General features: G+C 38.1%; 55 protein-coding genes (2 of these 55 only partly in view). 31 read left to right on the forward strand and 24 right to left on the reverse strand.

All coding sequences use genetic code 11. From position 1 onward, the window contains the following. Together I5M19_RS07120 and I5M19_RS07125 are read left to right on the forward strand one after the other, a co-directional pair. A protein-coding gene (locus I5M19_RS07120) for a bifunctional UDP-N-acetylmuramoyl-tripeptide:D-alanyl-D-alanine ligase/alanine racemase (protein WP_200065511.1) crosses the window boundary here: on the forward strand, nucleotides 1–203 show its end. It extends 2,257 nt beyond the left edge of the window; only the last 203 of its 2,460 coding nucleotides appear in the window; its start codon lies beyond the left edge, outside the window; its stop codon occupies nucleotides 201–203. Between the two features lie 14 nt (nucleotides 204–217). Further along, the gene (locus tag I5M19_RS07125) at nucleotides 218–814 is read left to right on the forward strand and encodes a DUF502 domain-containing protein (RefSeq protein ID WP_200065512.1); all 597 of its coding nucleotides are present in this window, start codon (nucleotides 218–220) and stop codon (nucleotides 812–814) included. A 2-nt stretch (nucleotides 815–816) separates the two neighbouring features. On the opposite strand, the gene I5M19_RS07130 is transcribed toward I5M19_RS07125, so the two are convergent. Further along, nucleotides 817–2,046, reverse strand: a complete 1,230-nt coding sequence (locus I5M19_RS07130; RefSeq protein ID WP_200065513.1) for a TCR/Tet family MFS transporter — start codon at nucleotides 2,044–2,046, stop codon at nucleotides 817–819. Nucleotides 2,047–2,074: 28 nt separating this feature from the next. Next, the gene (locus tag I5M19_RS07135; protein ID WP_200065514.1) at nucleotides 2,075–3,325 is read right to left on the reverse strand and encodes a TCR/Tet family MFS transporter; all 1,251 of its coding nucleotides are present in this window, start codon (nucleotides 3,323–3,325) and stop codon (nucleotides 2,075–2,077) included. Between the two features lie 103 nt (nucleotides 3,326–3,428). Between I5M19_RS07135 and I5M19_RS07140 the strand changes: the two genes are divergently transcribed. Then, a complete protein-coding gene (locus tag I5M19_RS07140; RefSeq protein WP_200065515.1) occupies nucleotides 3,429–5,378 on the forward strand; it encodes a redoxin domain-containing protein in 1,950 nt (649 codons plus the stop codon). A 77-nt stretch (nucleotides 5,379–5,455) separates the two neighbouring features. Here the strand turns inward: I5M19_RS07140 and I5M19_RS07145 are convergent, their stop codons facing one another. Further along, a complete protein-coding gene (locus tag I5M19_RS07145; protein WP_200065516.1) occupies nucleotides 5,456–6,163 on the reverse strand; it encodes an LOG family protein in 708 nt (235 codons plus the stop codon). A 22-nt stretch (nucleotides 6,164–6,185) separates the two neighbouring features. Beyond that, nucleotides 6,186–7,670 (reverse strand): sodium:solute symporter, encoded by a 1,485-nt coding sequence (locus tag I5M19_RS07150; RefSeq protein WP_200065517.1) that lies wholly within the window; start codon nucleotides 7,668–7,670, stop codon nucleotides 6,186–6,188. Nucleotides 7,671–7,873: 203 nt separating this feature from the next. Between I5M19_RS07150 and trpA the strand changes: the two genes are divergently transcribed. The 3 genes from trpA to I5M19_RS07160 all read left to right on the forward strand — a co-directional run bounded on the left by trpA (nucleotide 7,874) and on the right by I5M19_RS07160 (nucleotide 10,279). Beyond that, entirely contained in the window at nucleotides 7,874–8,644 is a 771-nt protein-coding gene (trpA, locus tag I5M19_RS07155) for a tryptophan synthase subunit alpha (RefSeq protein ID WP_200066118.1), read from the forward strand. A gap of 263 nt (nucleotides 8,645–8,907) precedes the next feature. Then, nucleotides 8,908–9,084, forward strand: a complete 177-nt coding sequence (locus tag I5M19_RS18855) for a bacteriocin-like protein (RefSeq protein WP_449560061.1) — start codon at nucleotides 8,908–8,910, stop codon at nucleotides 9,082–9,084. A gap of 67 nt (nucleotides 9,085–9,151) precedes the next feature. After that, nucleotides 9,152–10,279: a TlpA disulfide reductase family protein gene (locus I5M19_RS07160; protein WP_200065518.1), complete on the forward strand. Its 1,128-nt coding sequence runs from the start codon at nucleotides 9,152–9,154 to the stop codon at nucleotides 10,277–10,279. Between the two features lie 102 nt (nucleotides 10,280–10,381). On the opposite strand, the gene I5M19_RS07165 is transcribed toward I5M19_RS07160, so the two are convergent. Both I5M19_RS07165 and I5M19_RS07170 read right to left on the reverse strand, forming a co-directional pair. Next, nucleotides 10,382–11,002, reverse strand: a complete 621-nt coding sequence (locus I5M19_RS07165) for an L-threonylcarbamoyladenylate synthase (RefSeq protein WP_200065519.1) — start codon at nucleotides 11,000–11,002, stop codon at nucleotides 10,382–10,384. A gap of 95 nt (nucleotides 11,003–11,097) precedes the next feature. Beyond that, on the reverse strand, nucleotides 11,098–11,631 hold the full coding sequence (locus I5M19_RS07170; RefSeq protein ID WP_200065520.1) for a YceI family protein: 534 nt from the start codon (nucleotides 11,629–11,631) through the stop codon (nucleotides 11,098–11,100). 152 nt (nucleotides 11,632–11,783) lie between these two features. Here I5M19_RS07170 and I5M19_RS07175 point away from each other — a divergent pair, with 152 nt between their 5' ends. Next, entirely contained in the window at nucleotides 11,784–13,442 is a 1,659-nt protein-coding gene (locus tag I5M19_RS07175) for an FMN-binding glutamate synthase family protein (RefSeq protein WP_200065521.1), read from the forward strand. Nucleotides 13,443–13,493: 51 nt separating this feature from the next. Here the strand turns inward: I5M19_RS07175 and sucC are convergent, their stop codons facing one another. Continuing rightward, on the reverse strand, nucleotides 13,494–14,687 hold the full coding sequence (sucC, locus tag I5M19_RS07180) for an ADP-forming succinate--CoA ligase subunit beta (RefSeq protein ID WP_200065522.1): 1,194 nt from the start codon (nucleotides 14,685–14,687) through the stop codon (nucleotides 13,494–13,496). 162 nt (nucleotides 14,688–14,849) lie between these two features. Between sucC and I5M19_RS07185 the strand changes: the two genes are divergently transcribed. The 4 genes from I5M19_RS07185 to I5M19_RS07200 all read left to right on the forward strand — a co-directional run bounded on the left by I5M19_RS07185 (nucleotide 14,850) and on the right by I5M19_RS07200 (nucleotide 18,078). Continuing rightward, nucleotides 14,850–15,509 (forward strand): ABC transporter ATP-binding protein, encoded by a 660-nt coding sequence (locus I5M19_RS07185; protein ID WP_200065523.1) that lies wholly within the window; start codon nucleotides 14,850–14,852, stop codon nucleotides 15,507–15,509. A gap of 5 nt (nucleotides 15,510–15,514) precedes the next feature. Next, complete coding sequence (locus tag I5M19_RS07190; protein ID WP_200065524.1) at nucleotides 15,515–15,820, forward strand: hypothetical protein; 306 nt, start codon at nucleotides 15,515–15,517, stop codon at nucleotides 15,818–15,820. Then, nucleotides 15,810–16,418, forward strand: coding sequence for an HAD family hydrolase (locus tag I5M19_RS07195; protein WP_200065525.1), 609 nt, complete (start codon nucleotides 15,810–15,812; stop codon nucleotides 16,416–16,418). The genes I5M19_RS07190 and I5M19_RS07195 overlap by 11 nt, the downstream gene beginning before the upstream one ends. Nucleotides 16,419–16,479: 61 nt before the next feature. Next, nucleotides 16,480–18,078 carry a S41 family peptidase gene (locus tag I5M19_RS07200; protein ID WP_200065526.1) on the forward strand — a complete coding sequence of 533 codons (1,599 nt, stop codon included), beginning with the start codon at nucleotides 16,480–16,482 and terminating at the stop codon, nucleotides 18,076–18,078. A 51-nt stretch (nucleotides 18,079–18,129) separates the two neighbouring features. On the opposite strand, the gene smc is transcribed toward I5M19_RS07200, so the two are convergent. Then, the gene (gene smc, locus I5M19_RS07205) at nucleotides 18,130–21,675 is read right to left on the reverse strand and encodes a chromosome segregation protein SMC (RefSeq protein WP_200065527.1); all 3,546 of its coding nucleotides are present in this window, start codon (nucleotides 21,673–21,675) and stop codon (nucleotides 18,130–18,132) included. Nucleotides 21,676–21,809: 134 nt separating this feature from the next. On the opposite strand from smc, the gene I5M19_RS07210 reads away from it, so the two are divergent. Further along, entirely contained in the window at nucleotides 21,810–22,838 is a 1,029-nt protein-coding gene (locus tag I5M19_RS07210) for a hypothetical protein (RefSeq protein WP_200065528.1), read from the forward strand. Nucleotide 22,839: 1 nt separating this feature from the next. On the opposite strand, the gene I5M19_RS07215 is transcribed toward I5M19_RS07210, so the two are convergent. The 6 genes from I5M19_RS07215 to I5M19_RS07240 form a co-directional block, all read right to left on the reverse strand. After that, entirely contained in the window at nucleotides 22,840–23,625 is a 786-nt protein-coding gene (locus tag I5M19_RS07215) for a PhzF family phenazine biosynthesis protein (RefSeq protein ID WP_200065529.1), read from the reverse strand. 6 nt (nucleotides 23,626–23,631) lie between these two features. Continuing rightward, nucleotides 23,632–24,291 carry an ATP-binding cassette domain-containing protein gene (locus I5M19_RS07220; RefSeq protein WP_200065530.1) on the reverse strand — a complete coding sequence of 220 codons (660 nt, stop codon included), beginning with the start codon at nucleotides 24,289–24,291 and terminating at the stop codon, nucleotides 23,632–23,634. Further along, a complete protein-coding gene (locus I5M19_RS07225; protein ID WP_200065531.1) occupies nucleotides 24,292–24,594 on the reverse strand; it encodes a hypothetical protein in 303 nt (100 codons plus the stop codon). A gap of 122 nt (nucleotides 24,595–24,716) precedes the next feature. Beyond that, nucleotides 24,717–25,577, reverse strand: coding sequence for a sigma-70 family RNA polymerase sigma factor (locus I5M19_RS07230; RefSeq protein WP_200065532.1), 861 nt, complete (start codon nucleotides 25,575–25,577; stop codon nucleotides 24,717–24,719). A 172-nt stretch (nucleotides 25,578–25,749) separates the two neighbouring features. Then, a complete protein-coding gene (locus tag I5M19_RS07235; protein WP_200065533.1) occupies nucleotides 25,750–27,030 on the reverse strand; it encodes a tetratricopeptide repeat protein in 1,281 nt (426 codons plus the stop codon). 77 nt (nucleotides 27,031–27,107) lie between these two features. After that, nucleotides 27,108–27,947 (reverse strand): MBL fold metallo-hydrolase, encoded by an 840-nt coding sequence (locus I5M19_RS07240; protein WP_200065534.1) that lies wholly within the window; start codon nucleotides 27,945–27,947, stop codon nucleotides 27,108–27,110. Nucleotides 27,948–28,126: 179 nt separating this feature from the next. Here I5M19_RS07240 and I5M19_RS07245 point away from each other — a divergent pair, with 179 nt between their 5' ends. The 11 genes from I5M19_RS07245 (at nucleotide 28,127) to I5M19_RS07295 (ending at nucleotide 39,484) form a co-directional block, all read left to right on the forward strand. After that, complete coding sequence (locus I5M19_RS07245; protein ID WP_200065535.1) at nucleotides 28,127–28,981, forward strand: SDR family oxidoreductase; 855 nt, start codon at nucleotides 28,127–28,129, stop codon at nucleotides 28,979–28,981. A 65-nt stretch (nucleotides 28,982–29,046) separates the two neighbouring features. Next, entirely contained in the window at nucleotides 29,047–29,556 is a 510-nt protein-coding gene (locus I5M19_RS07250) for a DUF421 domain-containing protein (RefSeq protein WP_200065536.1), read from the forward strand. Between the two features lie 42 nt (nucleotides 29,557–29,598). Beyond that, the gene (locus I5M19_RS07255) at nucleotides 29,599–30,285 is read left to right on the forward strand and encodes a class I SAM-dependent methyltransferase (protein ID WP_200065537.1); all 687 of its coding nucleotides are present in this window, start codon (nucleotides 29,599–29,601) and stop codon (nucleotides 30,283–30,285) included. Between the two features lie 109 nt (nucleotides 30,286–30,394). After that, a complete protein-coding gene (locus I5M19_RS07260; RefSeq protein ID WP_200065538.1) occupies nucleotides 30,395–30,946 on the forward strand; it encodes a hypothetical protein in 552 nt (183 codons plus the stop codon). 141 nt (nucleotides 30,947–31,087) lie between these two features. Continuing rightward, the gene (locus I5M19_RS07265) at nucleotides 31,088–31,906 is read left to right on the forward strand and encodes a hypothetical protein (RefSeq protein WP_200065539.1); all 819 of its coding nucleotides are present in this window, start codon (nucleotides 31,088–31,090) and stop codon (nucleotides 31,904–31,906) included. A gap of 61 nt (nucleotides 31,907–31,967) precedes the next feature. Continuing rightward, entirely contained in the window at nucleotides 31,968–33,071 is a 1,104-nt protein-coding gene (locus I5M19_RS07270; RefSeq protein ID WP_200065540.1) for a hypothetical protein, read from the forward strand. Between the two features lie 93 nt (nucleotides 33,072–33,164). Continuing rightward, on the forward strand, nucleotides 33,165–33,632 hold the full coding sequence (locus I5M19_RS07275; protein WP_200065541.1) for a RidA family protein: 468 nt from the start codon (nucleotides 33,165–33,167) through the stop codon (nucleotides 33,630–33,632). 12 nt (nucleotides 33,633–33,644) lie between these two features. Continuing rightward, entirely contained in the window at nucleotides 33,645–34,760 is a 1,116-nt protein-coding gene (locus tag I5M19_RS07280; protein ID WP_200065542.1) for a D-TA family PLP-dependent enzyme, read from the forward strand. Between the two features lie 4 nt (nucleotides 34,761–34,764). Beyond that, complete coding sequence (locus tag I5M19_RS07285) at nucleotides 34,765–35,835, forward strand: dipeptidase (protein WP_200065543.1); 1,071 nt, start codon at nucleotides 34,765–34,767, stop codon at nucleotides 35,833–35,835. A gap of 9 nt (nucleotides 35,836–35,844) precedes the next feature. Further along, a complete protein-coding gene (locus I5M19_RS07290; RefSeq protein WP_200065544.1) occupies nucleotides 35,845–38,445 on the forward strand; it encodes an MGH1-like glycoside hydrolase domain-containing protein in 2,601 nt (866 codons plus the stop codon). 106 nt (nucleotides 38,446–38,551) lie between these two features. Beyond that, nucleotides 38,552–39,484: a sugar phosphate isomerase/epimerase family protein gene (locus I5M19_RS07295; protein ID WP_200065545.1), complete on the forward strand. Its 933-nt coding sequence runs from the start codon at nucleotides 38,552–38,554 to the stop codon at nucleotides 39,482–39,484. Nucleotides 39,485–39,506: 22 nt separating this feature from the next. Here the strand turns inward: I5M19_RS07295 and I5M19_RS07300 are convergent, their stop codons facing one another. The 3 genes from I5M19_RS07300 to I5M19_RS07310 form a co-directional block, all read right to left on the reverse strand. Continuing rightward, entirely contained in the window at nucleotides 39,507–39,782 is a 276-nt protein-coding gene (locus tag I5M19_RS07300; RefSeq protein ID WP_200065546.1) for a hypothetical protein, read from the reverse strand. A 12-nt stretch (nucleotides 39,783–39,794) separates the two neighbouring features. After that, nucleotides 39,795–40,283, reverse strand: coding sequence for a DUF4251 domain-containing protein (locus tag I5M19_RS07305; RefSeq protein ID WP_200065547.1), 489 nt, complete (start codon nucleotides 40,281–40,283; stop codon nucleotides 39,795–39,797). A gap of 133 nt (nucleotides 40,284–40,416) precedes the next feature. Next, entirely contained in the window at nucleotides 40,417–41,610 is a 1,194-nt protein-coding gene (locus I5M19_RS07310; protein WP_200065548.1) for a pyridoxal phosphate-dependent aminotransferase, read from the reverse strand. Between the two features lie 174 nt (nucleotides 41,611–41,784). On the opposite strand from I5M19_RS07310, the gene I5M19_RS07315 reads away from it, so the two are divergent. The 4 genes from I5M19_RS07315 to I5M19_RS07330 are packed head-to-tail and all read left to right on the forward strand — an operon-like array spanning nucleotide 41,785 to nucleotide 45,071. Then, a complete protein-coding gene (locus I5M19_RS07315) occupies nucleotides 41,785–42,759 on the forward strand; it encodes a cation diffusion facilitator family transporter (RefSeq protein ID WP_200065549.1) in 975 nt (324 codons plus the stop codon). Continuing rightward, entirely contained in the window at nucleotides 42,752–43,201 is a 450-nt protein-coding gene (locus I5M19_RS07320; protein WP_200065550.1) for an NUDIX domain-containing protein, read from the forward strand. The genes I5M19_RS07315 and I5M19_RS07320 overlap by 8 nt, the downstream gene beginning before the upstream one ends. Beyond that, a complete protein-coding gene (gene bioA, locus I5M19_RS07325; RefSeq protein WP_200065551.1) occupies nucleotides 43,198–44,463 on the forward strand; it encodes an adenosylmethionine--8-amino-7-oxononanoate transaminase in 1,266 nt (421 codons plus the stop codon). Before I5M19_RS07320 ends, bioA begins: the two co-directional genes overlap by 4 nt. Nucleotides 44,464–44,465: 2 nt before the next feature. Then, on the forward strand, nucleotides 44,466–45,071 hold the full coding sequence (locus tag I5M19_RS07330; RefSeq protein WP_200065552.1) for a hypothetical protein: 606 nt from the start codon (nucleotides 44,466–44,468) through the stop codon (nucleotides 45,069–45,071). A 58-nt stretch (nucleotides 45,072–45,129) separates the two neighbouring features. On the opposite strand, the gene I5M19_RS07335 is transcribed toward I5M19_RS07330, so the two are convergent. The 3 genes from I5M19_RS07335 to I5M19_RS07345 all read right to left on the reverse strand — a co-directional run bounded on the left by I5M19_RS07335 (nucleotide 45,130) and on the right by I5M19_RS07345 (nucleotide 48,342). After that, nucleotides 45,130–45,777, reverse strand: coding sequence for a hypothetical protein (locus tag I5M19_RS07335; protein ID WP_200065553.1), 648 nt, complete (start codon nucleotides 45,775–45,777; stop codon nucleotides 45,130–45,132). 75 nt (nucleotides 45,778–45,852) lie between these two features. After that, nucleotides 45,853–47,943: a ComEC/Rec2 family competence protein gene (locus tag I5M19_RS07340; RefSeq protein ID WP_200065554.1), complete on the reverse strand. Its 2,091-nt coding sequence runs from the start codon at nucleotides 47,941–47,943 to the stop codon at nucleotides 45,853–45,855. Between the two features lie 63 nt (nucleotides 47,944–48,006). Further along, nucleotides 48,007–48,342, reverse strand: coding sequence for a MerR family transcriptional regulator (locus tag I5M19_RS07345; RefSeq protein ID WP_200065555.1), 336 nt, complete (start codon nucleotides 48,340–48,342; stop codon nucleotides 48,007–48,009). A gap of 147 nt (nucleotides 48,343–48,489) precedes the next feature. Here I5M19_RS07345 and alaS point away from each other — a divergent pair, with 147 nt between their 5' ends. Beyond that, nucleotides 48,490–51,180, forward strand: coding sequence for an alanine--tRNA ligase (gene alaS / locus I5M19_RS07350; protein ID WP_200065556.1), 2,691 nt, complete (start codon nucleotides 48,490–48,492; stop codon nucleotides 51,178–51,180). Nucleotides 51,181–51,254: 74 nt separating this feature from the next. Here the strand turns inward: alaS and I5M19_RS07355 are convergent, their stop codons facing one another. Next, nucleotides 51,255–51,908, reverse strand: coding sequence for a hypothetical protein (locus I5M19_RS07355; RefSeq protein ID WP_200065557.1), 654 nt, complete (start codon nucleotides 51,906–51,908; stop codon nucleotides 51,255–51,257). A gap of 91 nt (nucleotides 51,909–51,999) precedes the next feature. After that, complete coding sequence (locus I5M19_RS07360) at nucleotides 52,000–53,109, reverse strand: fatty acid desaturase family protein (protein WP_200065558.1); 1,110 nt, start codon at nucleotides 53,107–53,109, stop codon at nucleotides 52,000–52,002. A gap of 205 nt (nucleotides 53,110–53,314) precedes the next feature. On the opposite strand from I5M19_RS07360, the gene gatB reads away from it, so the two are divergent. The 3 genes from gatB (at nucleotide 53,315) to I5M19_RS07375 (ending at nucleotide 56,699) form a co-directional block, all read left to right on the forward strand. After that, a complete protein-coding gene (gene gatB, locus I5M19_RS07365) occupies nucleotides 53,315–54,784 on the forward strand; it encodes an Asp-tRNA(Asn)/Glu-tRNA(Gln) amidotransferase subunit GatB (RefSeq protein ID WP_200065559.1) in 1,470 nt (489 codons plus the stop codon). Further along, complete coding sequence (locus tag I5M19_RS07370; RefSeq protein ID WP_200065560.1) at nucleotides 54,785–55,909, forward strand: TlpA disulfide reductase family protein; 1,125 nt, start codon at nucleotides 54,785–54,787, stop codon at nucleotides 55,907–55,909. A gap of 97 nt (nucleotides 55,910–56,006) precedes the next feature. Then, nucleotides 56,007–56,699 carry a response regulator transcription factor gene (locus I5M19_RS07375; RefSeq protein ID WP_200065561.1) on the forward strand — a complete coding sequence of 231 codons (693 nt, stop codon included), beginning with the start codon at nucleotides 56,007–56,009 and terminating at the stop codon, nucleotides 56,697–56,699. A gap of 71 nt (nucleotides 56,700–56,770) precedes the next feature. On the opposite strand, the gene I5M19_RS07380 is transcribed toward I5M19_RS07375, so the two are convergent. Next, complete coding sequence (locus tag I5M19_RS07380) at nucleotides 56,771–57,439, reverse strand: response regulator (RefSeq protein WP_200065562.1); 669 nt, start codon at nucleotides 57,437–57,439, stop codon at nucleotides 56,771–56,773. A gap of 7 nt (nucleotides 57,440–57,446) precedes the next feature. Continuing rightward, nucleotides 57,447–57,671, reverse strand: partial view of a sensor histidine kinase gene (locus tag I5M19_RS07385; RefSeq protein ID WP_200065563.1) — the 3' end only. Its footprint extends 570 nt past the window's final position; only the last 225 of its 795 coding nucleotides appear in the window; the start codon falls outside the window, past its right edge; it ends in the stop codon at nucleotides 57,447–57,449.

A 57,671-nucleotide genomic window follows, 5' to 3' on the forward strand; every position in this document is an offset into this window, starting at 1 on the left:
AATTAGCGCCAACAGTAGGTAATATCTCTATGGATATGTGTATGCTGGATGTGAGTGAGATTGATTTGAGGGAAGGGGATGAGGTAATAGTTTTTGATGAAACACTAAGAATTGAGGAACTGGCTCGGGAAATAGGCACTATTCCGTATGAAATATTAACAAATATTTCGCAACGGGTAAAAAGAGTGTACTTTTATGAGTAGATTATATTTTTAAAATGAAGAGAATTGCAAGAGCCTTATTGAATTATTTTATAAAAGGGCTGTTGATAGTAGTACCCCTCGGGGCGGCTTTCTTCCTGATATTTTGGGCCGTATCCAGTATTGATAATGCGTTAAACCTGAGCGACAGACTTTGGGTAGACAGTAAAACCGGAAGGCATGTTTATATCCCAGGTTTGGGGATCTTAAATGTGGTAGTGATCATATTAATTGCTGGCATACTGGTAACCAACGTAATTACCGATCCCATAAAAGCATGGTTCAACCGTTGGTTAAACAGGTTGCCGCTGTTAAAGTTTCTGTACTCATCCATTAAAGACCTTACCGAGGCATTTGTTGGAGAAGAGAAAAAGTTTAATGAACCGGTATTGGTTGAAGTTAATGAATTCGGTCTTAAAAAAATTGGTTTTCTGGTGCAGAAGGATCTGTCAAAGCTTAATCTGCCTGGTGAGGTTGCGGTGTATTTTCCATATTCTTATTCATTTGCAGGTCAGGTAGTTATTATAAGTGCAGATAAGGTAAAGCCGATGAATAAAAGCGCCGCTGAAGTAATGAAATTTGTAATATCCGGCGGAGTAAGCGGGCTTGATTGAAATTACTGAACCCGACTTTTCCTGAAACTGCGTACTGTAAGTAATATAGCAACAAACATTAAAACCGCGCCCATCAAAAATGGTGCTCCCGGAAAGTATACAGGAACGGTTTTGTCGGTAAAATGATGAAACAGTGAGGTCATTAACAGCGGGCCAATTACGGTAGTAACGCTGGTTAAACTGGTTAGTGCACCTTGTAACTCGCCTTGTTCATTAGGAGCTACATGTTCAGTGATAAATCCCTGCAGAGCGGTACCACCTATTCCACCTAAACAATAGGGTATCATATATACATACATCAGCCACCCGGTATTATTAAAAGCTATTAATATTAATCCTATTCCGTAGAAGGTTATACCCGCTAAAATATTTTTCTGTAATCCGAACTTAGGTATGGTAAAGCGTACCAGGCCACCTTGTATAGAGGCTATAAGTACACCAATAAAAATACCCAGGGCACTGATGCTATGCAGTGTCCACTTAAATTTTTCAATTACATAAAATGGAAGGGTGCTTTCTACCGCTTTTTGGCCTATATAAACCAATGTATAAGCTGTAATTAAGGTACTGATGGCCATAGAATAGTTACGGATGCGTAATAACGATCCAACCGGATTGGCCCGTTTCCATTCAAACCTTCTCCTGTTTTTTAACGGCAAAGATTCAGGAAGCAGAAAAAAACCATACAAAGCATTTAACAGTGCCAACCCTGCGGCGACAATAAAAGGCAGCTTAATACTGATAGCCCCTAAAAAACCGCCCAAACCAATCCCTAATATAAAACCCAGGCCCGATGCAGCACCTACCAGTCCAAAATTAGCTGCCCTTTTATTTCCGGTACTTACATCAGCAATATAGGCAGTTGCCGTAGTGGTACTAGCCCCGGTTATACCAGCAATAAAGCGACCTACAAACAACCATATAATGGAAGGCGCAAACGCCATGAACAAATAATCGATACCAAAACCAAATAGCGAACCTAATAGAATCGGCCTTCGGCCAAACCTGTCGCTTAAATTGCCAAGCACAGGAGCAAATAAAAACTGCATGCTGGCATAAGTAAAAGTTAGATAACCGCTGTACTGACTGGCCATACTCACATCAACATTGGCCAGTTGCTGCAATAATTTAGGTAAAATCGGGATAATAATACCCAGCCCCAATACATCAATAAACAATGTTACAAAAATGAAACCTAAGGCAGCCTTGCCATGACCAAGCGGTTGTTTCATAAAATTAAGGCGTAACTATTTTTCATAATTAAACTACTGGTGAACTATCCGCTATTACAGGTTTCTTTCTGAAACTACGTACCGCAAGTAATGCACTTATCAACATTAGTGCCGATGCTATAAAATAAGGTGCCCCGGGTAAATAAACCGGAGCATCAGTATTGGTAAAATAGTAAAACACATAGGTCATGAACCAGGGGCCGAATATGGAGCTCAAGCTCATTAAGCTGGTTAAGCCACCCTGTAATTCGCCCTGGGCGTTCGGAGGAACTTCACTGGTCATCACTCCCTGTAAGGCCGGGCCTGCAATTCCGCCCAGCGCATACGGGATCATGAAGGCAAACATCATCCAGCCCTTTGTAGCGAAACCAAACAACAGCATGCCTATGGCGTAAAATGTCAGGCCTACCCAAATGCTGCGTTCCTGTCCCAGTTTAGGGATGGCTATACGGATGAGGCCACCCTGAACCAATGCTATCATTAAACCAATAAAACCCAGAGAATACCCTACAGTTGCCTCATTCCATTTAAATTTCTCCATGGTGTAATAGGTCCATACACTTTGTACAGCGTATGCAGCAAAATAAATAATGAACAGGCTTATAGCCAAACCTATAACCGCAGGATATTTTTTTAATTGCATTAAAGACCCCAAAGGATTAGCGCGTTTAATATCAAATTCCCGCCGGTGTTCTTTATCTAATGATTCCGGGAGTATAAAAAAACCATAAGTTGCATTCAGCAAAGCCAGAGCTGCGGCCGCGTAAAACGGATAGTGGGTGTCCATTTTACCTAATATGCCTCCTATAACAGGCCCTATAATAAAACCCAGACCGAATGCCACACCTATCATGCCGAAGTTTTGTGAACGCTTTTCGGGTGTGCTCACATCGGCTATATATGCTGATGCTGTAGTTATACTTGCCCCGGTAATTCCGGCTATAATACGGCCAACGAATAACCAGCCAATAGTGGGAGCAAAAGCCAGGAAAAGATAATCGATACCAAAGCCAAGTAAGGAGCATAAAAGTACCGGTCTGCGGCCGTATTTGTCGCTTAAATTGCCAATAATGGGTGAGCATAAAAACTGCATAACGGCATAGGCAACCAATAATAGTCCGGAATATCTTGACGCTTCGCTGATAGTACCATGTATCAGTTTTTCAATAAGTTTCGGAAAAACCGGAATAATTATGGCCAGGCCTATTACATCAATAAGCAATGTAATAAATATAAAACTTAAGGCGGCCTTTTGTTTAGGTTGGGCTGTAGCGTCCATGCGGTAAATAAACAATTAAAAACTTAAATTTTAATATTAATTATTAGATAATATTTGGTAAATAAAAATATTTATTCCTAAATTGACTAAAAAATTAGTTGCCATGAAAAAACTGAAACTTTTACTGTCAATACCATGTGTATTGTTTCTGCAAACCACGTTTGCACAAGCTCAGGATCATGTAATGCTTTCCAGCGAACATCCTGCAGCAGGCCAGAAGATTAATATTACTTATGATGCTTCTGGAACAGAGTTAGCCGACAAAGGTGCTCCAGAGGCTGTAGTATATTTTCTGGATAATAAACAATATCCTGCAGCGGATGTAGACCTTACTGCTGACGGTAAGAAGTGGAAGGGCAGCTTTACTATTCCGGATGCAGCTAAGGCTTTTTTTGTAAAAATAAGCAGCGACGGCACTATAGATGATAATAATGATAAGGGATACGTTTTTCTTGTTTATAAAGGGGATAAACCTGTAGAAGGTGCTTACGCCAGCAAAGCATATCTTTTATATTCCGGTATGGGGAATTATTTTGCCAAAATAAAATCCGATATGGATGAAGCGGGAAACCTGTATGCAAAAGAGTTTGAAATGTATCCGCAAAGCGAAAAGGAATTCCAGTCGAACTACCTGATCTATTTATCCGCCCAAAAGGACGATAAAAGTAAGGAATTGCTAAGTCAGAAAATTGATGCGCTTGCAGCAAGCGGTGATGAAAAGGATATGATGCTGGCAAGCTCGATATACGCAAGAACCAGAAAGGCCAAGATGGCTGACTCGCTTAATAAGGTCATCAAAACTAAATTCCCCGAGGGAGTGATGGCCAGGAATGAAATGGGCATGGCTTTTAATCAGGAAAAAGATCTGACAAAAAAGGAAACATTATATAAAGAATATGTAGCTAAATATCCCGAAACAGAGGATAACAAAGCATTATTGGAAAATTATAAATTACAATTAGCTTCTGCATACTTACAGGCCGGTGATATTGCCGGTTACCAAAAATGGGCCGATCAGATCAAGGATAAATCCAATCTTGCCGGAGCACTGAATAATGTAGCATGGGCATGGGCCGAAAAAGGAGAAAAGCTGGATGAAGCTGCTAAACTTTCTAAACAATCATTAGAGGTTTTAGATGCCAAGCTAAATGATTTGGGTACACCGATGTATATGTCTCCAAAGCAGGCAAAAGAAAGCAACCGTTCCAGCTATGATATGTATGCTGATACTTATGCTTATATTCTTTACCAGCAGGGGAAATATAAAGAAGCGTTGACCTATCAGCAGCCGGTTTACGAGCATGCAAAAACACCGGATGCCGAAATATCAGAGCATTATGCATTGATACTTGGCGCTAATGGCCAATATGCTAAGGCACAGGATGTTATTGAAAAAACCATAAAAGCCGGAAAAAGCTCTGATGTGTTAAAAAAGGAGTTGGCTAAAGATTATATAAAAGTAAAAGGAAGCGATAAGGGTTATGATACTTATTTAGCCGGACTTGAAAATGCCGCTAAGAACAAACAGATGGAAGAACTGGCAAAACAAATGATCAACAAGCCTGCTCCGTCATTTGCCTTAAAAGATTTTGATGGTAAAACAGTATCATTAGCTAGCCTTAAAGGTAAAGTAGTAATAGTTGATTTTTGGGCTACCTGGTGCGGCCCGTGTAAAGCATCGTTCCCCGGCATGCAGTTAGCTGTTAATAAATACAAAGACGACCCGAACGTGAAATTCCTGTTTGTTGATACCTGGGAAAATGGCGATAATTATATGCCGGGTGTTAAAAAATTCATAGCTGATAATAAATATACCTTCCATGTTTTAATGGATGAGAAAGGCGATGACGGTCGCCAGTCTAAAGTGGTTACTCAATTTGGCGTTACCGGTATCCCAACTAAATTTATTATTGATAAAAACGGAAATATCCGGTTTAAAATGGTTGGATTTTCGGGCACTCCCGAAGGCATAAGAGAAGAAGTGAGCAGTATGATAGAGATGGCAAGCAACCCTGATGCGATTGCTGATTCACCAAAGGTTACGATGAATTAAACTAACCCAATATAAACCTTAAACAAAAAGGTGGGGCGCTTAAGTACGTCCCACCTTTTTTATTGTGACAGTAAATTTTAAAAATTCGGTTTCAAAACATATTTATCATAGAAACGGAAGATATGTTCGCATGCCTCTTCGGCGGTATCAACTACACGGTATAAATTCAGATCATCCGGACTAATGTTGTGTTCGTCTTCCAGCATGTGCTCTTTCACCCACTTAAACAGTCCGCCCCAGTAATCAACCCCGACGAATACGATAGGGAAACGTGCTATCTTCCCGGTTTGTATCAATGTGATAGCCTCGAATGATTCATCCATAGTACCGAAACCTCCGGGTAGTACAATAAAGCCCTGGGAATATTTCATGAACATTACCTTGCGGATAAAGAAGTAATCAAACTCCAGCATTTTATCTCTGTCGATATACTTATTATGAAACTGCTCAAAAGGCAGGTCGATATTAAGCCCTACGGATTTACCGCCGGCTTCAAAAGCACCTTTATTGGCAGCCTCCATTATACCAGGCCCACCGCCGGATATTACGCCATACCCACGCTCCGTTAATAATCGGGCGGTGTTTTCCGCGAGTTTGTAAAATTTATTATCGTGGTGGGTACGTGCTGAACCAAATATGGAAACACATGGGCCTATTTTTGCCAGTTTCTCGAAGCCGTCAACAAACTCGGCCATTATTTTAAATATTTGCCAGGAATCAGTTACTTTAATTTCCTGCCAGTTCTTATTCTCGAATGCTTGTCTTATTTTTTCTTCACCTGTCATTGTATGTATAAATGTAGTATAACTATAATGCTGCCACCTTTGTTTTAGGAGACGAGGAAAGCAGCAGGCCGACAAAGGTAATTAATCCGTTAACAATGATAAGTTCATTATCGAAAACATACCCGCCCAAAATAGCTTTTGATTCTGTACTTAAGAAATAACATACCGCAGGGGATATAAGGCATATAAATGGTACCAGTTTATCATTAACCTGTCGTTTACTTGCTAATAAACCAAAAGCATACAGGCCAAGCAAAGGCCCGTAGGTATAGGAGGCTACTTTAAATATGGCGCTTACCACCGCGTCATCATTTATAGCGTTAAATAAAACGATGGTTAAAAACATAAGCCCCGAAAAGGCAATGTGCACATAATGGCGAACATTGACCATGCCTTTACTATTTACGTCATCGCGCTTATTGAAGCCTAAAAAATCAACACAAAAGGAAGTAGTTAACGCGGTTAAGGCGGAGTCTGTTGTGGCAAATGTTGCGGCTGTAAGCCCCAGCATAAATACCATAGCTGGTATAATGCCTAAGTATTTTAAGGCAATGGTGGGATACAGGTAATCGGTTTTTTGTACGGAGATACCATTACGCTGTGCATACATATACAGCAGGGCCCCAACGCTTAAAAAGAAAATGTTTATTATAACGAATACCGCTGTAAAGCTGAACATGTTTTTTTGGGCTTCGCGGATGTTTTTCATACTCAGATTTTTTTGCATCAGGTCCTGATCTAAACCTACCATACCTATGGTTATGAACAGGCCGCCTAAAAATTGCTTGCCAAAATAAAAATGACTGCTCAATGGGTCGTTAAAGAAAAATATTTTGGAATAGGTACTGTTTTTTATGGCCTCAGCCGCCTCGAACAAGTTAAGATCCAGACTGCGGCAAATGAAAAATATGGATAGAAAAACTGACGACACTAAAAACAGGGTTTGCAGACTATCAGTTATAATAATCGTTTTTAAACCACCTTTAAACGTGTACGACCATATCAACACCAGGCATATTAACACCGTTATTGCAAATGGAATATGATAGCTGTCGAATATAAAGCGTTGTAATACAATCACTACCAGATATAACCTAAAGGCCGAGCCAATGGTACGGCTGAGTAAGAAAATACCCGCGGCGGTTTTGTAGCTCCAGGTACCTAAGGCACCTTCTATATAGCTGTATATGGAGGTGAGTTTTAAACGATAATACAATGGTAATAAAATGGTAGCTACAATTATAAAGCCCGCAGCGTTTCCTAAAACAAACTGAAAATAAGCAAACTGATCGCCGCTTGGTGCACCTACCTTGCCCGGTACCGATATAAAGGTTACCCCGCTTAAAGCAGTACCTATCATCCCGAAAGCTACAAGATACCATTTGGAATTGCGGTTGGCAATGAAAAAGGTGTCGTTATTGGATGACTTTTTTGAGGTGATATAGGATATGACCAGCAATACTAAAAAGTAACCTATGATGAATGTGAGTAATATTCCCGGCGCCATAATTAGTTTTATATGTCAGCTCTGAAAAAAGCCGAAGCCTAAAGTAACAGTTTAAGCAGTATCAAACAAACATAGCTTTAATCATCACAGAAAAAACAAAAAAAATATAAATGTTAAAGCAGGAATACTATATAATAACGATATTTTTGCTGCTTGCGTTATTATAAATAATTACAGGCAATATGGCTAACACAATTTCGCCCATGAACCGATTAAATAAACTTTTTTCAATAAAAAAGAAAGATCTGTTATCAATATACTTTACCGCGGGTTATCCTGAATTAAATATGACGGTTGATATTGCCGAAGCATTGGAAAAGGCCGGAGCCGATTTTCTGGAGATCGGTTTTCCATATTCTGATCCGGTTGCTGACGGGCCAACCATACAGCATAGTTCGGAGACAGCGTTAAAAAACGGTATGTCGTTACAGGTGTTGTTTGAGCAGCTAAAAGAATTGCGCAGCAGAGTTAATATCCCCGTGTTATTAATGGGGTATCTTAACCCGATAGTGCAGTTTGGTATAGAGCGGTTTTGCAAGGAAGCTGCGGCGGCCGGGGTTGATGGTATTATAGTTCCCGACCTGCCGATGTATGAATATGAGCTGCTATATGCTAACCATTTTGCAGATAATAACTTAAGTAATATCTTTTTAGTTACACCGCAAACATCGGAAGAGCGCATCCGTAAGATTGATGAACTGAGCAATAGTTTTATTTACCTGTTATCATCGTCATCTATAACCGGCGGCAACTTGCAATTGTCGGACAGTATTGAGGATTATTATAAGCGTATAAGGGCTATGGAGCTGAACAATCCCACCATTATAGGCTTTGGCATATCGGATAATAAATCGTTTAGTAAGGCTTGCCAATATGCGAACGGCGCCATTGTAGGAAGCGCTTTTGTGAAATTATTAGGGCAGGAGGGATATATGGAAAAAATACCGGGATTTATAAACAACATTAAAGAGTAATATTGTTATTATTTTTTAATTCTGTCTCATTGAGATACTCAAGCGCCAAATGAGTATTGGGTTCTATACTTACAGTCATTTTTTAAATTAGTAATCGCTTTTTCATATCTTATTTAAGATATTCCCTGTTTTTTAGCTATAGGTATCACAATTGTAACTTTAATAATAAGTTTGCTAACTTACAGGAGTATGACTTAATAAATACATACCGCAAAATTGCCGGGGCGTGGTTACGGCATTAATAACTATTAATATTTTTTATAATGGAAAAATTTAAAAAATTAAGCCGTGCTGAAATGAAAGGAATTTTAGGCGGGCTGGTAGGAGGCGGATGCCATAGTAACTGTACTACGGATGAGGATTGCAAAATGGATGGATATACTTGCAACGATGACTCAAGCGAAGTATGCCCAGATCGAAAGACTTGTGGTCCGCGTTAGCTTTTAATTATGAACCATTAAGGCGTAAATGCTTTAATGGTTTATGTTTTTTTAACAAAGCGAATAAATGATGAAAGTAATATTACTCTTTTTATTGTTATTGTCAGCCCATATAGTCAAATCACAAAGTAATTTGATTATAAACGGTAATACTCATTTGATAAAGGATGGAACCAAAATTATAATTGAGCGTGTAATGCCGAGGCGTTTTTCTGACAAGAAACCAGAAAAGGACAGTACCATTGTAAAAAACAATAAATTTGAGTTTAAGCTTAATAACAATAATGGTGAATTTTACTCCTTAACTATTGGCAAACATCATACCCGGCTTTATTTGCAGCCGGGTATAGCTAATGTTACGCTTTCAGATTCTTTGTTGGCCAACGTAACCATAACGGGTAACCTAATGGCCGATGAAAATACTCAATTTATGCATCGGTTAATAAATGATCCTGTATATTTAGAATACCGAATGGTAAGCCAGGATTACAATAATTATTCACGGAAAAAAAACAGAGATACTGATACTTTATCGGCTAAAAGAAAGAAAAAGGACGAGCTTTCTGAGCTTGCGGATAGGCAATACGAATTATTGGTTTTGGATTGGATAAAAACACACCCCAACTCCTATTTAAATACTTATTTATTATACAACGCATATAATCAGCCGCAACAAGCTGTTTTGGAAGCAGAAGTTAAACGTGTTTTTTATGCCATGCCTGCAAATATCACTCATAATGTGTGGGGGAGGGAGCTTAAATATAGTATGGATAGTTTGTTTGTGGGGGGTAAAGCTCCGGATTTTGCACAGGCAGATACCAGTGGTAAAATAGTCAAATTGTCTGATTTTAAAGGGAAATATGTATTGATTGATTTTTGGGCGTCGTGGTGTGTACCATGCCGGGCCGAAATCCCCAATTTTATTAAAGCCTCACAACAACTTGCCGGTCGTAATTTTGCGATTTTAGGCATCTCACTTGATCAGGAAAAAGACGCCTGGCTTAGAGCTATCAAACAAGATGGACTCACCTGGACCCAACTATCAGATTTGCGGTCATGGAATAACAAAGTTTCTGTAAAATATTATGTTTATGATATACCAGCTAATTTCCTGATCGGCCCGGATGGTACAATTCTTGCGAAAAATATAAATGGCGAAGAGTTATTGCCCACACTTAAAAAATTAATTAAATAATCCTACCTGAAATAAGTTTATAAACTTATTTAGATAAACAGGTGTGATTTTTGAGTGCACCCACTTTTTACAGGTAAAATGTGCAGAAAAGCAAGTTCTTTTTTATAAATACTCTTCCAGTTCCCCTTTGCCTTCGCGGATAATATCGAAATCGCCGGAGGTGCAGTCTACCACGGTTGATGGGATATTGTCGCCGTAGCCCCCGTCTATCACTATATCCACCATATCCGCGTATTTTTCGTGGATCAGTTCCGGGTCGGTGGAATATTCCACAATATCATCTTCATCATGTATGGAGGTGGATAGGATGGGGTTACCTAAAACCCGAACAATTTCCCGGGCTATATTATTATCCGGAACACGTATACCTACCGTTTTTTTGTTAGAGCTTAACAGTTTGGGTACCGCGTGGCTTGCATTAAATATAAAGGTAAAAGGGCCCGGCAACGCTTTTTTTAATACCCTGAAAGTAGTATTGTCAATAGGCTTAATATAATCTGATATATGGCTAAGATCATAACAGATGAAAGAGAAATTCGCCTTTTCCGGTTTAATGTTCCTGATCTTGCAGATAGCCTCAATAGCCCGATGATTGGTGATGTCGCAACCCAAACCGTAAACCGTATCGGTAGGGTAAATGATGATTCCACCTTTACGTAATACCTCCGCCACCTGCTCAATAGCTTTGGGGTTAGGGTTTTCGGGATAGATCTTTATTAGCATAATATATTTTAACCAAATATATAACAAGATGGTTTTTAAAAAGAAAAACCATCTTTATCAGATGGTTTCTTTATATATTCAATATGTATTTACAATTACGCTTGTTTCGCGAACTGTACGTTAATGCTCAGTTTAATATCTTCGCCAACTACTACTGATCCGGCTTCTGTTACGCCATCCCAGGTCAAGCCAAATTCTTTACGGTTTATTTTTCCGGTAACCTCAAAGCCTGCTTTGGTATTTCCATAAAAATCGTCGGTGGAGCCACCGAACTCAGCATTCAGTGTTACTGGTTTAGTAACTCCTTTTATAGTAAGATCGCCGGTTAATTTATATTCGTCGTCGCCGGTATTTTTTATTGAAGTTGATTTAAAACTAATCTTCGGATATGTTGCAGCATCAAAAAATTCAGGTCCTTTTAAATGCTCATCTCTTTGGGTTTGATTGGTATCTATACTATCCACATCAAGTGAAAAGCAGATCTGAGCATCTTCAAAATTATCATTTTCAGTATTTAATTCGCCTTCAAATGTTTTGAATGAACCTGTTACGGTTGAAATTACGAGGTGTTTAACTTTGAATTGCACTTCCGAGTGCATTGGATCAAGTACCCATTTTTGTGTTGCCATGGTTTTAATTTTTTTTGTTTGAACAAAGATAAAATAATATATGTTTAAACATGTATTATTGTTGTGGATTTTACTTTACACAGACATTATTTATAATTTAACTGGCTAATAATTAGTTTGTTTTGTAAATAGTGGTTATAAAATAAAATATAATGAGAAAATTATTTATACTATCTGCAATTATTATACTGGGCGCCATTGGGTTATGGAGTTTAATATGGCCCCCGGCGGTATGGTTTCTGATAGTTTTTGTACCACTGTTTGCATTAGGCTTTTATGATCTGGTACAAACCAAACATAGCATTACACGGAATTTCCCGCTACTTGGCCATTTCAGATTTTTGCTTGAAGAGATACGTCCAGAGATCTATCAATATTTTATAGAGAGCGATACTAACGGGACACCATTTAACCGGCAAAACCGGAGTCTTATTTATCAACGGGCAAAAAAAGAAGATGATACACGCCCTTTTGGTACCGAACTGGACGTATACGAGGACGGATACGAATGGCTCAACCATAGTATTGGCGCACTTGATCATTCTGAACTTAATATGTCGCCGCGTGTACTGGTTGGCGGTCCGCAGTGCACTCAGCCTTACCTGGCCAGTGTCTATAATATTTCGGCCATGAGTTTTGGGTCGCTTAGTTCTAATGCAGTGTTGGCATTAAATGGCGGTGCGCATATAGGCAACTTTGCACATAATACAGGCGAGGGCGGACTTAGCGACTATCACTTAAAACCCGGAGGAGATATTATATGGCAAATAGGCACGGGATATTTTAGCTGCCGCAAAAAGGACGGTACATTTAATAAAGATGCATTTGCCGAGAGGGCAAATTTACCACAGGTAAAAATGATAGAAATAAAACTATCACAGGGTGCCAAACCAGGGCACGGCGGTATTTTACCTGCTGCTAAAGTGAGTGATGAAATAGCCAGAATAAGACTGGTTGAAAAGGGGGAGGATGTAATTTCGCCACCCGCACACACAGCTTTTAATACCCCTGCTGGTTTGTTGAATTTTGTAAAAGAATTGAGGCAGCTATCCGGAGGTAAACCCGTGGGTTTTAAATTATGCGTAGGGCATAAAAGCGAATTTTTAGCTATTTGTAAAGCAATGATTAAAACGGGTATATACCCCGATTTTATTACGGTTGACGGGGGAGAGGGCGGAACCGGCGCTGCACCTTTTGAATTCTCAAATTCTGTAGGGATGCCGTTACGGGAGGCGCTTGCTTTTGTATATGACGCGTTAACAGGCTTCGATCTGAAAAAGCATATTAAACTTATTGCTTCAGGAAAGGTGGCCACGGGTTTTGATCTGGTTAAAAACTTTGCTCTTGGAGCGGATATGTGCAACAGCGCCCGGGGGATGATGTTTGCATTGGGGTGCATACAGGCTTTGCAGTGTAATAGTAATACCTGCCCAACCGGAGTGGCTACGCAGGATAAGGAATTAACACGTGGCTTAGTGGTTAATGATAAAAAATACCGGGTGGCTAACTTCCATAAAGAAACAATAAGCAGTGCCATGCAAATGATGGGCGCTGCCGGGATGCGGCACCCGGACGATTTGCACCGTATGTTTATATACAGGCGCATAAACCACAGTCAGATATTGACTTATGCTCAGTTGTTTCCATATATTCCGAAAGGGAGCTTATTAAATACACCATATCCGCAAAACTTTGAATATGATATGGCTATAAGTAACGAGGATAGTTTTGCACCCGATTATGATAAGGTGGGTATGGTAGAGATTGGTGGTTCAAGTCCGTATAAAGCCGGAGTGGAGGTTAAAGCATAAAAAAAGGGTAAGATTTAAAAAATCTTACCCTATATATTAAGTTTTAATAAACTATTTAGCTAAAACTTCTTTTACTCTTTCAGCAGCTTCTTTTAACAAAATTGCCGAGAAAACTTTCAATCCTGAATTATCTATCAGTGCCTTAGCTTCTTCGGCATTAGTGCCTTGTAAACGTACAATAATAGGAACCGGGATATTGCCTATTTCCTGGTAAGCATCAATTACGCCTTGTGCAACACGGTCACAGCGTACAATACCACCGAATATATTTATTAAAATAGCTTTTACGTTAGGGTCAGACAGGATGATGTTAAATCCGGCTTTTACAGTTTGAGCATTAGCGGTACCTCCTACGTCCAAAAAGTTTGCAGGTTCGCCACCGGCCAGTTTAATGATATCCATGGTAGCCATTGCTAAACCTGCACCATTAACCATACAGCCCACATTACCATCAAGCTTAACGTAGTTCAAATTTGATTTACCTGCTTCAACCTCGGTAGGGTCTTCCTCATCAGTATCGCGCATTGCAGCATAATCCGGATGGCGATACAATGCATTATCATCTAAATTAACTTTGGCATCAACGGCTAATATTTTATTATCCGATGTTTTTAACACCGGGTTGATCTCAAACTGCGATGAATCAGTTGCATCGTACGCTTTATATAACGCGGTAATAAATTTTACCATCTCTTTAAAAGCAGCGCCGGATAAACCTAAATTAAAAGCGATCTTACGAGCTTGAAAACCTTGCAGACCAACCTTGGGATCAATTTCTTCCTTGTGTATCAGTTCCGGGGTAGAGTGTGCAACTTCTTCAATGTCCATACCACCTTCGGTAGAGTACATGATGATGTTACGTCCCTTTGCGCGGTCAAGCAAAACACTTACATAAAATTCTTTTGTTTCGGTTTCTCCGGGATAATAAACGTCCTGTGCAACTAATACTTTTTTTACCAGTTTGCCTTCGGGACCGGTTTGCGGTGTTACCAGCTGCATGCCAATAATATTAGCTGCAAGTTCTTTAACCTGATCGTGATTTTTGGCTAACTTAACGCCACCGCCTTTACCGCGGCCACCTGCGTGTATTTGTGCTTTTATTACTGTCCAGTCAGACCCATAGTCTTCCTTTAATCTTTGAGCAGCTGCAACGGCTTCCTCCGGGGTATCTGCAACTATACCTTCCTGTACGTTTACGCCAAAGCTTTTTAATATTGCCTTGCCCTGATATTCGTGAATGTTCATGTTTTTTGAAGATTTGCGGTAAATCTACAATTTTGTTTTTAGAGATGGGAGGGATAATGCCACAGATTTAGCCGCGAGTGGTATATTTCTTAAATTTTATGACGTTAATGTTATCTAACAGTTACTCTGTAATTAACTTCTCACTAATTATTACATTTGCACATGCTTAAAGCGCAATCTATTCATAAATCATTCGGCAAGCTTCATATTTTAAAAGGAGTTGATCTGGAAGTGAACCGTGGCGAAATTGTTACCATAGTTGGAGCATCCGGTGCGGGTAAAAGCTCGTTGCTAAACATATTGGGCACTTTAGATACACCCGATTCCGGGCAGCTACTTATTGATAATGTTGAGGTAAGTAAAATGAATAACCGGAACCTTAGTGCGTTCCGTAACCAGAAGATCGGATTTATCTTTCAGTTTCATCATTTATTGGTGGAGTTCAGCGCTATCGAAAACGTTTGTATACCTACCTTTATAGCAGGCGTGGCTCGTGCTGATGCTGAGAAACGCGCAAAAGAATTATTGGAGTTATTGGGTTTAAGCGACAGGATAAATCATAAACCGACTGAGCTTTCAGGTGGCGAACAGCAAAGGGTGGCAGTAGCAAGGGCGCTTATTAACAACCCGGCTTTAATATTTGCTGATGAACCATCAGGTAACCTGGATTCGGTAAACGCTTTGGAACTGCATGAACTTTTCCTGAAACTGCGTAATGATTTTAATCAAACTTTCGTTATTGTTACCCACAACGAGGAACTCGCGGATCTGTCGGACCGTACCATTTTAATGAAAGACGGGCTGATAGTGAATAGCTTATAAATAATATGAAGCTGATAACTGCTGCTACAAGTAATATTGCCTATAAGCAAAAGAATAAACTAAATAATGCCGAAGTGCTGTTAGGCGACTATCTGGAGCTGCCTGCCTTTATGCTAAAAAAAGCGCAGATGATTGCTTTACCTCATCCGCAATCTGCAAGTTATACCCATGAAATGTTAACGCTTTGTTTAGATAAAAATATAGATTCTATTTATGCGGCAACGTCAGAAGAGGCAGCCCTTTTGTTAAAAGCGAGGCAGCTTTTCATAGAATATAATATTGAAATTGTAGATGTCACAAATGAAATATAGCGATATTGACCAACGCAAAAAGGCATTTGTTTTTGAGTTGGATAATGTGCTTTATCCGGAAAAGGATTATATATATCAGGTTTATTACCTGTTTGCCAATTTATTGGAATATACCGATCTCACAGATGCTAAAGCTACAACCAAATTAATGGTTGATACGTATATAGCTGAAGGAGAGGACGCAGTTTTTGATGCATTGGTAAAACAATTAAATGTAGACAGTAAGTACAAGGATAATTTAAAGGTATTGATGGCCACAGCTAAAGTACCGCTAAAGCTTTTACTGTACCAAAACATGCTTGAATTACTGCAAGAAATAGTTTTGGACAGAAAAAAGATATTTATAGTAACCAATGGAGATCCGCAAAAACAGCTTAATAAAATAAAACAAATTGAGTGGCACGGGTTAGATCCTTATTTGACCTGTTATTTTGCTAACGAAACTCTGCCTAAACCTGAGCCTGATATATTATATTTATTAATGAAAGAACATAATATGGAAAGGCGGGATATAATAATGATAGAAAATTCGGATATTGATAAAATATGTGCAGAAACCCTTGGAATAGATTATATTAACGCTTGTGAATTTTTATAAAATACTCCATAAAATATTTAATACTAATAAACGTTTAACCCTGATATAATTAATTATAATAATGAGAAAAATATTTTACTTAATATTATTGATCAGCATAGTTGTTGCATCATCGTGTAAAAAAACAAGCACTGTTAATCCTAACAATGGAACGGATGGTGGTAACACAACGGTTGATGCTCCCTCAAAACAGGGTACTACACTCGATCTGATAAGAGATTCTGTTTTTTTATATGCAAAAGAAGCGTACTATTGGAATGATGGCTTGCCCACCTATGCATCTTTTAAACCACGTACTTATACTGGCACTGATGATCTGGATGCTCTTAGTAATGAGGTAGATGCCATATCACAAATAGTTAAAAACCCAGCTACGGGCGAGGCTTATGAATATTACGCGAATGCCAGGGGACATGCGAAGTACTCTTTTATTGATGAAGGGGATGTTTCTGCTGAGTTAAACGGCGTTAAGGGCGATTTTGGATTTGCACCTCTTTATAATGGGATTAATGATCTGCGTGTCAAGTATGTTTACCCCGGCTCGCCCGCTGATATCGCCGGGATAAAACGCGGTTATCAGATTGTGAGTATAAACGGTCGTAATAACATAAGTTATGATGCTGGTAGTGGTGGCAGTGGTGCAAATGTAAATTTTGTGATTAATGCTTATGCTTACAGCAGTAACATCACCATGACTTTAAAAAAACCTGACGGTACTACATTTGATGTAAACATGACTACTGCAAGCTATACTGCTAATCCTGTATTGAAGTACCAGGTTTATGATTTAGGAAATAACAAAAAAGTAGGTTACATTGTGTTTAACAGCTTTACATCAAATGCAAATGCTAAACCAAAACTGGATGAGGCATTTACGTACTTTTCATCACAAGGGATAACCGATCTGGTTGTGGATTTGCGCTACAATGGTGGTGGCTATGTTTCCACCGCCGAGTATCTGTCAAATATGATTGTGCCGGCGTCTAAAGATGGTTCGGTAATGTATTACACCTATTTTAATACTACGTTAATAAGTGGTAATGCTAAGATATTAAAAAACCAGGTGCGCAGAGATGCAACATCAGGACAGTTGTATAATTACTCACAATTTGATTATTCAGTTGAGGGTAACAAGGTTGATTTTTCTAAAGCAAACGTACCCGTTAATCTTAACCTGAGCAATATATTTTTTATTGTTACAAGCTCTACCGCGTCGGCAAGTGAACTTACGATTAATAATCTTAAAGGTGCTTTACCATCTGCAGTGAAACTGATAGGCTCTACAAGTTATGGCAAGCCGGTGGGTTTCTTTGATATCGACATTAATAAATATCAGATGTACATTCCGGAGTTTGAAACTAAAAACTCATTACAGCAAGGCGGTTATTATGCCGGAATGACGCCGGGTACCCCCGATTATCCTGGTGTAAATGATGATGATGATGTTACCAGAGATTTTGGCGATCCTACAGAAGTATTACTGGCACATGCGCTTAACTATGTTAAGAACGGAACATTTAATGTGCCGGGGCAGCAAATTCAAAGCTTAAGTAACTCACGCACCATGTCAATAGAGCAGGAGAACGAGGCCGCTATACAATTGGATAAAGGTAAATTCCGCGGCATGATCTATAACAAGCCTTTGAAATTGAAGAAATAATTAATAATAAAACTATAGGGAAGCGAAAGGTGAAAATCTTTCGCTTTTTTATTAATCAGCCAGTTCACGCAGGTCTACCGGCACAACACGCGACACACCTTGCTCTACCATGGTTACCCCATAAACTATATCTGTACAGGCAATAGTGCGCTTATTGTGGGATATGATGATAAACTGTGATTCTTTTGAGAACTTGCGGATGATGTTATTGAATTTATCAATATTTGTATCATCGAGTGGTGCATCTACCTCATCAAAAATACAGAAGGGGGCAGGCTTTAACAGGTATAGCGAGAATAATATGGCTGTTGCAGTAAGTGTTTTTTCCCCTCCGGATAGCTGATTGATAGATAATGGACGTTTTCCCTTAGGCCGCGCAATAATGTCTATCTCGGACTCCAGTGGATGCTCCGGATCTGACAGCGTAAGATCGCAGGAATCTTCCTCGTTAAACAGCGAACGGAAAACCTTAATAAAGTTTTCCCTCACCATTGTAAATGCCGACATGAACTTTTCACGGGCGGTATCATCAATTTCCTGTATGGTGGCTAATAAGGATGCTTTGGCTTCGGCGAGGTCTTTTTTCTGGGCTTGTATAAAGCTGTGCCGTTCGTTCATTTCGTTGTACGCCTCCACCGCCATAGGGTTGATGGCTCCAAAATCGTCAAGCTGCCTTTTTAGCTTCTCTGTGCGCCCACGAATATCCTCCTCCGTACTTTCATTATCCTCAGCAACTTCAGGCAGGTCGGTGATATCTACGTTAAATTCAACCGATAGTCTTTCTTTTAATGCATTCAGTTCCAGTTTGAGGTTGTTTCGTTCGTCTTTCAGTTCATTTTCTATACTTTCCGCAGCATCTTTTTTATGCCGTAACTGTAGTATTTCATTTTCATTTTCGGTGATCTTAGCACGCCAGGCATAATATTCCTGCTCTGTTTCGTGCGTGCCTTTTTCCAATTGCTCTTTCTGCTCATACATTTCCAACAAGTCCTCATCGCTATCTCCGGTTTGCTGGAGGTTTTCCTTGATCAATAGTTTAACCTTTTCCAGTTCAGCAGTATTTTGACGTATGCGGATGTCCAGATTTTCGAGCTGACTTTCGCGGTATTCCAGGTCTTTTACTAAACCTGACACTTTATTTTGTTGTTGGTGAAAGCGAATGTTTTCCTGATTGTAACCGTTTGACTGTACGGTAACTAATTCATTTAATTCATTAAATGACTGTTGCTTATCCAGCATCAGATTGTTTTGAATTTCTTTCTGGGTTCTAAACTCGGCTAATTGCGGTTTAAGTGTTAATATGTCGTTTTTTATTGTGTCAATTCTTACGGCAATATCCTGCTTGCGATTCAGGCTATTCTCAATAAAGGCCTGATATTGTTCTTGTTTGGTTTTAACGGTTACAAGTTCCGTGTTCAGCTGGTTAAGTTCGAATTGTTTTTGTCGCAGTTCGCTTGCCTTTCCCGAAGCTTTTAAGGCGGTTGAACGTGCCTGTAATTCGTCGTTGCGCGATCGTAAAGCTGCAATACTTGTCTCCGCTTTTTTTATCTCCTTAAGCAGGTTGTCCAGGTTTTTTGCACGACCAATACGTTTACCTTCAAACAAACCAACCGACCCACCGGCCATAGTATGTTTGGATTTATTGAATTTCCCGCTTTTACCTATCAACACTACACCGTCGTTTACCGGAGTATTGTTAATGTCGTGTTCGGTATGATCGTTTACCAGGTAAACGTTTTGCAAAAGGTGGTTGCAAAGCGGTTTATAACGTGTATCAACTTCAATTACACTTAATGCAGGTATGGCATCTTCAAGGGCGGCGGCGGGTGGGGCAGGAGCTTCCCTATCCTTATAATTATCCAATATAAAAAATTGCGCACGCCCCTTTGATGAGTTACTTAACAAATTAATAGCTGCAATCGCCTCATCATAAGTATTAACCACGTAATAATTCATCAGCGGCTCCAGGTAATTTTCAATGGCTATTCGGTATTCTTCCTTACAGAATAAAATATCACTAAATAGCGTGATGTTTTTTGCCCAGTTAGTATTCTTTTTCAGGAAACGTATAGATTCCGGAAAACCCTCCAGGTTATCAACCATACTTTTAGTAAGGTTATATTCGTTTTGTTTAGCATCCAGTTTACGGCTTTCGGCGGCTATGCTTTCATTAATCGTTTTTAACTCACTTTCCGTTTCGGCTAACTGCTCCTGTAATTTATTTTCTGCCTCAACAGCCAACTCATATTCGTTTTTCAGCCCCTCAGACCGGTAATCTAATTCCGCCACTACCTTATTGAAGTGTGATAATTCTACCTCTTTATTAGTGGCATCCTCCATATTGCGCACGCTCTCCTGCTCAAGGGCTTGTTGCTGTATATTTAGTATCTCAATGTCCTTTTCGGTCTTGTAAACCTGGTTTTGGAGGCGATTATTTACGGAGTTTAATTCATTAAGTTCATTTCGGGCATCGGTTTGTGAAGCGCGTAACTCATCTACAGCAGCTTTAAGTTCCGTAACACGCTGTGTTATATTCAGAAGGTTTTCATCCTCCTGCAATTTTTCTTCGGAAAGGCGCTTAATGTTGTACTGTACATGCTTATACTGATTATTGTCGCGTTCCAACTCGTCTTTTAAACGAGACTCCTTGTCTTGCTGATGTTTTAGCTGCTCGTTTTTAATACGTTTCTCGCTTTCGTATGCACGTATTTTAGCCGTGAATTCGTTACTGGCCTTTTGCTGGGCAGCCAGGTTTTTCTCTTTAGTAAGGCTGTCTAACTTTTGCTGCTGAAGGGCAGCTTCTAATGTGTCTATCTGAGCAACAATGCCCGTTTTCTCTACGTGCTGTCGTTGTTCTTTGTCCTCAATCGCGGCTAATGTGGTGCTAAACCCGGAAATACGAAAAGATGCAAGCGATAAACTCAATTGCTTATATTGATCTTTCAGGCGATAATACCGTTCGGTTTTTTTAGCCTGATTTTCCAGCGTTTTCAGATTCTTCTCGATCTCGAAAAGTAAATCTTCCACGCGTTCCAGGTCGGCTTCTGTATCTTTTAACTTATTAAAGGTTTGCTTTTTGCGCAGCTTATATTTGGATATGCCCGATGCTTCCTCGAATAAATTACGGCGCGATCCTTCTTTATTGTTAATGATCTCGTCGATCATTTTCAATTCAATAATGGCATACGAATCAGCCCCGACACCAGTGTCCAGAAAAAGGTCGGTAATATCCTTTAAACGGCATTGCACATCATTTAAGCGGTATTCGCTTTCGCCAGTACGGTATAATCTGCGGGTAAGGGTTACCTGCGAAAAATCGGTAGGGAGTATGTTTTTAGTATTGTCGAATGTTAGCGATACTTCCGCAAGGTTAGCGGCTTTCCGCCCTTTGGTACCGTTAAAAATAACATTATCCATTTTTTCGGAACGCAGCATACGGGTGCTTTGCTCGCCCAAAACCCAGCGTATAGCATCAACCACATTTGACTTTCCGCAACCATTAGGGCCAACAATAGCGGTTACACCCTCATTAAAATTAATGGTGATCTTATCGCCAAAGCTTTTGAATCCCTTGATTTCTAACTGTGTAAGTTGCATTGATGCTATGCGTGTAACCTAAAATTTAAACTTTCAAATTAATCATAAAAAAATCATTTTTTAGCGTTGGTGATAGTTTTTTAAATTTTTAATTTAAGACTATTAAATTTAACTTTTGGTAGCCCGAATTTAATATGGAGATCGAATTTCAAAATACACAAGACACGTATATTCAATTTTTTAAAGAATCATATAAAAAACATGCTCTAAAAAGCCTTTTGTTTGTTGGCTTTATTTCTTATTTTTTAGTAAGCTTATTTTTAGAAAAATATGCTGTACCAATACAATTAATTGTATTGGTGCTATTATGCATAGCTTTATTTTTTGTACTTCGGTATGTTCTGTTGTTGTTTGTTAAACAAAAAACAACAGGATCAAATGTTTTACAACGTTTTCAACAGAAAAGAATAACAATACTGGCTGATCATTTATTAATTGAATATTCAAATAAAACACAAAAAATAAGCTATGCTAATATCAAGGTATTAGAACAGACCTTCAGCTTCATCCATTTGATACTTAACACCAAATCTTCCTATTTAATCCCAAAAGGAGTTTTTACTTCAGAAAATGAATGCAATAGTTTTATAGGGGCGATACATAAAAATTTAATTCAAATTAAAATTGAAAAGAATGGAAACTTAAGATGGGCGTCGGACAGACCTAATTATAAATTGGGTTTCTTAGGATTTATTCCATTAATTGGAGGAATAGTAGGTGTAATATTATTTATAGAAGGTGTCTTTAAATATAAAGATAGAAAACTTATATTTATAGGAATAGCGGACATAATGTTTACTGTTATAGTTTATTCCTTTTTATACTTTTTCGGTAACAGTTTTTTTAGCAGGAAACAATTTGCTGATATTTCCCAAAATCAGCTTAATTCCCTTGTTGAAAATATCGAGTTTTATAAGCTTAAATACGGAGATTATCCGGATAGTTTGCAACAAATATCTAATGATAACACAACTGTATCGATATTTGACCCAACTCAAAGTCCAAGAGGTACAAACCCCAATTTTAGATATCAAAAATTTGATGATGGGTATTATTTATTTTCAGCAGGTCCTGACGAAAAACCAAATACTGACGATGATATATTTCCTGTGCCACCAATCATGAAAAGTGGAAAAATAGGATTACTAATACCCAGACATTAATTTATATATGTATCTGCCCTTTTAAATAAGTTACTGCCTTACCTGCCATTATAACCCGGTCGCCTTTTAGTTTACACCAAAGTTCACCTTTACGGGAGGATAGCTGATAGGCATGTAAATCATTTTTACCTAACTGAGCGGCCCAGTAAGGTATAAGATTGCAATGTGCCGAGCCTGTAACAGGATCTTCGGGTACGCCGGCAGCGGGTGCAAAAAAGCGTGATACGAAATCGGCGTTTTTGCCGGGAGCTGTAATAATAATACCTAATGAATCTATTTTAGCTAAAGCGAAGTAGTCCGGTTTAATATTTACAACCATATCTTCGCTTTCGTATACCAGCATATAATCTCTGGAACGTAAAACAATAGCCGGTTCAATGCCTCCTAATGCTTCAATTAAACCAGCAGGTGTTTCTGAAGGTACAGGCGGTCTGGAAGGGAAGTCCATAGCATATTTATCACCATCGCGTTTTACAACTAAGGTGCCTGCCTTTACAGTTTCAAAATAAACAGTATCCTCTGCGTATCCCAATTCAGTAAACAATATATGGGCCGAAGCCAACGTAGCATGACCACAAAGATCGATCTCCAGTTCGGGTGTAAACCAGCGCAGCAAATAACCCGCTTCGGTTTTCACAAAGAAAGCCGTTTCGGCTAAATTATTCTCTAAAGCAATTTTTTGCATCACCTCGTCTGGTAACCACTCGGTTAGCGGGCATACAGCGGCCGGGTTGCCACCAAAAAGTTCGTTAGTGAAAGCATCGGCCTGGTAAATAGGTATTATCATGGCGGGTTAATTTATACCGCTAAGATAACCGTATGTAATTAATTCCTCGTGATTAGTAAGATGTTTTGTTACTCCATCGGTCAATAAAATTATTTTATCGCTCACATCCAGTATATTATGATACTGATGATCGGTTACAATTATACCCTTGTGTTTTGCGCACGCCCTTATTACGGGTTTAAATTCATCGGCTTGTATAGGGGAGATGTGTGTAAAAGGTTCATCAAGCAATATGAATTCGGCTCGACTGTGTATGATGATCATCGTCTCCAATTGTCGGAGTTCGCCGCCGCTAAGGCTGCTAATGGTTTTGTTAAACTTATTACGATAAACGGGTATTTGTATAAAATCGTCCCAAAGTTTGGGGTCAACCAATATACGCGCCAATTTTTCGATTTTTACGCCGGCCGGTAAGTAGTTGTGCTGAGGCAGATAAGCTATGCGATTGTTCAAATATCCCTTGTGAATGAATTCATCATTAATACTTACGTATTTGTGATCAGCATTTAGAGTGCCGAAGATTATTTTTAAAAGGGACGACTTGCCGCATCCGTTGCGACCCAATAAACCAATTACTTCTCCCTGGCGGCAATTCAGATATACACTTTGTAATATATTGCGGCCGTTGAAGGCGAGGGCTACACTATCTACCTTTAAATAATTCATTTATGCGTAATAAAGGTATAAGGTGAGTAATATAATATAGATACCGATATCTATCGTATATACATATATGTACATGCGCTTTATGCTATAACCCGCGTTGCGATAGTACATATAAGTATTTTTTGCCGTATAGCTTTGTAAATAGGTTGTCGAGGCATATCCTAACAGTTTAAAGAAAAAACCATAGCTAATAACTTTTTGTCCGTAAATATGGATGATTTCCAAATAGCCTAAACTGAATGCCAGGTTCCAGATAAACAGGGGTTTGTAAAAGTACCAAAGCAATTGGCGTAAATATGACATCGGCGGTTGTAAAGATTTAGCTTTTAACGCTGATGCCTCTAATTAATTTTGTTAATACGGTAATTTATCCAATGGGATGTAAATAAAAAAGCCTCCGTTTTTGGCGGAGGCTCTAACGTTTTTTAACCTAAATATGATTTCAGAATTTTACTTCTGCTGGTGTGCCTTAGTCGTTGCAGCGCTTTATCTTTTATTTGTCTTACACGCTCCCGGGTTAAATTAAATTTTTCACCAATTTCTTCCAGTGAAAGCGGATGGTTGGAGCCAAGGCCGAAAAATAACACGATGATCTCACGCTCACGCTCTGTTAAAGTGGAAAGGGAACGCTTTATCTCCTCGGACAATGATTCATCAATTAAGATAGAATCAGTGTTGGGTTCCTTGTTTTCCAATACATCTAACAAAGTGTTCTCTTCGCCCTGTACAAACGGAGCATCCATTGATACGTGCCTGCCGGAGTTACTTAACGTATCGGAGATTTTATCTACGGTTGTTTCCAGTATATCAGCTAATTCTTCCGGAGAAGGCTCACGCTCATACTCCTGTTCAAGTCTTGAAAAAGCTTTACTTATTTTACTTAATGAACCAACCTGGTTTAAAGGTAAACGTACAATACGTGATTGTTCGGCAATAGCCTGCAGGATGGATTGGCGTATCCACCATACCGCGTAAGAAATAAACTTGAAACCTTTTGTTTCATCAAAACGTTTGGCAGCCTTTATAAGGCCTAAGTTACCTTCATTAATAAGATCGCCTAATGTTAAACCCTGATTTTGATATTGTTTAGCTACCGATACCACAAAACGAAGGTTTGTTTTAGTTAACCTCTCTAATGCGGCCTGGTCGCCTTCTCTGATCTTTTGGGCTAAAATTACTTCTTCTTCGGCTGTGATTAAGTCAACTTTACCAATTTCGTGAAGATATTTGTCAAGCGACTGCGACTCACGGTTGGTAATGGATTGAGTTATTTTGAGTTGTCTCATTTATTTATTTAAACCTCGATTCTGTTATTTAGAATTGAACGTGCAAAGGTACAAAAATGTTTCCTAAAATGCTATAGTTGATATATGTTTACAAAAAGATTATACAATATTCATCTAATAATTTACGTCATTTTTGACTAATTGATTTTATTTTTTTAATAAATCCTATTACTTACTCAATCAATAGATTATTGGTGATAAAGTTTTCAAATACTTTAAAAGATTTGTTGAAAATATTTTCGCAAGTATCTAATAGTACTAAATAATATATTTTCCCTTTAATGCGTGTGTATTGCTGAGGGACCTTGTAATAATTAATTTTTCCAGATTCACCCTTTGGGTACTCTACGGGTATTTCAAGTTTCATACCGGGATAGTCAGGATCATCTCTTTCGAGAGCTATAGTTATAAAATGCCCACCACCCATATCGGAATATACTGAAGGGTCTTTAATTTCGTAAGCTAATGCATTATTAAAACCGGCCACTTTTATAGATATGGGTTTTCGATTGTCAGTTTTTGGTGCAAAAAGATCCATAAAGTCACTTAATGATGTTGCTTCATCAGGAGACCTCATTAATAATAACATAGAGTAGCCTATTTCTTTTCCGTTGATTGTTTTTTCAGTATTGGGTTTGATAATAAAATATGATGTGCGATTTTTATAATCGCCGGCATCAACTTGCCATGTGCTGTCAACATTTACTTGTAAGCCCAAACTCCAATTACTGAAGCTTAATAGTTTGTTTTCACGTTTATTAAATGTCCAGATATCTTTTGTAGACAAAGTGGTGTCAACAGGAGTTGCCTTTAATCTTTGTTCAATAACGTTAATTGTCTGCTTCTCTAAAGAAGTCTCATCGTTAACGGATAAACTATATTTGTGAGCATAATATGCCGCATTGGATGTCATACCGGCATTTAAACACGCGATTGAGTAATCGGCCCATAACAATGAATTGATGTTTTTTGGTTTCGCTTTAAATGCCTTTTGATAAGTGTCAATAGCCAGTACCGGAAGTGAAGATAACGAATAATGATTACCCAAAAACCAATATACCCTGTAATCAGCAGGAGATAATTTCAAGGCCTTTTGGTAATTATCTATCGCTAATTGGTAATACTTTTCTACCTCCATATTATAAAGGTAATGTGCAATATCTCCGAGTAAAAGATATGTTTCTGTATTTTTTTCTGAATTTTTATCAAGTACAGTATAGATCAAATTTAGATTCTTAATTGCATCGCCCTTTGAGATATCATAAGTCCAATTATGCGTCCAGTGGTTATATAAGGTATCATTATTTTTTAAAAAGGAAAGTTCCTGCTCCAAATTTTTAGGATAACTGATCTTATTAAAATCAATCGCATGTATGTTGCCGTAACTTAAAGTAGTACAAAAAAATACCAATGATATTAGCCAAAGGATTTTTTTTGCCTGTATGGAATGCATTGCTTGTGATTGATTTAGGTGAAGCTAAAATAATGCTTTTTAAATGTAAATGTAGTTTAATTTGAAGTATTTTAATATTATAACTCATTTAACTTAAATACCTCTTTTACCCTTATACCCTTTTCGGTTTGCTGTAATGTGCAACATTCATTTATCGGGTCGTGCTCAAAGTACAGAATATAATTACGTTCAAATGCTTCGTTTAGATATGCCTTTTTTTCGCTTAGTGTTTTTAACGGGAACATATCATAAGCCATAACATATGGTAAAGGTAAGTGCCCAACTGACGGCAACAGGTCGGCCATATATAATATTTTCCTTCCCTTATAGCTGATGAGCGGCAGCATCATGGCATCTGTATGGCCGTATACAAAACGTACACTCATGTTATCGGTAAAACGCACACCGTCTCGCGGGGTAATTAATTTTAATTGTCCGCTTTCCAGTATGGGAAGTATATTTTCCTTTAAAAATGAAGCTTTTTCGCGCTCATTAGGATCAACTGCCCATTCCCAGTGCTGCTCGTTACTCCAGTAAACAGCATTCTTAAATGCCGGTAAGAGTTTCTCATCATCTCTTATAACCGCCCCGCCTACATGATCGAAGTGCAGATGGGTGAGAAAAACATCGGTAATATCATCTGGATGAAAACCATGTTTAGCCAATGAACTGTTCAGGCTGGCATCACCATGCAAGTAATAATGACTAAAAAACTTGTCGCTTTGCTTGTTACCTATGCCGGTATCTATCAGTATCAGGCGCTTGCCATCTTCAATCAAGAGACATCGCATAGCCCACGTACACAGATTATTTTCGTCGGCCGGATTGGTTTTATTCCAAATAGTTTTTGGAACCACACCAAACATAGCGCCACCATCAAGTTTAAAATAGCCGGTATCAATCGTATATAATTTCATCAGTATTTTTTGTTGTAACTTTCTGCCATTTTATTTTATTGGTGAAGTTATAAAATTCGCTTTAACTTATCTTTTAAAACTCCCTTCCTGCTGCATATTATATTTAGTTTATTATGTTTTTAAAAACTTTAAAACTATCAGGAGTGTTTTAAAGTCATTATTTATCATTAATTCTATTTATGAGCACTCAACATAAAGTACCTCAGAAACAAGACCACCAACCGGGTGTAGAATCAAATATGCACCCTGCGCCTCAATATATTAAAGATGGTTATAAGGCAGCAGGCAAATTGCAGGATAAAGTTGCGCTAATAACCGGAGGAGATAGCGGTATAGGCAGGGCAGTAGCTGTACATTATGCTATGGAAGGTGCCGATGTGGCAATTGTTTATCTTGAAGAAGATGGTGATGCAGAAAAAACCAAAAAACTTGTTGAAAATACCGGTCGCAAATGTATTTTAATAAAGGGGGATGTAAAAGACCGGGGATTTTGTACAAATGCAGTAGAAAAAACGGTTAAATTGTTAGGTAAGCTAAATATACTGGTAAACAACTCAGGTGTGCAGGTGCCGCAGGAAGATTTGCAGGATATTACCGAAGAACAGTTAGAAACTACTTTTAAAACAAATATTTTCGCGTATTTTCATTTCGCAACTGCTGCGGTAAAATATTTGCATCCTGGCGATGTTATTATCAATACCACTTCAGTTACGGCTTATCGTTCGTCGCCTCACTTAATTGATTATTCATCTACTAAAGGCGCCATAACTACTTTTACACGTTCGCTTGCGACTAATTTGGTTAAAAATAAAATAAGAGTGAATGCTGTTGCTCCGGGTCCGGTATGGACACCTTTAGTAGTTGCCACCTTCGACCAGGAGAAATTAAACGAATTTGGCAACGAAACTGCAATGAAACGTGCGGGGCAACCATCAGAAGTTGCCCCGGCATATGTTTTTTTAGCTTCAGATGATTCCTCCTATATTACCGGACAGGTTATACATATCAATGGTGGTGAAGTAGTCAACGGGTGATACCTGTATTAGCCAAACAAAATTCATTTTGAAGCTTTATGATTTCATAACATTAATTAACAGTTATGGATATTATAGGATTTTTTGGAGAGGGTAAAGACCTCACGATACTGCAGATGAGTGCCCGTGCAATTGTCATCTACTTTATTTCTTTGATATTGATCAGAATATCGGGCAGGCGTACATTTGGTAAAAAAACATCTTTTGATATAACAATTGCTATCATACTCGGTGCAGTTTTAAGTAGGGTTATAGTAGGTGTTTCGCCTTTTTGGCCTACCGTTATGTGTAGTTTTGCTTTAGTGCTGTTGCACAGAGGTCTGGCTATATTCATTATTTATAATAAAACGGCAAGCAAATGGGTAAAAGGAGATAAACGGCTGATTTATTATGATGGACAAATTAACGAAAGAAACCTCAGGAAATGCCTGATGACCAAAGAAGATTTGATAAGTGACATTCGTTTATCTGCTAATACTGATAATCTGGGCGATGTAAAAGAGGTGTTTATGGAACATACTGGCAAGCTGAGCGTGGTTTTGAAAGGCAAAAAGAATGATGCTGATACTATTTGAAATGTATAATGCCTTAATTTGTAAATAACTATACTAACTTTAATGAATGATATTTTTGGCCAGGCGCTATTGGATTATTTTAAGCAAATAGAACAACATCCATTATGGATAAACAACAAATATGGTCCTAAAGAAGAGATGCCTGTTGATGTATATTTCAGAGAAGAGGAAGAAATGCCTGATCTGGAATTATTGGCATTAAATGAATGTAGAGGAAATGTATTGGATATTGGTGCAGGAGCGGGGAGCCATGCCCTTATACTCCAGCAACGGGATATTGAGGTAACCGCTTTAGATATCTCCGCCTATGCTGTTGATATTATGCATCAACGTGGGGTAAAGAAAGTTATTCAGAAAGATATTTTTGAATTTAATACCGGCAAATATGACACGCTGTTGTTATTAATGAATGGCATAGGCCTTACCGGGAATCTGATAAAATTGAAATTCTTTTTGCAACACGCAAAGGAGTTGTTGAGTAGAGGTGGTCAGTTATTGTTTGATTCATCAGATATTGCGTACTTATATAACGGTAACCCGCCTGCGGATGGTTATTACGGGGAATTGTGGTATCAGTATGTTTATAAAAAACAAAGAACAGACTGGTTTCAATGGTTATATATCGACAAGGGATTGCTAAAAAACATTGCTGATGAAACCGGCTGGATCACTGAAATTTTATATGAAGATGAAATGGATCAGTATCTGGCGAGATTAGTATTAAAATAAATTTTAATGTATAAATAAGATACTTTATATCAGTCGATTAAATTTATTTGCAATAAACAATTAAATACATTTACTTTACAACGTATTTAACCCAATTAATACCTGATTATTGAAAAAGTTATTCGCTATATGCTTATTAGCTATACACCTGTTTTATTTAGGTGGATATAATCTCATTTTTCAATATTTCATACATCGTTCCGAAGTACAGATAGTTAAGCAGATATATGAAAATAAGGTGGACGCTACACAGCTTATCCAAATAAAGCTTCCTGTACATATGCCAAATATTAAGGATTGGCCCGACTACGAACGCTTGCAAGGGCAAATACAATTAAAAGATGCCTATTATAATTATCTGGGCGTGAAGCTTACACGTGATACCATGTATTTGGTGTGTATAGCTAACAGCGTAAAAACACATTTAGTGAGCGCCAATCTTATTGTTGCAAAGAATGCGAGTGATGTTCCGTTAAGTAAAAAAGGGGAGGCTCCCATCACTAAAAAAGTGTCTTCGCCTTCAGATTATACTGTACCTGCGTCCGGGTTTAATTTTTCCGGATTTTCACAGTCAGTTGCTAACAATACTAATTCAATAACGACTGTTTTAACTGATCCCTATATCGAATCACCTGGTAAACCGCCAAACTTCTTTTGTTAATTATACTTTCCGGATTTTTACTTACCAGTTTTATTTAAAGCTATATTTTACTTTGCATATCAATTAGTTAGCTGTTGGTAACTTATTGATGTATAACTGTATAGCCATACTGGTAATTGTACCCTTATTATAATTTACAAAATGAGATCACTTACGCCTGAACAAAAACTGCATTACATTTTGCGTTTGGCTATAGCTATGTGTTTTATAGGTCACGGAGCTTTTGGTATAATAACCAAACAGATTTGGTGTAACTATTTCGCCGTATTCGGATTTGACATGAAAACCTCGTACATACTAATGCCATGGGTTGGAGTGTTTGATATCTTTTTAGGATTAACCATGCTGGTTTATCCCATACGCGCTATTGCCATATGGTTGGTTTTGTGGGGAGCGGTAACTGCTTTTTTAAGGCCGTTATCAGGAGAACCTTTTGCCGAATTCTTAGAACGTGGAGGTAATTTTGGAGCTCCACTCGCATTTTTGATCTTATCAGGTAATACCAGCACTTTAAGACAATTATTTGCCCGGGTTGAACCACCAGCTAAAATTACAGCTAAAACTATTGAACATTTAACACTATGCCTCAGGGTGGTGGTTTTTTCTTTGTTGGTTGGACATGGTTGGTTAAACTTACTATCAAAGAAAAGCTTACTTGCTCAATATGCTTCATTGGGATTTTTGTATCCCGCCCGCATAGCGCAATACATTGGTATTATTGAAGTAGCGGGTGCTTGTATAGTGATAATGCGTCCGTTCTGTAAATTATTGTTGGTACTATTTATCTGGAAAGTAATAAGCGAACTATTTTATCCCCGGTATGAAGTATTTGAATGGATAGAGCGTGGCGGCAGCTATTGCTCTATTCTTGCTTTGTGGTTTGCATTACAATATACTTCATCCGGGATAAATGTTCGCTTTTGGAAACGATCCATATTCAACAATATATTCTTACTATAACACAATCCTTCCAAAAAACATCACGGCAGGATATAGATCAACTATTTAATTATCTCAAAAAATGAAACTTACATTTAAAATATTATCAGCTATTGCTGTATACATACTTTTCACTCACACAAACGCATACTCACAAGGTTGCGTGGCTATACGCAGCACCGGAGGTTTATGCATAATGGATGAGCATCCGGATAGCATTGCTCATCAGGGCGGAGTTTGGTTATTTAATAGCAATAGCCGCTATTTTCGCTCATACAAGCATTTTGTTGGCAGCGAAGAGCAAAAACAACGCATTGAAGAAGGTACAAATGTTATTAATCATTCCTATACACAGGATCTGGTGCTAACGCGTATTGTTAATAATCGCTGGGCGTTTTCATTGGATATACCGGTAGTAGGCAATAGCCGTTCATCGTTATATGAGCATGGTCGTACTGAAAGACGTACCACTCATTCATTTGGTGTAGGTGATATTAGCATCAGGGCTTATGCATGGTTGCTTAATCCGGTTAAAGCAACAAAAGGTAACATACAGGTCGGTTTAGGTTTGAAATTTCCGACAGGAACTTATGATTATCAGGATTATTTTTATAATACAGGTACTAATGGGGCTCGTTTACTTGGCCCTGTTGATCAATCAATACAATTGGGAGATGGCGGTACCGGTATTATAACCGAATTAAATACTTACTATAATTTCACCCACAATTTTGGCTTATATGGAAGTTTTTACTATTTGATAAGTCCGCGCGAACAAAATGGTGTATCAACCGCACGCGGTGGCGCACCAAGTGCGAAAGCTGTTGCCAATGGCAGCGACGTAATGAGCGTGCCTGACCAATATATGATAAGAGCAGGTGTAAACTACGGCGCAGGTAACTTTAATTATTCGTTGGGAGTAAGGGACGAATGTTTACCCGTGCACGACCTTGTTGGCGGCAGTAATGGTTTCCGCAGGCCCGGTTACATTATATCTGTAGAGCCTGGGATTACTTATCGGATCAACAAATTCTCTGTATATTCTTATGTGCCTGTTGCATTAGTACGCAACCGTACGCAAAGTGTACCTGATAAAATAACAACACAATTAACCGGTGTTGATACACATGGCGATGCTGCATTTGCAGACTATGCTGTAAACATCGGTGTCACCTTTAAATTTTAAGGTTTAGTTGATTTAAGAAAAAAGCAGGGCGTAGTCCCTGCTTTTTTTGTGCTATAATGGTATATTAAATTTTATAAATAATAGTTTTACAAAATGAATACTGCTGAAGAGAATTTTTCACAACTTAAGCTGAACTTACCACCTGCGCCAAAGCCACTGGGTGTGTATAAACCGTGTCTTATTGATGGTAAATATTTGTATGTTTCTGGCCATGGTACGGTGCAGACTGATGGTACTCTCATAATAGGACGGATTGGGAAGGACATGTCGCCAGAAGAAGGTAAACTTGCGGCACAGCAAGTAGGACTGGCAATTTTAGCCACTATTAAAGCTAATATAGGAAGCCTTAATAAAGTGAAGCGGGTTATTAAAGTGTTAGGTATGGTAAATTGCACACCCGATTTTGAAAAACATCCGTATATCATAAATGGATGCAGCGAACTTTTTGCTAAAGTTTGGGGCGAAGAGAATGGTATAGGCGTACGCAGCGCTGTGGGTATGGGTTCATTGCCTGATAACATTCCTGTTGAAGTAGAGGCACTATTTGAGCTTGTTCAGTAGAGTATACATATCATGACATCTAAGCAATGGTATATTATTGATAATGCAGATGAGCTGGATTCGCCTGCGTTAGTTGTTTATCCGCAACGGGTAAAAGCTAATATACAGCAGCTTATAGGTATGATCAATGATGTGTCCCGCTTACGGCCGCATGTAAAAACACACAAAAGTGCGGAAGTTACCAGGCTAATGCTGGCAGCAGGCATTACTAAATTTAAATGTGCTACCATTGCTGAAGCTGAAATGTTGGGTGTATGCAAAGCTCCTGATGTTTTATTAGCTTATCAGCCAATAGGTCTTAAAATAGACAGATTTATTCAACTGATTAATAAATATCCGGACACTGTTTTTTCGTGTTTGGTGGATAATCAGCAATCGGGTAAAATCATTGCGAAAAAAGCGAATTTATCTAAACTTAATATACCCGTTTACATTGACCTGAATGTGGGCATGAATCGCACAGGTATATGTCCGGGTGATGATGCCATAGAATTATATAAGAGTTGCGCTAATTTACAAAGCCTTACTGTATTGGGTTTTCATGCTTATGATGGTCATATCCATCAGGCAGACTATAATGTCCGTGAAAGGTTATCAGCAATCGCAAATTCACCGTTATTTACTATGGTAACCCGCATTATAGCTTTAGGTTATTCTCAACCTAAGCTTATTATTGGTGGTTCACCTACATTTCCTTTGCTTGCAAAAATGGAAAATATTGAGTGCAGCCCTGGTACTTTTGTTTACTGGGACAGGGGCTACCAACTGTCATTCCCCGAACAAAAATTTTTACCCGCAGCGCTTATTTTAGCAAGGATAATATCTCTGCCCGATGAAACAAAAATATGCATAGATGTAGGGCATAAAGCGGTATCTGCAGAAAATGAATTAGACAAGCGAATCTCTTTTATGAACGCACCTGAATTGAAATTCGTAAGTCAGAGTGAGGAGCATTTAGTGGCGGATGCAGGAGAAGATCATCCATATAAAGTAGGCGATGTTTTATATGGTTTACCATATCATATTTGTCCTACGATTGCATTGTATAATTCCGCAATTACTATTGAAGACAGTTGTATCAGTGGTGCGTGGCTAACTACTGCACGCAATCGTAAAATAACTATTTAACACTATGTTAATTATAGACGCACATCTTGACCTGAGCATGAATGCCCTGGAGTGGAACCGGGATTTGACCAGACCCGTTGCGGAAATCAATGCCCGTGAACATGCGTTAACAGATAAGCCAGATCGTGGCAAAGCTGTAGTTTCGCTACCGGAACTGCGTAAGGGAAATATTGGTTTGGTTGTAGCTACACAAATTGCACGTTTTGTAGCCCCGGATAATCCCTTGCCGGGGTGGCATTCGCCTAAACAGGCCTGGGCACAAACGCAGGGACAATTAGCCTGGTATAAAGAGATGGAAGCTGCTGGTGAAATGGTTCAAATCCATGATCTGCAAACATTGGATAACCATTTAAAGATATGGTTAACAGACGGTAGTAAAGAGAAAAAGCCTATAGGATATATATTGAGTTTGGAGGGGGCCGATTCTATTGTTGATGTAAGTTATCTGGAACGAGCCTATCATAATGGATTACGAGCTCTTGGCCCGGCCCATTACGGCCCCGGAAGATATGCACAGGGAACCGATGCGACAGGACACATGGGACCTAAGGGGCGTGAATTGTTAAAAGAAATGGAACGTCTTAATATCATATTAGATGCCACCCATTTATGTGATGATAGCTTTTGGGAAGCATTGGCTCATTTTAACGGGCACGTTTGGGCCAGCCATAATAACTGCCGGGCACTGGTCAACCATAACAGGCAATATAGTGATAAGCAAATAAAGGAATTAATAAACCGAGGTGCGGTAATAGGTGGGGCCCTGGATGCATGGATGATGGTGCCCGGATGGGTAAGGGGCCAATCTACGCCACGGCAAATGAACTGTAGTTTAGAAGTGATGATTGACCATATTGATCATATTTGCCAATTAGCAGGTAATACGCTACATGTAGGTATTGGCTCTGATCTTGACGGTGCATTTGGACGTGAACAATGTCCGTATGACCTGGAAACCATCTCAGATCTGCAAAAAATATCCAAAATATTCAAAAAACGTGGCTATACGCAAACAGATGTAGAAAATTTGATGTATGGTAATTGGTTGCGCTTTTTACGTAACGCGTGGAAATAATTAAAATATATGAATGCAGAGCAAAGCAGGTTAAAAACATCAGGGTGGAAAAAGTGGGGGCCATATGTTAGCGACCGGCAGTGGGGAACGGTCAGAGAGGATTACAGCAAAGACGGGGATGCCTGGAATTATATAACGCACGATATGGCCCGCAGCAAAGCATATCGTTGGGGCGAAGAGGGTATAGGTGGTATTTGTGACAATGATCAACTGCTTTGTTTTGCCATTGCATTATGGAATAAAAAAGATCCAATACTAAAGGAACGCTATTTTGGCCTCAGTAATACAGAGGGTAATCACGGCGAAGACGTAAAAGAGCTTTATTACTATTTGGATAATACGCCAACGCACTCCTACATGAAAATGCTGTACAAATATCCGCAGCAGGCATATCCATATCAATGGCTGATCAGTGAAAACAACCGGAGAGGACGTAATAACCCGGAATTTGAATTGATAGATACCGGGATTTTCAATAACAATGAATATTTTGATGTTTTTGTTGAATATGCTAAACAGGACAAGGATGATATTTTCATCAAAGTCAGTATAAACAACCGCAGCGATAAAGAAGCAAGCTTAAATATATTGCCTACAGTATGGTTTAGAAATACATGGACTTTAGGATACGAGGATTACAAACCTAAATTATCTTACATATCAAATACCATTAAAATTCAGCATGAAAAATTAGGAGACCTCTACTTAATATCAGAAAATAACGCTCCTGCTTTATTTACAGATAATGAAACAAATGCGCCTAAACTATATCAGTATGATGATGGTAAAAAATATTATAAAGATGGCATAAACGATTATCTGTTACACAATGCAGATACGGTTAATCCTGATAATAAAGGCACAAAAGCGGCATTTAATTATGACTTGACCATTCCTGCAAAGGGAGAATATATTTTAAAGCTCAGGCTATCAGCAGACAGCAATGCCTGTTTTGATGGTTTTGATGAGCTGTTCAGCAAAAGAAAGGCTGAAGCCGATGATTTTTATAATCAAATACAATCCGAAAAAGAAGATATTGATAAGTCGCTGATACAGCGGCAGGCATTTGCAGGTATGTTGTGGAGCAAGCAATTTTACTATTATGATGTTCACCAATGGTTACATGGTGACCCGGCCCTGCCAGCTCCACTAATTGAAAGGCTAAATGGCCGCAATGCTAAGTGGCCACATTTTAATAATCGGGGTGATATTATTTCCATGCCTGATAAGTGGGAGTTTCCGTGGTTTGCTGCATGGGATCTTGCTTTTCATTGCATACCGTTAGCGAGTGTTGATATGGCTTTTGCCAAAAATCAGCTTACCTTACTTATACGGGATTGGTACATGCACCCCAACGGGCAGTTGCCTGCTTATGAATGGGATTTTAGTGATGCTAACCCGCCTGTACATGCTATGGCCACCTGGAAAATATACCAGTTAGATAAAGCGGCTAATAACGGCGAGGGCGATATCTATTTTTTAGAGCGCATTTTTCACAAACTGATGCTCAACTTTACCTGGTGGGTGAACAGAAAGGATAGTTCAGGAAATAATATTTTTGAGGGTGGGTTTTTAGGTCTTGATAATATTGGGGTTTTTGATCGTAATACTAAGTTTTCTAACGGGGAAACCTTAGAACAGGTTGATGGTACCAGTTGGATGGCTATGTACTCGCTTAATCTGCTCCGGATAGCTGCCGAACTGGCCGGCAAAAACAAAGCGTATGAAGATATAGCCTCTAAGTTTTTTGAGCATTTTATTTACATAGCTGCTGCTATGGCCAGTTTAGGTAACAGTACAACCGGGCTTTGGGATGATGAAGATGGTTTCTTTTATGATCAGCTTAAGTTTGCCAACGGCTCCTCGGAAAAAATGAGGGTAAGAAGTATTGTTGGGTTAACCCCATTGTTTGCTATTGAAGTTATTGATGAAACCGCTATAAATAACAACCCTATATTTCGTGGTCGAATGAACTGGTTTACTGAAAACAGGCCTGATCTGGCTAATCTGGTATCCCGTTGGAATGAAAAAAGCACTAATGGCAAACACTTGGTTAGTCTACTTCGCGGCTTTAGAATGAAAGGCATTTTAAAGTACATGCTTGACGAAAATGAGTTTTTAAGTGATTATGGCATAAGGTCTGTATCTAAATATCACTTAAAGAATCCTTATCAGGTAAATGTTAATGGCTTTGATTACTGTATAAAATATTTGCCAGCCGAGAGCGACAGTGGCGTGTTTGGCGGTAACAGTAATTGGCGGGGGCCGGTTTGGATTCCGCTTAATTATCTGATAATAGAAAGCCTTAATAAGTATTATGAATATTATGGAGACGATTTTAAGGTAGAGTGCCCAACCAATTCGGGCAATATGATGAACCTAAAAGAAGTAGCTAACGAGATTTACAGGAGAATATCAGCTATATTTCTTAAAGATGTTAAGGGAAAAAGGCCCGTGTTCGGGAAAAATGATAAGATGCAAACCGATCCCGCGTTTAGCGATCATATTCTTTTTCATGAATATTTCAATGGCGATAACGGACACGGTTTAGGTGCATCGCATCAAACCGGATGGACCGGACTTATTGCTAACTGCCTTTATCATCAGTAATTTACTGAGAAGTATAATTAATGTGTTTAATTGACACAATTATATTTTTTTATTTAGATAAATTCAATTAGCTTTACTATACCAAGTAAATCTAAAAGCTAATAACATGAATTTAAACAGACGTAAGTTTCTGAAATCTACAGGAGCGGTTGTACTCAGCAGCGCGGTTTTATCCGGTAATGCCGCATCATTTTTAAATGGTATGATTAAACACCCGGTAGGGGTTCAGCTTTTTACATTTTTTAATACGATAGATGATGATGTGAAGGGTACCTTAGATAAAATAGCGGCCGCAGGTTATAAAGAAATAGAATCAGCTTTTAGCAAAAAAGGTGGATATTACGGTATGAAACCAAAGGCATTTAAGTCGATGGTTAATGCTGCCGGTTTATCATGGCAATCGCACCATGTGTTAGGTGCGCCGTTTAAACTGCCTAAAGGCACTAAAATGCCAACCATGCCCGATGGAAAACCCATGGTGATACCGCCAATGTTAAATTTAAAAGAAAATATGCAGCAGTTGGTTGATGAAGCAGCGGAAGGGGGCGTTAATTACCTGGTATGTGCTAATGCGCCAACAGATACTACTGAAGATCTTAAAACGTCAATTGATATATTAAATAAAACTGGCGAAGCTGCTCATAAAGCAGGTTTGCAATTTGCATATCATAATCACGATATGGAATTTAACCGTATTGAAGGCGGGCCTGTGCCTTACGATTTACTTTTGTCTGAAACAGATCCAAAAATGGTAAAAATGGAACTGGATCTTGCCTGGGCAGTAAAAGGTGGAAAAGATCCTGTAGAAATGTTTAAGCAACATCCCGGCCGTTTCCCTTTATGGCATGTAAAAGATCTGGATGCTTCCCGGGAAGAAATATTACCGGTAGGTAGTGGTACTATAGATTTTAAACCAATTTTCGCTGCGGCAAAAATTTCAGGCATGCAGCACTTTTTTGTTGAGCACGACATGCCTAAAGATGCTTTTGCAAGCATAAACAGCAGCATTAAATTTATTAACAAAAACCTTAATGGGTAAGTACTGTGGTAATCAACAGTAATTAACCCAGATACGCACGTACAAACGTATCATTGTTAACAGCGGTTATTAAAGCATTTAGTATATTTTTTTCAGTGGAGTCATCGTCAACAGAAGAGGCACTGTCTTCTAATTCGTCAAGATATTTTACTGCTTGCTGCTCATTTTCAAATATCAGCACCATGTCGCCGCTTATCTCCATATCTGTTCCGTTTAAGGGATGTGGTAAATTATAACGGTCAAATAATGACTGAGAAAGGGGAACAGAAGATGTTGTAGGTACGTTTATTCTAAGCATAATTATGTAAAGTTAGTTTTTGGCAATTATATTACCATCAAAGCGAATTCTTTGGCGGTTATTACTTATTACGGTAAGATCAGCATATCCGTTAGGGGATATGTTTAATATCAACTGGTTTGTGTTATGAATATCTTTAGGTTTTATTACAATGTACCAGCTACCTTTCTTTTTATCTTTAACGGTATAATCAAAATCTGTGGATGTAAATTTAATTCCATTATCATCAGTATTATAACCTACACCAAAATAGGCTACTCCATAATATGGCAAATAAGCCTTAACTGTATCACGTCCAACATATAAGTCATAATCAGTACTTAAGTATTTTTGTCCGCCGTAAGATGGATACATGTAGGCGGCTTTGAATATATATTTCTGTGAATTTACTAGCTGTTTTATTTCATTGGTTTTATCAGCTTTTTTATTTTGTGCATTAACTGTATTTATAATAGAAAATATCAGTGTTAAAATAAAGCAGAGTTTTAGTAATGTTTTCATTTTTAACTAATTATATCTTATATTATAACGATTAATATAACACTAACAATATAATTAAAATTAAGTTTCTTATAATTAAAAAGCCGCTTGTTGTTAACAGGCGGCTCTACTTATAATTTAAATAAACAGGAATTTATTGTAGCTTTCCTAAAGCTGTTTTGATACGTTTAATAGCTTCTATTAGTTTATCTTCAGCAGCGGCATAAGATATGCGGATAGATTTTTTATCACCAAAAGAATCGCCTCCTACAGTTGCTACATGTGCTTCTTCCAATAAGTAAATGCTTAACTCATCGGCATCTTTAATTGTTTTGCCGTTATAGCTTTTACCGAAGAACGCAGTAACATCAGGGAAAAAATAAAATGCGCCATCGGGCAAGTTTACTTTTATACCGTCAATTTCCTTTAAAAGGCTATACACCAAATCGCGGCGTTTTTTAAACTGATCGCGCATTTCTAAAACAGATTCCAAGCCGCCTTCGTAAGCTGCAACACCAGCTTTTTGGGTAATTGAGCAGGTCCCAGAGGTTACCTGACCCTGCATTTTATCGCAAGCCGAAGCTATTTCACTATTGGATGCGGTATATCCAATTCTCCAGCCTGTCATAGCGAACGCCTTTGAAAAACCGTTAATGATGATCACGCGGTCTTTTATCGAACCGAATTGCGCTATTGATTCATGTCCGCCTATGAAATTGATATGTTCGTATATCTCGTCGGACATGATATACACATCCGGATATTTTTCGAATACTTTGGCCAAACCTTCAAGTTCCTCTTTACTGTAAACACTGCCAGTAGGGTTACACGGCGAAGAGAACATGAATAGTTTAGTTTTTGGCGTAATGGCTGCCTCTAACTGTTCAGGGCTTATTTTAAAATTCTGTTCAACAGTGGTATCAATAAACACACTTACACCTTCGGCCAGTTTAACCACTTCCGAATAAGATACCCAATAAGGTGTAGGGATAATAACCTCATCACCGGGATTTACTAAACAAAGTACCGTATTAGCAATAGCCTGTTTAGCACCCGTTGAAACTACTATCTGGTTAACATCGTAGTCGAGGTTGTTTTCGTTCTTTAATTTCGTAACAATAGCTTTTCTTAGATCGGGATAGCCGGCAACAGGGGTGTAATAAGTAAAATTCTTATCCATTGCTGTTTTAGCAGCTTCCTTAATGTGTTCCGGAGTATGGAAATCAGGCTCGCCAAAGCTAAGACTAATCACATCAACACCTTTTGCCGCTAATTCGCGGCCCATTTTGGCCATTTTAATGGTCTGAGATTCTGACAGGTTATTTATCCTGTTACTTAATGCGCTCATATAATTTGTGTTATTGCGGCAAATATAGAAAATTAGTTTACTGCTGTTTATGCAGTATTTTATAAAATTTACCATCATACCTAAAAAGCTGATAACCTTATTTATGTAAATATGTTATCTACTGAAAAATGACAGGGCAAAATTTTATGTAAGTTTGCCGTAAATAAAAAGGTTTTGAAGGAGCAGAAACGTATCATATTAATATCGCTCATTACAGGTGCTGTGCTAATGATTATGAAATTTGGCGCCTACTTTTTAACCAATTCCAATTTTGTACTTACCGATGCCGCGGAAAGTATAGTAAATGTAGTGGCAAGTTCCTTCGCGTTTTACAGCATATATCTGGCATCTATTCCCCGTGACGAAAACCACCCTTACGGTCATGGCAAAGTGGAGTATTTCTCCGTATTTATTGAGGGAGCGCTTATTGGAATTGCCGGAATTATCATCATATTAAAATCGTTTTACAGCTTACTTTATCCGGAGATTATTCACGATCTGTTATATGGCGTTGTAATAATTGGAGTTACCGGAGCTATAAATGGTTTCTTAGGTTATTACATGATTCGTAAAGGCAGAGATCTGAATTCAATAACCATTGAGGCGGATGGAAGACATTTACTTACCGATACTATAACCAGCATAGGTTTGGTGGCCGGCCTTTTGCTTATAAACTTTACTGGAATTTTATGGTTAGATAGCACACTGTCAATCTTTGTTGGGCTTTATATCATTTTTACTGCATACAAACTTATCCGCAGATCTGTTGCGGGATTAATGGATGAAACGGATTTTAAAATTGTTACCGAGATCATACGTGTATTAAGCGAGCAACGGCGAGATGAATGGATAGATGTACATAATTTACGTGCGCAAAAATATGGTAACGAACTGCATATAGATTGTCATCTTACCCTTCCTAATTATTTTGACCTTAACCGTGTTCACGAAGAGGTATCATTAGTGGACAAGATGATCAATAAAGAGGCCGGCATAACAACTGAACTATTTATACATACTGACCCTTGCATCCCTGATTGCTGTCATTATTGTAGCATGCCGAATTGCCCTATCCGCTCGGAAGCAAAAACGGAGGAAATTGCCTGGACAATGGATATAGTAATGAGAAATAAAAAACATTATGAGTAATAAGCCTTGCTTTAATGTACGTGTTTATGGATTGCTTATTAATAATAATAATGAGCTATTAATAAGCGACGAGCAGGAATATGGCATGCGCTTTTCCAAATTTCCCGGTGGCGGACTGGAGTATGGAGAGGGACTTATTGAAGGGTTGAAGCGAGAATTTATGGAAGAGTGTAATATGAGTGTGGAGATAACAGCTCATTTTTACACAACAGATTTTTTTGTAAAATCAGCGTTTAACGATTCACAGCTTATCAGCGTTTATTATCGCGTAAAAAATACAAGCGATATTACTTTTGCGGCAAAAACACTGGTATTTGATTTTGATGGTGAGGGCGATATATTGCAATCTTTCCGATGGGTTAAATTGTCGGATTTAAAACCATGTGACCTTACTTTCCCAATTGATCAGTATGTTGCCGAACTTTTAATAAAAGAACTATGAATTTAACAGAGAGAGATCTAGCAACCGTATGGCACCCCTATACCCAAATGAAAACTGCAGCGCCACCTATACCAATAATAAAAGGAGAAGGAACTTGTTTGTTTGGAGAAGATGGCAAGCGTTATATTGATGCGGTTTCATCCTGGTGGGTTAACATACACGGACATTCGCATCCTTATATTGCCAAAAAGGTTGCGGAGCAATTAAATGTACTTGAACATGCTATTTTCGCCGGCTTTACACACCCGGGAGCGGTAGAATTAGCTGAAAGATTATTGAAAATCCTCCCCGACAATCAGAAAAAGGCTTTTTATTCTGATAACGGGTCAACTGCTGTAGAGGTAGCTGTAAAAATGTGCCTGCAATATTGGAGTAACCAGGGGCAGGGACGCACCAAAATACTGGCATTTAAAAATGCTTATCATGGTGACACCTTCGGGGCAATGTCTGTAAGTGGCCGCAGTGCTTTTACCGCTGCGTTTGACAGTTTATTATTTGAGGTAGAATTTATTGACCTGCCTAATGAAAGTAATATCAGTTCTCTTAAATCACATATTACCTCTTTAAATAAAGAACTCGCTTGTTTTATTTTTGAACCATTGGTTCAAGGATCTGCAGGTATGATCATGTATGAGCCGGAATTTCTGCAGGAGATTATGTCACATTGCCATAACGAAAAAGTTTTACTAATAGCTGATGAAGTATTCACCGGATTCGGCCGAACAGGTAAAAGCTTTGCGTGTAATCATGTACAGCAACAACCAGATATAATGTGCTTTTCAAAAGGATTGACCGGAGGCACTATGGCCTTTGGTTTAACCACCTGTACGCAGGATATTTATGATGCATTTTTGTCTGACGATAAATTAAAAACACTGTTTCATGGACATTCTTATACTGCCAATCCGGTTGCGTGTGCAGCATCTTTGGCGAGTCTTGATCTTTTTTTAGAACCATCAACACAACAAAACATTGATCGTATTTGTGCAATGCATTCGGCATTTAGTACGAAAATAAAAGGCAATAAATCGGTAAAAAGCACACGGCAAACCGGTACCATATTGGCAATAGAATGGGAAACAGGAGATAATACTTCGTACTTTAGCGGCCTGCGTGATAAGCTTTATCAGTATTTTTTAAAGGCGGGTATAATATTACGTCCCCTGGGAAACATTATTTATATTTTACCGCCATATTGCATTACCGATACGGAGCTGAATTATATTTACAGCACAATTGAGCAGGCTTTTGATGATATTTAATTATGGAACTGAATACTATATTACCTAAAATTATACAGGACAATCAATTACATGCAAGGTGGTTAAACACACTTTCGTTAATGGAAAATACAGGCGCTAGAAAAATATCCGCAAGCGAAGATCCCACTACGGTTACTTATATTATTTTAAAACACGCTGCTGAAGAACATCGCCATGCATTTTATCTGAAAAAACAGATTGATAAAACAGGCGAACAATGCCCTACTTATTCTACAGAATATTTACTCGCCCCGGCATTTAGCAAATACTATCTTAATCAGTTGGATATTGATGTATGCCGTTATCTGAAAAGCGAACTAAAGTTATCCGGTGCGGAACTGCGTTTTGCTGCGTATTTATTAGTGACCTATGCTATTGAAGTACGTGCAGATGAATTGTATCCTGTTTATCAGGATGCTTTGGATAAGGTTAACAGTAAGGTAAATGTAAAATCTATAATCCTGGAAGAAGAAGGGCATTTAGAAGAAATGATCAATCAACTTCAGAACTTTTCTCCCGAATGGGAAAAACATGCACAAAAAGCAGTGGCTTTTGAAACGGAGTTATTTGGCAGATGGGTAGCTAATCTGGCATCAGGAATTAATTAGCATTAAAAAAGTCCCGGTAAATATTTACCGGGACTTTTTTAATTTTTGAATTAGCGGTTTATCTTCCGCCGCCGCTCATTGCTTTAAGATCATCTAAAGTTATCTTGTCAAATCCGGCAGGGATACCAAAAGTACCTGCGGGTGCTTTCTCAGCAGTAACACTTTTAACTGTCACTTCAGAAGTTTGACCATCCTGGAAAGTTGTGAACTGTACCGGGTAACCTCCAATTTTTTCGTAGTATTTTGAAAAACCAGTACTCGGAACCGATATATCATTAGTAACCCATATATCATATGTTTTATTTGTTTTGGTATCAGTAGCTACTACCTTTTTGCAATTAAATCCCGAAATAACCTTTGTTTCGGTAGTTGGTGCAAATGTTAAAACCGGAAATTTAGAAGTTACTTCTTCTACTTCTGCAGGTTTAGCAATAGCTGCTTTTTCTATTGAGGCCACAGGTACATCTACTATAACCGCATAATATTTAAAGCCTGCATCAGAGATAACCCTGATGTTTGCAGGTCCGGCTGAAAAAGCAACAGCGCTTGAATCTTTTGTGAAATAATGTTTAGCTTCCACAGATTGTCCCTGCATGTTCATATCAAAGGTGGCAACACCCTCATCAATTTTCTTTTGTGCACTTGCAGTAATTGCTGTTGCAGATAATACCATACCTAAAGCAACCGTAAATAATTTAATTTTCATGTGTTTGATTTTATAATACAATTTAGTGTGTAATTAACTTGTGTGCAAGTTTTTTTTAGTTTTAATTTTTATTTTTTAATTAGATAGGAAAGTAGCTGATTTGTTACGTGATAATAACTTATAATTTATCCTTTTATGGCCAAATAAGCTTATTAAACTGTCTATGTGCGAGTTATTGTTAGTACCATCAATAATGAATATTGATTTTTCTTCTATGTTTTCCGGATCAATAATAGAATTTTTGGCTAAATATATATAATGTGGTTTTAAACTTTGCGGTATTGACTGTGATTTACCGCCTGAGTTTAACAGGAACATTTTTTTATTGAGAAATTGGATCAGATCATTTTGTTTTGCTAAGTATTTAGTCCTGATGTTATCACTAAAAGTATAAATCTTATAATTATAAATCCGACTACTATCCAGACAAGGCTGTATACTGTATTGGAAACTCTTATCTGTTTCGGGCAAATCGGTCAATACTACGCCTTCATTGCCATTTTTAAATACAATTCCCTGATGCTTACGCAGACTCAAAAAAGTAACTGACCGGATTTGCTGGCCCGATATGTTTTTTACGCCGACACTAAAAGCTAAAACCAATACAGAGAACAACAATACAACTAATTTCCATTTACTTTTTTTATAGCAAAAAGCGAAGAAGCTTACCATTATAATATATAACAATATATACTCCGTACTGGTAAGCCATATTTTATTAATGCTTGCTGCAGGTGCGTTTTCCACCAAATGGAGCATGCTGTTCATTGCTAATATTGTTTTTTCCAGGATATATCCCAGCCAATTTGATACGAAAGTTATTTGTGGCAGCAAAAGCAGTAATATTCCTGTATACATTATAATACTAACCGGGAGTACTATAAGTACATTGCTTAATAAAAAATATACGGGAAACTGATGAAAGTAATAAGCGCTTAACGGGAAAGTTACGGCTTGGGCGGCAATTGATACCGAACAAATTAACCAGAGCTTATTTGTCCATTTATTTTTAAAGCTAATCCATTTGTAAATTATAGGTTGCAGCAAAATTAATCCGGTTACCGCCAGGTAGGATAGTTGGAAGCCAACATCAGTTAAAAGAAACGGATCGCCTAATAATAAAATGAATGCCGAAAAAGCCAGGATATTTAGTGTGTTTATATACCTGCTGTAAGTTTTACCTGTAATAATAAAACTTATCATTAGTGCTGCCCGGGTTACAGCCGGCGAAAATCCGGTGAGCAAGGCATAACCCCATATAAACATAATAATAAGTATTGCCTTAAACACCCGGCCTCTTTTATTACCATTTAAAAAAGATAATAGCCAACTCAGTAGCAAATAAATAATAGCGACATGCCCGCCTGAAACCGACAGGATATGAATGGTGCCTGTTTTAGAATAAGCCTGTAAAATGTCGTTACTCAAATCCGCCTTGTAGCCTAATATAAGGGTGGATGCTACGGTAATGGCAGTAGTATCATGCATATTACGTTTTAGTTTCGTAACTAAATTTTGCCTTAACTGTAACGCATAGGCAATAACCGGATTACCACAATTAGTATCTACTACTTTATACTGCCCCGGATATAAAAATAACTGATGATAGATGTTTTTATGTGCCAGATACTGCTTGTAATTGAACTCACCCGGATTTAGCGGAGGCGAAACTTCATCGTATTTGGCGGGTATCAATAATTCATCGCCATAGCATAGTATTTTAGCCGCACTATCTTTTATGGTAACAAGTATTTTTCCAGTTGCGGGTGATGCTTTTTTAGCATACCCAATTTGTTTTACTTCAGCAATAAACCGGGTTAAACCATTTTTTTGTACAGGTTCATTATTTATAGTTGTTACCAGGTACTCCGATGATGTTTTCGAAAAATGATCAGGATGATTAAGCTGATAATGTTGTAATACAATAAGCCACCCGGACAGCAACAGGATAGGGGTAATTAACAGACCACCCAACCATCGCTTTTTATAAATATTAAACTTATTGTAGCCCCAATTAAATAAAATAAACAAAAAACATAAGGTAAGAAGAGGAACTAAAATAAAGGGAGCATTGGCAGTAGGATATTTTAAACCTACACTAATGCCGGCAATAAAAGGAAATATTAAAAATAGCGCAGGAAGCTCCCCTTTATGATCAGCCCTCATTTGTATTCCCGAAGAATTGTTAAAGTTTAGTTTCAGGAATAAAAATAAGGTATTGCAACCGGATTACAACTCATCCCGCACTTCGAGCAGGAATTTTTTTAGATTTTCAAGCGAGTTAATCACTTTTTGGTTATCGCGGGTATCACCTATATTATTTTTCAACTGGTCTTTGGCACCTTGTAAAGTATATCCCTTATCGCGGATGAGGTGAAAGATCATCTTAAAGTTTTCGATATCCTCGGCAGTAAAGTAACGATTGCCCTTTTTATTTTTTTTTGGCTGTAAAATATCGAACTCTTTCTCGTAAAATCTTATCAGCGATTGGTTTACCTCAAACATGGCCGATACCTCACCCATGGTGTAGTACATCTTACTGATCTCGCGTTCTTTATAAGGCATATACAAAGGTAATCGTTTAATTAAATCCGCAAGTAAATATGAGTGAAATTTTGTAAGGTTATATTGCATATAACCATAAAAAGATTTTTTCACTTACCGTTATTCAGACTTCCCGACTTTCGGACTATTAATTAACTTTGCAGCATTATGACAGCTACCGAAATACGCCAGACATTTCTTGATTTTTTTGCTTCTAAAGGACATGTTATTGTACCCAGCGCACCTATTGTTGTTAAAAACGATCCAACTCTGATGTTTACTAATGCGGGGATGAACCAGTTTAAAAACATATTTTTAGGAGAAGCTGTCGCAAAGGCCCCGCGTGTGGCTGATACACAACGTTGCCTGCGGGTAAGCGGAAAGCATAACGATCTGGAAGAAGTGGGGGTAGATACTTATCACCACACCATGTTTGAAATGCTGGGCAACTGGAGCTTTGGCGACTATTTTAAAAAGGAAGCCATTGCCTGGAGCTGGGAGCTGCTTACCGAAGTTTATAAGCTGGATAAGAACCGCCTTTATGTAACCTATTTTGAAGGTGACGAAAAGGAGGGTTTGGAAAAAGATACGGAGACTTACGATCTGTGGAAACAGTATGTAGATGAAGCTCATATATTGCCCGGTAATAAAAAAGATAATTTTTGGGAAATGGGTGAAACCGGACCATGCGGGCCGTGTTCCGAAATACATTTTGATAGCCGACCTGATAATGAACGCACGGAAGTTGACGGCGCTACCCTGATCAATGCCGACCATGACCAGGTTATCGAGATATGGAATAACGTTTTCATGCAGTTTAACCGCTTAAAAGATGGATCGCTACAATCGTTACCTAACAAGCATGTAGATACCGGTATGGGTTTCGAGCGCCTGGTGCGTGTGCTGCAAGGCAAAAGCTCAAATTATGATACCGATGTTTTTCAACCATTAATAGAATTTATTGCAGACAAAAGCGGAAAAGCCTATTATGCCGAAGCTAAACCCGGTGAAGATGGCTGGAACGATGCGGTGGCCATGCGTGTGCTGGCTGATCATATTCGTGCGATAAGTTTTGCCATTGCAGATGGACAATTGCCATCCAACAACAAGGCGGGTTATGTCATTCGTAGGATATTGCGCCGTGCGGTAAGGTATCAGTACCAATACCTGGATTTTAAAGAACCATTCCTGAACCAGTTGGTGCCGCTTTTAGCAGTACAATTTAAAGGTGTGTTTGATGAATTGTGGAACCAGAAAGATTTTGTGCAGAAGGTGGTTTTAGAAGAAGAGGTAAGCTTTTTAAGAACATTAGGGAATGGGATTAATAAGTTTGAAGAGTATTTACAAAAACGTAAAAATGAATTAAAAAAACTTAAAAATTCAGATGATTTGCCATTTGTAGACGAAGGATTAATTGAAGGCGATTTTGCCTTTGAACTTTCGGATACTTATGGTTTTCCAATTGATTTAACTGAATTGATGGCTCGTGAAATCGGACTATCTATTGATATGGGTGGTTTTAATGATGCTCTTCAAGCTCAAAAACAACGTTCACGTGCAGCCACTGCCATTGATACCAGCGACTGGGTAATGGTTATGGAAGAGGAGGTGCCTGTTGAGTTTACCGGGTACGATGAAACCGAAACCATAGCTCACATTGTTAAATACCGTAAAGTAAAAGCTAAGGGTAAAGAGCAATATCAAATTGTTTTAGATAAAACACCTTTCTACGCTGAGAGCGGTGGCCAGGTGGGCGATAAAGGCGAACTGGTATTTCCTGACGGAGAAATTATAGAGATAACAGATACTAAAAAAGAGAACGGATTGATCGTTCATTTTACAGATGAGTTACCCGATACCTTGGAAGATGCCTTAACCGCGATAATAGATCAGCAGCAACGCAACAGTACCGAAAATAACCATAGCGCTACGCACTTATTGCATGCTGCTTTAAAACAGGTTTTAGGTACACATGTAAACCAAAAAGGTTCGCTCGTAAGTGCCGATTATCTTCGTTTCGATTTTTCGCACTTTGCAAAAGTAAGCGACGAAGAACTGTTGCAGATAGAAGCCATAGTAAACGGAAAGATAAGGGAGAACGTAGCATTAAAAGAGGAACGAAATGTACCTTATGATGTGGCCATCAGCAGTGGTGTAACCGCTCTTTTTGGTGAAAAATATGGTGACCATGTGCGTGTTATCACCTTTGATGAAACCTTTAGTAAAGAACTATGTGGCGGCACGCATGTTAAAGCGACCGGGCAGATAGGCTATTTTAAAATAGTAACAGAAAGTGCTGTAGCTGCCGGGGTGCGCCGTATAGAGGCAATTTCGGGAATAGCTGCAGAATTGTACATAAACGAACAAGCCAGACTGGTACAGCAGGTTAAAGAGCTTTTGAAAAACCCGAAAGATGTAACTAAAAGCATTGAATCCCTATTGGATGAAAACACCCGTTTAAAGAAAGAATTAGAAAAGTCTGTTCTGGAAAAATCCGCCGGATTAAAAGATGAATTGGCTAAAAAAGCCGAACAAATAAATGGGGTAAACTTTATAGCCCAACAGGTAGAATTACCCAATGCCGATGCTATAAAAACATTGGCCTACCATTTAAAAGATATTGTTAATGATCTTTTTTTGGTATTAGTTGCTGATATAGCCGGGAAACCAAATATTACTGTAATGATAGCTGAAAATCTGGTGAAAGAAAAGGGTTTACACGCCGGTAATATTGTAAAAGAACTTGCTAAACTGGTTAAAGGTGGCGGAGGCGGGCAGCCGTTTTTCGCTACAGCCGGCGGCAGTGATGTAAGTGGTTTATCCGCAGTATTAGAAAAAGCAAAAAGCTATATATTGTAAATGCTTACTATTCCAAATATTAAACAAGAAAGCCGCTTTATCAGCGGCTTTCTTGTTTAATAAGCATATTATTTTTAGTGGTGACCACGGTTTCCGCCATGTCCGCCATTGGTATGTGCTCTTGATGCACCATGACTACTGTTGCCGTGACCGCGAATAGTTACATGTGTACGGCTGGTTACCCGGCGTGTAGTATGGTGATTTGGTGCGTGGGTAACCCTTGTGCGGGTTACTGTTCTGGAATGCGGCGCACCCGGAGATCTGTGAGTAACCCTGGTATGCGTTACAGTTCTGTTATGAGGGGTGTAACGTGTACGATTTACTACTCGTGTATTGGGTCTTGCCCTGTAATGATCTCTTATAATAACCTGATGGCCTCTGTTACCTCTGTATTTGGCATAGATGCGTCTGTCATGAGAAAAATAACGATAGGGATGCGGCCTGTATACGGCTACTTTATAGCCATTATTTATATTATAATAACGATAACGGTAAGGTAAGGTATTTCTGAATACCCACTGGCCATTTATTAGAAATACAAATTGGTGTGTTGGCACATAATAATAACTTTCTATATCCGGCAAGTAGTAATAATCTGCCGATGCGTATTCAACAGGGGGATTCCATGCGCCTATATGCAAGTCTACACTTACCTGTGCTTTTGTTTTAGACGATGTTAACGTTAATATTAATAAAAGGGGGATCAAGCTTACAAATATCTTTTTCATAGTATCATAAATTTAAATAACACGCATAATTAACTATCGTGCCTGTTTAATAGACTGGGAGCACATCTTATGGTTTAATTAAGCGCTTACATTACAGTTCTCCGGCAACAAAAAGATTTTCTGTTTGGCCGTTTTTCTTCAGCAGCATAAAGTGCGATTTTATAGCCGCCGGCAGCGAATAAGAGCGGTAATTGAGATGATATTTTTTTGCATACCTTTTAATAATAGGTGTGATGGCCGGGTAATAGGTATGAGCTACAGTGGGGAATAAATGATGGGCCACATGATGATTAAAACCACCGAATAAAATATTTGCAAGCCGGCTTTCAGTACTGAAATCTTTAGTTTCAGCAACCTGATACATTGCCCAACTCATATCAATTTCTCCATTATCAGGTGGTAAAGGGAATATTGCATCTTCATCTGCATGAGTTGAAAGTAGCGCGGTTACTCCAAAAGCGCTGGCCGCAAAATGCATTATAAAAAAGGCGGCTAAAATAGTATACCATGGCTGATCAAGAACGAGCATCGGTAATATTAACATTATAAATAAATTGCAGGCCTTCGCAAGAAAAAGTTTATAATATTCAATTTTGGGAATACGTACTACTCTTTTAAGATAATTGTCCTTCAATCCAAAAAAATCTTTAAAATCTCTTATGAGCAGCCAGTTTAATGTATATAAAAAATACATGAACCACATGTATATATGCTGGTAACGATGAAAGCCGAACCATTTACTTTCCGGAAAAATCCTTAAAATATCACTCTGCTTTACATCAATATCCCAATGCTGCATATTCGGGTACGGATGGTGTAAAACCAGGTGGCGTTTTTTCCATATATAACTATTGCTACCAAAAAGTTCCAACACATAGGTTAACCATTCATTATAATTACGCTTTTTAAATATAGCACCATGGGCGGCATCATGAAAGGTATTTAAGAAAACGAGTATCATACTTATACCCGTTAAAATATAAAATAAAAATAGCAGGCGGGTATAATTACCGAATAGTAATATACAGCTATAAAAGGTAAAATATAGTGTTATAAATAAGATAGACTTTATGATGATCTGTTTTTGTATGCTTTTGTTTTGCAATACCTTTCGTTGTACTTCTTTAAGGAGCTCTTTATAAAAGTCATCAGAACCTGCCTTTTTAAATGTGGGTTTAATCAGGTTTTCTACAGTTGCCATTGTTTATACTTCAATGCTTAATAACTAATATTTTTAAAACAGTCTTCATAAAAGTTGGTTTGCATAAAATATATAATTCTGACCTTTCACAGACATTAGTCAGCCTCAAGCATGTTCATTAAAAGGCAAAAAATCCCTATAAAAAATAACTAATAACGTTATATTTGACAAGTTTGATCAATGCTGACAGCAGCTAAAATATAATATGGCAGTTCTGAAGAGCGGCGTAAGTGATAAGTACGAATTAGTAGTAGGATTAGAAGTTCACGCGCAATTATCCACATTAAGTAAAGCATTTTCCTCAGATTCGGCAGCTTTTGGTGCCGAACCTAATCATCATGTCAGTGCTATATCATTAGGGCATCCGGGCACGTTACCACGTATCAATAAAAGGATGGTGGAATATGCGATAAAAATGGGCATTGCCTGTAATTGTTCTATTAATCTCACTAATACATTTGCTCGTAAAAATTATTTCTATGCTGATTTGCCTAAAGGTTTTCAAACCACGCAAGACCAGCATCCTGTGTGCCTTGGCGGTAGTATTAAAGTAAAGCTGGCCAATGGTTCTATAAAAGATCTGGCTATTCATCATATTCACATGGAGGATGATGCCGGTAAAAGTTCGCACGATCAGCATGATCAATTTTCACTTATTGATCTGAACAGAGCAGGAGTACCTTTAATAGAAATAGTATCGGAACCTGATATGCGTAGCAGCGAAGAAGCCGGCTTGTTTTTAACAGAAATACGCAGGCTGTTACGTTACCTTGACATATGCGACGGTAATATGGAAGAAGGCAGTATGCGCTGTGATGCCAATATATCCGTGAGATTAAAGGGTGCGAAATCTTTTGGTAACCGTTGTGAGGTTAAAAATCTTAACTCGATACGCAATGTGCAGCGTGCAATTGAACATGAATTTGAACGACAAGTATCAATTATTGAAGGTGGCGGGCATATAAGTCAAAATACTCTTAATTTTAATGCGGATACCGGTGAAACTTCTGTACTTCGTTCCAAAGAAATGGCCAATGATTACCGATATTTTCTTGAACCTGACCTGTTACCCGTTACGCTTACCGAAGTATATCTTTCATCTATTCGTGAAAGCATGCCGTCGCTTCCGGCCGAACTTTATGCTAAATATGTTACAGCATTTGGTTTAAGTGATTATGACGCCGAAGTTATTACATCGGATAAAGACTTCGCAGCTTATTTTGATGCTGTAACCCTGTTTACCCAAAATTATAAAGCCGCAGCCAATTGGTTAATGGGTGCTGTTAAATCATATTTAAACGACAATAATTTATCTATAATTAATTTTACTTTAAAACCCGAAACCCTGGCTCAGTTAATTAAAATAGTTGATGAAGGTAAAGTAAACAACACTCTGGCAGCACAAAAACTTTTCCCGGCACTAATAGCATCTCCACATAAATCAGCTATTGATATAGCTAATGAACTTAATTTATTTATAAGCGAAGACAGATCAGAAGTAGAGCAGTTTATACAGTCTGCCCTGGCCAAATTTCCTGATAAGGTAATAGAATACCAAAAAGGAAAGAAAGGCGTTTTAGGCTTGTTTATGGGCGAGATCATGAAAAGCTCCAAGGGAAAAATAGATCCTAAAAAAACCAATCAACTTTTAATAAAGCAATTAGAATCTAAATAAATGAAACAACGTTTTATAACTTTTATCGCCTTTTTATCCGCTCTTTTTATTATATCATGTAAAAGTAGTGATGACTTTACAATCTCAGGAACACTTAAAAATCCCGGCGATCTGAAAATGGTTTACCTGCTTGAAGCTGATAGCACACAAATAATTATTGTTGACTCAACCACGTTAAGCGAAAAAAACAAATTTCAATTTAAACATAAGGCCCCATACGCTAACTTATTTAAGCTACGTATAGGTAATAATATCTTTGATTTTATTGCTAAAAATGGCGATGATATTGAATTCAGCACCGATATGTCTGATATATCACACGCATATAATGTATCAGGATCAGAAACCTCTGAAAAAATAAAAGAATTTAACAAGATCAGTAATTACTACGGCGAAAAAAATAGCATTTTGTCTGACGAATACAGTACAAAAGCACAAGCACTTGGACATGAGTCTGACTCATTATTAAGTATTTACATGCCTCAATTTCAAAAAAATATTACCGACTACAGTAACGCGGTTTTAAAATTTATAGCTGATAATAAAAAATCATTAGCCGCTTTTTACGCAGCAACTTCTCTTGATCAGTATAAGTATGAACAACAACTGGTTGCTTATGCTGATGATATAAAGGATGATTTTAAAGATAATCCGGGTGTACAAATCTTCATCAGACAAATGGAGGCGATTAAGCCTGTTTCGGTCGGCCATAAAGCTCCTGAATTTACAGCTGCCGGTATTGATGGTAAACCAATAAAATTATCTGATTATAAAGGCAAATATGTGATGCTGGATTTTTGGGCTTCATGGTGCGCACCATGCAGGCAGGAAAATCCGAATGTTGTAAAGCAGTATAATAAATATAAATCCAAAGGTTTTAATATTTTGGGAATATCGCTTGATACTGATAAAAAAGATTGGGAGAAGGCTATTGCGGCAGACAAGCTTACATGGACCCACGTTTCTGACTTAAAGCGTTTTGAAGGACCTACTGAATTGTTGTATAAGGTGGAAGCAATTCCATCTAATTTTATTATTAACCCTCAGGGTGTTATTGTTGCAAAAAATGTAACCGGTGCTGATCTTGAAGAATTTTTAAACAAAATATTTAATAAGCCTGAATAAATAGTTAACTTAAAGTGATATTTAACAATTTGTTAATATGAAATTAACCGTTAGCTGCTTTTAAGATTATACTTTTATACAAAAAAATTAACCTTACATGAGCACCTCCGGAAAGCAAAAAATACTTATAGTTGATGATGAACCTGATATTTTAGAGCTGATTGAGTATAATCTAAAAAAAGAAGGATATCAGGTTTATTCTGCACGTAACGGGCAGGAAGCCGTAGCTGAGGCCAAAAGAACACTTCCTGATCTTATTGTACTTGATATAATGATGCCTAAAATGGACGGTATAGAAGCCTGCCGTATTATGCGAACCATGCCCGAATTTAAAAACACCTTTATGGTTTTTTTAACCGCGCGTAGTGAGGAGTATTCTGAAATAGCAGGTTTTAACGTAGGAGCCGATGATTACATAGCTAAACCTATAAAACCCAGAGCATTAGTGAGCCGTATTAACGCAATACTGCGCAGAAATTCAACACCCGAAGAAGTTGCAGATAACAAACTGGAGATAGGAGACCTTGTTATTGACAGAGAAGCATATTTGGTTTATAAAAATGGAGTAAAGGTAGTTTTAGCAAAAAAAGAATTTGAACTGCTTTATTTACTTGCATCAAAACCCGGAAAGGTTTACACCCGGGAAGTAATATTAAAAAACATCTGGGAAGATTCAGTAGTGGTAACAAACCGTACCATCGATGTGCACATACGTAAACTCCGTGAAAAATTAGGAGACGATTGCGTAGCTACTGTAAAAGGTGTTGGCTACAAATTTGAAGTACGATAAATTATGTTTCATAAATGATAAAAAGCTCCGCATAAGACGGAGCTTTTTATGTTATAGATGAGATACTTCTGTTAAATTGATAGTTGAAAAAGATTGTACCTTATAGCAAATAAAACGAGACCTGCGGTATTCCTGCAATTCACTTTATTTATGAGCCGCTTGCGATGTCCCTCAACAGTGCGAACGCTTAGAAACAGCTCTTCAGCAATTTCCGAATTGTTATATTCTTTACAAATAAGTTGAAGCAGTTGTTTTTCACGTTTAGATAAGGCCACAGGAATTTTATCAAAAGTGTTGTTTACATTATGCTTATGGTTGGAGCTAAGCCGTATTGCCCTTAAAACTTCGGTATTAAAATAAAATCCTTTTTGATAAACTGTTTTTATCGCAAGGGTAAGTTCATCTTTGTCACAGTTTTTGGCCATATAGGAAGCTGCACCCGCATTTATCAATTGAGTAATAAGCAAATCGTTAATATGTACTGATAGTATAACTATTTTTATATTAGGAAATTTCTTATGAAGTATTTTATTAAGTTCCACACCATTCATTCCTGGCATGTCAAGATCTATAATTGCAACATCAACTTTTATATCGGTCGAATTTAATGCCTCAATAAACGCCTCTCCACCCGGATAGTCACCTGCAAGTTTGAATATCTCTACTGAGTTAATTAATAGCGCAAGGCTCTGTCGGAATAAATTCTGATCATCAACTATTGCTACGTTAATTTTATTCATAAATAGTTTAAACAACAGGGTAATTAATTGTTATGGAAAATCCCTTATCATTATAATTCCCCAATTTAAAGTCGGCGTTAATATTAAGCAATCTGCTTTCTATATTTTGCATACCCATTCCTTTTTTTGAAGTAACTTGCTGAGACAAACCCCGGCCATTATCAGTATAGATAATTTTTAAATATTGTTCATCTGAGAAGAATTTTATATTAGCATTGCTAGCCCCTGAATG

It is taken from the genome of Mucilaginibacter segetis (assembly GCF_016522075.1).
Lineage (GTDB): Bacteria > Bacteroidota > Bacteroidia > Sphingobacteriales > Sphingobacteriaceae > Mucilaginibacter > Mucilaginibacter segetis.

Coding starts and splice junctions, on each gene's coding strand:
- I5M19_RS07125 (WP_200065512.1), top strand. CDS start 218: ATGAAGAGAATTGCAAGAGCCTTATTGAATTATTTTATAAAAGGGCTG.
- I5M19_RS07130 (WP_200065513.1), bottom strand. CDS start 2,046: ATGAAACAACCGCTTGGTCATGGCAAGGCTGCCTTAGGTTTCATTTTT.
- I5M19_RS07135 (WP_200065514.1), bottom strand. CDS start 3,325: ATGGACGCTACAGCCCAACCTAAACAAAAGGCCGCCTTAAGTTTTATA.
- I5M19_RS07140 (WP_200065515.1), top strand. CDS start 3,429: ATGAAAAAACTGAAACTTTTACTGTCAATACCATGTGTATTGTTTCTG.
- I5M19_RS07145 (WP_200065516.1), bottom strand. CDS start 6,163: ATGACAGGTGAAGAAAAAATAAGACAAGCATTCGAGAATAAGAACTGG.
- I5M19_RS07150 (WP_200065517.1), bottom strand. CDS start 7,670: ATGGCGCCGGGAATATTACTCACATTCATCATAGGTTACTTTTTAGTA.
- trpA (WP_200066118.1), top strand. CDS start 7,874: ATGAACCGATTAAATAAACTTTTTTCAATAAAAAAGAAAGATCTGTTA.
- I5M19_RS18855 (WP_449560061.1), top strand. CDS start 8,908: ATGGAAAAATTTAAAAAATTAAGCCGTGCTGAAATGAAAGGAATTTTA.
- I5M19_RS07160 (WP_200065518.1), top strand. CDS start 9,152: ATGATGAAAGTAATATTACTCTTTTTATTGTTATTGTCAGCCCATATA.
- I5M19_RS07165 (WP_200065519.1), bottom strand. CDS start 11,002: ATGCTAATAAAGATCTATCCCGAAAACCCTAACCCCAAAGCTATTGAG.
- I5M19_RS07170 (WP_200065520.1), bottom strand. CDS start 11,631: ATGGCAACACAAAAATGGGTACTTGATCCAATGCACTCGGAAGTGCAA.
- I5M19_RS07175 (WP_200065521.1), top strand. CDS start 11,784: ATGAGAAAATTATTTATACTATCTGCAATTATTATACTGGGCGCCATT.
- sucC (WP_200065522.1), bottom strand. CDS start 14,687: ATGAACATTCACGAATATCAGGGCAAGGCAATATTAAAAAGCTTTGGC.
- I5M19_RS07185 (WP_200065523.1), top strand. CDS start 14,850: ATGCTTAAAGCGCAATCTATTCATAAATCATTCGGCAAGCTTCATATT.
- I5M19_RS07190 (WP_200065524.1), top strand. CDS start 15,515: ATGAAGCTGATAACTGCTGCTACAAGTAATATTGCCTATAAGCAAAAG.
- I5M19_RS07195 (WP_200065525.1), top strand. CDS start 15,810: ATGAAATATAGCGATATTGACCAACGCAAAAAGGCATTTGTTTTTGAG.
- I5M19_RS07200 (WP_200065526.1), top strand. CDS start 16,480: ATGAGAAAAATATTTTACTTAATATTATTGATCAGCATAGTTGTTGCA.
- smc (WP_200065527.1), bottom strand. CDS start 21,675: ATGCAACTTACACAGTTAGAAATCAAGGGATTCAAAAGCTTTGGCGAT.
- I5M19_RS07210 (WP_200065528.1), top strand. CDS start 21,810: ATGGAGATCGAATTTCAAAATACACAAGACACGTATATTCAATTTTTT.
- I5M19_RS07215 (WP_200065529.1), bottom strand. CDS start 23,625: ATGATAATACCTATTTACCAGGCCGATGCTTTCACTAACGAACTTTTT.
- I5M19_RS07220 (WP_200065530.1), bottom strand. CDS start 24,291: ATGAATTATTTAAAGGTAGATAGTGTAGCCCTCGCCTTCAACGGCCGC.
- I5M19_RS07225 (WP_200065531.1), bottom strand. CDS start 24,594: ATGTCATATTTACGCCAATTGCTTTGGTACTTTTACAAACCCCTGTTT.
- I5M19_RS07230 (WP_200065532.1), bottom strand. CDS start 25,577: ATGAGACAACTCAAAATAACTCAATCCATTACCAACCGTGAGTCGCAG.
- I5M19_RS07235 (WP_200065533.1), bottom strand. CDS start 27,030: ATGCATTCCATACAGGCAAAAAAAATCCTTTGGCTAATATCATTGGTA.
- I5M19_RS07240 (WP_200065534.1), bottom strand. CDS start 27,947: ATGAAATTATATACGATTGATACCGGCTATTTTAAACTTGATGGTGGC.
- I5M19_RS07245 (WP_200065535.1), top strand. CDS start 28,127: ATGAGCACTCAACATAAAGTACCTCAGAAACAAGACCACCAACCGGGT.
- I5M19_RS07250 (WP_200065536.1), top strand. CDS start 29,047: ATGGATATTATAGGATTTTTTGGAGAGGGTAAAGACCTCACGATACTG.
- I5M19_RS07255 (WP_200065537.1), top strand. CDS start 29,599: ATGAATGATATTTTTGGCCAGGCGCTATTGGATTATTTTAAGCAAATA.
- I5M19_RS07265 (WP_200065539.1), top strand. CDS start 31,088: ATGAGATCACTTACGCCTGAACAAAAACTGCATTACATTTTGCGTTTG.
- I5M19_RS07270 (WP_200065540.1), top strand. CDS start 31,968: ATGAAACTTACATTTAAAATATTATCAGCTATTGCTGTATACATACTT.
- I5M19_RS07275 (WP_200065541.1), top strand. CDS start 33,165: ATGAATACTGCTGAAGAGAATTTTTCACAACTTAAGCTGAACTTACCA.
- I5M19_RS07280 (WP_200065542.1), top strand. CDS start 33,645: ATGACATCTAAGCAATGGTATATTATTGATAATGCAGATGAGCTGGAT.
- I5M19_RS07285 (WP_200065543.1), top strand. CDS start 34,765: ATGTTAATTATAGACGCACATCTTGACCTGAGCATGAATGCCCTGGAG.
- I5M19_RS07290 (WP_200065544.1), top strand. CDS start 35,845: ATGAATGCAGAGCAAAGCAGGTTAAAAACATCAGGGTGGAAAAAGTGG.
- I5M19_RS07295 (WP_200065545.1), top strand. CDS start 38,552: ATGAATTTAAACAGACGTAAGTTTCTGAAATCTACAGGAGCGGTTGTA.
- I5M19_RS07300 (WP_200065546.1), bottom strand. CDS start 39,782: ATGCTTAGAATAAACGTACCTACAACATCTTCTGTTCCCCTTTCTCAG.
- I5M19_RS07305 (WP_200065547.1), bottom strand. CDS start 40,283: ATGAAAACATTACTAAAACTCTGCTTTATTTTAACACTGATATTTTCT.
- I5M19_RS07310 (WP_200065548.1), bottom strand. CDS start 41,610: ATGAGCGCATTAAGTAACAGGATAAATAACCTGTCAGAATCTCAGACC.
- I5M19_RS07320 (WP_200065550.1), top strand. CDS start 42,752: ATGAGTAATAAGCCTTGCTTTAATGTACGTGTTTATGGATTGCTTATT.
- bioA (WP_200065551.1), top strand. CDS start 43,198: ATGAATTTAACAGAGAGAGATCTAGCAACCGTATGGCACCCCTATACC.
- I5M19_RS07330 (WP_200065552.1), top strand. CDS start 44,466: ATGGAACTGAATACTATATTACCTAAAATTATACAGGACAATCAATTA.
- I5M19_RS07335 (WP_200065553.1), bottom strand. CDS start 45,777: ATGAAAATTAAATTATTTACGGTTGCTTTAGGTATGGTATTATCTGCA.
- I5M19_RS07340 (WP_200065554.1), bottom strand. CDS start 47,943: ATGAGGGCTGATCATAAAGGGGAGCTTCCTGCGCTATTTTTAATATTT.
- I5M19_RS07345 (WP_200065555.1), bottom strand. CDS start 48,342: ATGCCTTATAAAGAACGCGAGATCAGTAAGATGTACTACACCATGGGT.
- alaS (WP_200065556.1), top strand. CDS start 48,490: ATGACAGCTACCGAAATACGCCAGACATTTCTTGATTTTTTTGCTTCT.
- I5M19_RS07355 (WP_200065557.1), bottom strand. CDS start 51,908: ATGAAAAAGATATTTGTAAGCTTGATCCCCCTTTTATTAATATTAACG.
- I5M19_RS07360 (WP_200065558.1), bottom strand. CDS start 53,109: ATGGCAACTGTAGAAAACCTGATTAAACCCACATTTAAAAAGGCAGGT.
- gatB (WP_200065559.1), top strand. CDS start 53,315: ATGGCAGTTCTGAAGAGCGGCGTAAGTGATAAGTACGAATTAGTAGTA.
- I5M19_RS07370 (WP_200065560.1), top strand. CDS start 54,785: ATGAAACAACGTTTTATAACTTTTATCGCCTTTTTATCCGCTCTTTTT.
- I5M19_RS07375 (WP_200065561.1), top strand. CDS start 56,007: ATGAGCACCTCCGGAAAGCAAAAAATACTTATAGTTGATGATGAACCT.
- I5M19_RS07380 (WP_200065562.1), bottom strand. CDS start 57,439: ATGAATAAAATTAACGTAGCAATAGTTGATGATCAGAATTTATTCCGA.